This window comes from Desulfovibrio simplex, assembly GCF_055387835.1.
On the sequence record NZ_AP042377.1, the window covers coordinates 2,536,794 to 2,577,500 of the forward strand.

25 protein-coding genes, 2 rRNA genes and 1 pseudogene (1 of these 28 cut by a window edge) are annotated in these 40,707 nt (G+C 57.7%); 12 read left to right on the forward strand and 16 right to left on the reverse strand.

The annotated features are described in order from the left end of the window. Positions 1 to 858 precede the first annotated feature (858 nt). Entirely contained in the window at positions 859 to 2,340 is a 1,482-nt protein-coding gene (locus ACZ5DH_RS10580; RefSeq protein ID WP_464254249.1) for an aldehyde dehydrogenase family protein, read from the forward strand. 1,032 nt (positions 2,341 to 3,372) lie between these two features. Here the strand turns inward: ACZ5DH_RS10580 and ACZ5DH_RS10585 are convergent. After that, positions 3,373 to 3,657, reverse strand: a complete 285-nt coding sequence (locus ACZ5DH_RS10585) for a hypothetical protein (protein ID WP_464254250.1) — start codon at positions 3,655 to 3,657, stop codon at positions 3,373 to 3,375. 278 nt (positions 3,658 to 3,935) lie between these two features. On the opposite strand from ACZ5DH_RS10585, the gene ACZ5DH_RS10590 reads away from it, so the two are divergent. The 5 genes from ACZ5DH_RS10590 to ACZ5DH_RS10610 all read left to right on the forward strand — a co-directional run bounded on the left by ACZ5DH_RS10590 (position 3,936) and on the right by ACZ5DH_RS10610 (position 9,763). Beyond that, the gene (locus ACZ5DH_RS10590) at positions 3,936 to 4,778 is read left to right on the forward strand and encodes a sulfide/dihydroorotate dehydrogenase-like FAD/NAD-binding protein (RefSeq protein ID WP_464254251.1); all 843 of its coding nucleotides are present in this window, start codon (positions 3,936 to 3,938) and stop codon (positions 4,776 to 4,778) included. Further along, a complete protein-coding gene (gene gltA, locus ACZ5DH_RS10595) occupies positions 4,768 to 6,186 on the forward strand; it encodes an NADPH-dependent glutamate synthase (RefSeq protein ID WP_464254252.1) in 1,419 nt (472 codons plus the stop codon). The genes ACZ5DH_RS10590 and gltA overlap by 11 nt, the downstream gene beginning before the upstream one ends. 271 nt (positions 6,187 to 6,457) lie before the next feature. Next, on the forward strand, positions 6,458 to 7,285 hold the full coding sequence (locus ACZ5DH_RS10600; RefSeq protein ID WP_464254253.1) for a histidinol-phosphatase: 828 nt from the start codon (positions 6,458 to 6,460) through the stop codon (positions 7,283 to 7,285). A gap of 458 nt (positions 7,286 to 7,743) precedes the next feature. Next, positions 7,744 to 9,243: an ATP-binding cassette domain-containing protein gene (locus ACZ5DH_RS10605; RefSeq protein WP_464254254.1), complete on the forward strand. Its 1,500-nt coding sequence runs from the start codon at positions 7,744 to 7,746 to the stop codon at positions 9,241 to 9,243. A gap of 1 nt (position 9,244) precedes the next feature. Beyond that, a complete protein-coding gene (locus ACZ5DH_RS10610) occupies positions 9,245 to 9,763 on the forward strand; it encodes a P-loop nucleotide/nucleoside kinase family protein (RefSeq protein ID WP_464254255.1) in 519 nt (172 codons plus the stop codon). Between the two features lie 108 nt (positions 9,764 to 9,871). Here ACZ5DH_RS10610 and ACZ5DH_RS10615 read toward each other — a convergent pair whose 3' ends face one another. Then, positions 9,872 to 10,540 (reverse strand): DedA family protein, encoded by a 669-nt coding sequence (locus tag ACZ5DH_RS10615; protein WP_464254256.1) that lies wholly within the window; start codon positions 10,538 to 10,540, stop codon positions 9,872 to 9,874. 89 nt (positions 10,541 to 10,629) lie between these two features. On the opposite strand from ACZ5DH_RS10615, the gene ACZ5DH_RS10620 reads away from it, so the two are divergent. The 4 genes and pseudogenes from ACZ5DH_RS10620 to ACZ5DH_RS10635 all read left to right on the forward strand — a co-directional run bounded on the left by ACZ5DH_RS10620 (position 10,630) and on the right by ACZ5DH_RS10635 (position 14,192). Then, a complete protein-coding gene (locus ACZ5DH_RS10620) occupies positions 10,630 to 11,760 on the forward strand; it encodes an alpha/beta hydrolase family protein (RefSeq protein WP_464254257.1) in 1,131 nt (376 codons plus the stop codon). 302 nt (positions 11,761 to 12,062) lie between these two features. Then, a complete protein-coding gene (locus ACZ5DH_RS10625; RefSeq protein WP_464254258.1) occupies positions 12,063 to 12,638 on the forward strand; it encodes a hypothetical protein in 576 nt (191 codons plus the stop codon). A 537-nt stretch (positions 12,639 to 13,175) separates the two neighbouring features. Continuing rightward, positions 13,176 to 13,763: pseudogene (locus ACZ5DH_RS10630) on the forward strand (IS630 family transposase); the annotation flags it as partial. Positions 13,764 to 13,787: 24 nt separating this feature from the next. Next, positions 13,788 to 14,192 (forward strand): hypothetical protein, encoded by a 405-nt coding sequence (locus tag ACZ5DH_RS10635; RefSeq protein WP_464254259.1) that lies wholly within the window; start codon positions 13,788 to 13,790, stop codon positions 14,190 to 14,192. A gap of 703 nt (positions 14,193 to 14,895) precedes the next feature. Here the strand turns inward: ACZ5DH_RS10635 and ldhH are convergent. From ldhH to ACZ5DH_RS10660, 5 genes are all read right to left on the reverse strand, one after another. Next, complete coding sequence (ldhH, locus tag ACZ5DH_RS10640) at positions 14,896 to 17,046, reverse strand: L-lactate dehydrogenase (quinone) large subunit LdhH (protein WP_464254260.1); 2,151 nt, start codon at positions 17,044 to 17,046, stop codon at positions 14,896 to 14,898. Positions 17,047 to 17,049: 3 nt separating this feature from the next. Further along, positions 17,050 to 17,682, reverse strand: coding sequence for an LUD domain-containing protein (locus ACZ5DH_RS10645; protein WP_464254261.1), 633 nt, complete (start codon positions 17,680 to 17,682; stop codon positions 17,050 to 17,052). An 88-nt stretch (positions 17,683 to 17,770) separates the two neighbouring features. Continuing rightward, a complete protein-coding gene (locus ACZ5DH_RS10650) occupies positions 17,771 to 19,066 on the reverse strand; it encodes a (Fe-S)-binding protein (RefSeq protein WP_464254262.1) in 1,296 nt (431 codons plus the stop codon). Between the two features lie 9 nt (positions 19,067 to 19,075). Beyond that, positions 19,076 to 20,461, reverse strand: a complete 1,386-nt coding sequence (locus ACZ5DH_RS10655; protein WP_464254263.1) for an FAD-binding oxidoreductase — start codon at positions 20,459 to 20,461, stop codon at positions 19,076 to 19,078. A 1,237-nt stretch (positions 20,462 to 21,698) separates the two neighbouring features. Further along, positions 21,699 to 22,148, reverse strand: coding sequence for a helix-turn-helix domain-containing protein (locus ACZ5DH_RS10660; RefSeq protein ID WP_464254264.1), 450 nt, complete (start codon positions 22,146 to 22,148; stop codon positions 21,699 to 21,701). 343 nt (positions 22,149 to 22,491) lie between these two features. Here ACZ5DH_RS10660 and ACZ5DH_RS10665 point away from each other — a divergent pair, with 343 nt between their 5' ends. After that, positions 22,492 to 27,330 (forward strand): autotransporter domain-containing protein, encoded by a 4,839-nt coding sequence (locus ACZ5DH_RS10665; RefSeq protein WP_464254265.1) that lies wholly within the window; start codon positions 22,492 to 22,494, stop codon positions 27,328 to 27,330. Positions 27,331 to 27,625: 295 nt separating this feature from the next. After that, positions 27,626 to 28,210 carry an OmpH/Skp family outer membrane protein gene (locus tag ACZ5DH_RS10670; RefSeq protein ID WP_464254266.1) on the forward strand — a complete coding sequence of 195 codons (585 nt, stop codon included), beginning with the start codon at positions 27,626 to 27,628 and terminating at the stop codon, positions 28,208 to 28,210. Between the two features lie 357 nt (positions 28,211 to 28,567). Here ACZ5DH_RS10670 and fliW read toward each other — a convergent pair whose 3' ends face one another. The 9 genes from fliW to ACZ5DH_RS10715 form a co-directional block, all read right to left on the reverse strand. Next, positions 28,568 to 29,068 (reverse strand): flagellar assembly protein FliW, encoded by a 501-nt coding sequence (gene fliW, locus ACZ5DH_RS10675; RefSeq protein ID WP_464254267.1) that lies wholly within the window; start codon positions 29,066 to 29,068, stop codon positions 28,568 to 28,570. Further along, a complete protein-coding gene (gene csrA / locus ACZ5DH_RS10680) occupies positions 29,047 to 29,283 on the reverse strand; it encodes a carbon storage regulator CsrA (RefSeq protein WP_012625619.1) in 237 nt (78 codons plus the stop codon). The genes fliW and csrA overlap by 22 nt, the downstream gene beginning before the upstream one ends. A 12-nt stretch (positions 29,284 to 29,295) precedes the next feature. Further along, positions 29,296 to 30,843 (reverse strand): flagellin N-terminal helical domain-containing protein, encoded by a 1,548-nt coding sequence (locus ACZ5DH_RS10685; RefSeq protein WP_464254268.1) that lies wholly within the window; start codon positions 30,841 to 30,843, stop codon positions 29,296 to 29,298. 8 nt (positions 30,844 to 30,851) lie between these two features. Next, on the reverse strand, positions 30,852 to 32,999 hold the full coding sequence (flgK, locus tag ACZ5DH_RS10690) for a flagellar hook-associated protein FlgK (protein ID WP_464254269.1): 2,148 nt from the start codon (positions 32,997 to 32,999) through the stop codon (positions 30,852 to 30,854). A 3-nt stretch (positions 33,000 to 33,002) separates the two neighbouring features. Then, positions 33,003 to 33,470, reverse strand: a complete 468-nt coding sequence (gene flgN / locus ACZ5DH_RS10695) for a flagellar export chaperone FlgN (RefSeq protein WP_464254270.1) — start codon at positions 33,468 to 33,470, stop codon at positions 33,003 to 33,005. Between the two features lie 108 nt (positions 33,471 to 33,578). Further along, on the reverse strand, positions 33,579 to 35,372 hold the full coding sequence (locus ACZ5DH_RS10700) for a rod-binding protein (RefSeq protein WP_464254271.1): 1,794 nt from the start codon (positions 35,370 to 35,372) through the stop codon (positions 33,579 to 33,581). Next, complete coding sequence (locus ACZ5DH_RS10705; protein ID WP_291301725.1) at positions 35,373 to 36,485, reverse strand: flagellar basal body P-ring protein FlgI; 1,113 nt, start codon at positions 36,483 to 36,485, stop codon at positions 35,373 to 35,375. It lies immediately after the preceding gene. Between the two features lie 2,014 nt (positions 36,486 to 38,499). Beyond that, positions 38,500 to 38,614 (reverse strand): 5S ribosomal RNA (gene rrf, locus ACZ5DH_RS10710). Positions 38,615 to 38,660: 46 nt separating this feature from the next. Continuing rightward, positions 38,661 to 40,707: ribosomal RNA gene (locus ACZ5DH_RS10715) — 23S ribosomal RNA — on the reverse strand; it runs 886 nt beyond the window's last position.

Genomic DNA, 40,707 nt, shown 5'->3' on the forward strand with positions numbered 1-40,707 from the left:
ACGTCACGAAGTTTTTTATGATTTGAAGCGGGAGGCAGAGACAGCGTCTTCCCGACAGCACGCCGCCGCAAAAATCTGGCGGCTCCAGAGTCGGTTCGCGCACTGTGAAGCATCCCAAAAGTGCCCGCCCCAAGATGTGCCGCCGCGTCTCCCCCAGATATATCTAGACCAGATTAACTTTGAGAATGGACATTCTCAAAGTTTAAGACACGCATACTTCGGCGCTTAACAGCGCAAATAAATAGCGGTGCTGTCTTCATCCGTAAGCCCTGCGGGCAACGGCTGAAGCTGCGCTTACGCCTTCGCTGCGGGCGCCTGCTCACGCAGTCGCCAGAGCAATTTCAAAGTGAAAATGCTCTAAAGCGAGGCCCTGTTCACACAGCCGTCCATACAGTTGCAGAGTGAACCCGCCCGTAACATCGCCGCCTCACAGCACCCCGGCATATCGCTCCCCAACGCTCCCCGACGCCCCGCGCGCCTCGCGCCATACGCTGCGCTTTTTGAAAAAGTCCGCCTGGATAGGACAAATTACAGAGCAGATGGCTCCGATGCCATAATCATACATCCATCTGACCTGAATCTCAGGCAAATCATTCGGAAATTATCCTGATAATCATGCAGAGCGTGACACTGTTGCCGATTTTTCTCTTTTGGCGTTTTCTTTCGCTACACATGGTGACGTGTTCGGACTGTATCATTTCCGAACACTGCATTGCTTGTTTGATCTTTTTTTCACAATTATATTGTGTTTTTTTATTTTTCTGCTCCACAACCCTATAACAGACGAGAGACTGAATTCTGATACTAGAATAAAAGAGCAATGATCATGCAGAGTAACCCTCAACCAAAGGATGCGTCATGAAAAAACCACACTTGCAGGACAAATATTCCCTCTTCATTGACGGCCAATGGAAAGACGCCTCGGACGGCGCGACCTACGACACCTTCTGCCCGGCCAATGGCGAGCGCCTTGCAACCTGCGCCGAAGCCACCAAGGAAGATGTGGACGCCGCCGTCAAAGCCGCGACCCGCGCATGGCAAAGCTGGAAAAAAACCGATCCCATCGTGCGCGCCAACCTGCTTTTGAAAATTGCTGATATTATTGACGCCAACAAAGAACATCTCGCCATGGTGGAAACGCTGGACAACGGCAAGCCCATACGCGAGACGATGAATGTCGACATCCCCTTCGCCGCTGACCACTTCCGCTACTTTGCGAGCGTGGTGCGTACTGACGAAGGTTCTGCCACCATGCTTGACGGAAACACGCTCTCCCTGGTTCTGCGTGAGCCCATCGGCGTTGTGGGGCAGATCGTGCCCTGGAACTTCCCCTTCCTCATGGCAGCCTGGAAACTGGCTCCGGTGCTGGCAGCCGGCTGCTGCACCGTGTTCAAGCCCTCGAACCACACCTCCCTTTCCGTGCTGGAACTGGCGCGTCTTATAGCCGATGTGCTGCCCAAGGGCGTCTTCAATGTTGTGACCGGGCGCGGTTCACGATCCGGCCAATACATTCTGGAGCACCCCGGCTTCAGCAAACTGGCCTTCACCGGCTCCACGGACGTAGGCCGCAGTGTGGGCCTGGCCGCCGCCAAGCGTCTTATCCCCTCCACCCTTGAACTGGGCGGCAAGTCGGCCAATATCTTCTTTCCTGACTGCCAGTGGGATCTGGCCATGGACGGCCTGCAACTGGGCATCCTGTTCAATCAGGGGCAGGTATGCTGCGCCGGATCGCGCGTTTTTGTGCATGAAGACATTTATGACAAGTTCGTGGCCGAAGCCGTTGAACGCTTCAACCGCATAGAGGTTGGCCTGCCCTGGGAAGCAAAAACCCAGATGGGGTCGCAGATATATGAGGCCCACCTCAAGGCCATACTGCTCTGCATCGAGCAGGCCAAAGGCGCGGGGGCCACAGTGCTCTGCGGCGGTGAACGCATTACCGAGGGCGAACTGGCCAAGGGCTGCTTTATGCGGCCTACCCTGCTCGGCAATGTCACCAATAACATGCGCGTGGCCCAGGATGAAATTTTCGGCCCCGTGGCCGTCATCATCAAATTCAAGACTGAAGAAGAAGTGGTCAGCATGGCCAATGACAGCGTCTTTGGCCTTGGCGGCGCAGTGTGGACGCGCGACATAAACCGTGCCATCCGCGTAAGCCGCGCCATTGAAACTGGCCGCATGTGGGTAAACTGCTACAACAGCATCCCGGCGGGCGCTCCCTTTGGCGGATACAAGGAATCGGGCATCGGGCGTGAAACCCACAAGATCATGCTTGAGCACTATACACAGCAAAAGAACATCATGATCAACCTGGGGGAAAATCCCACCGGCTTCTATCCCTAGATCAGGGTAACTTTGAAATGCCTTACAGTTGAAAGTCGTGATTCTGCCGAAAATCGTATTTTCGGCAGAATCCACGCCCCGCTGCGGCGCGCTGCATTCTCGTACAGCGCTGGTGCATGTACCCTTTTTCAAAGGATACATGCACCAGCACGGGCGGTAAAAAATTCATGCTGTGGAGTGTCGCGTGATGCTGATCCGGGCGGCCTGCCATGTCTCGGCAGGAGACGGAGTAAAAAAAGAGGGCCGTCACAGCCCTCTTTCGTGGTGGCAAGTATGGCCACCGTATGAGCAAACCAGAACAGGTTACCCTGACATGCCGCATGGCTCCTGGTGTTGATTACCCTTGCGAGTATATATTCCCAAAGTTTATGACACGCCCGCTTTGATGCGCAACTGCGTTCATAACCAGTGCTTGCGCCTTCACAATGGCGTCCGCGCATACAGCCGCCAAGGCTATTTCAAGGTGAGGTTCGCTAAACCGGGCTCTTGGCCTGGTACGCTTTACCCCAGCTCCCGGGGCGACGGCTTGTCTTATGTGCTGCGGGGGCTGTAGCCTCGAGCCACACCCGCATTTCATCAACAACCGTTCTTAATTTTTTGTTAAAATCATCTTTTCGCACTATGGAACTATTGGATCCAAAACATCTGTGCACCCGAACCGCATCGGAAGTCGGCGGAACACTTTCAAGATAATTTGTCCAGTTGGTTACGATGCGTTCGATCTCATTCCTTTGCTTCTTTGTAATGTCAATATTCAAATTCATCATAACGATAGTTTGACACAAATAAAAAATCAGCACAAGTTGATTAAAAAATTTTTCAAGCGATAAAAAAAGGGGAGGGCCCCCACGGCCCTCCCCTTCACATGAGTGGAGAATTATACATGAACTGCGAACCGGCCACGCACCCATTCATGTCACGGAAAAGTGATGCTTTTCGTTTAACAGGGGCATCGCGGCATGAGGCCGCCTGCCCAGGTTGCGTTTTTTCTGGTTCCACGACGGCCCGCCCACAAGGACAGGCAACGCCGGTTTACTGTTGGGGTCCTTCAGGCGTCCGCTGCACCAGGGCCAAAGCCAGCAGTGCGGGTGACGCCAGGGGCCTCTGCGCGGAATTTTGCAGCTTGCGCCGCACAAATCCCGCCATGTCCATTGCCAGATCCGCATCGGTGATATCCGAACGGCAGGCCTTTTTGTTTTCTTCCAGTACGGCAAGGTACCGTTGTATCAGGGCAAGATCATGCTCCTCATAATAAGTCGCGGATCTGTCCTGCGGTCCGTTTTCCGACAGGAATGCGTCATTGATGCGTTGCGACATGACCATTCCTCCCTGAATGGATCACTGCTTCCCTGCGTCTGGGGGGCTGGTTCGCCATGTTGTGTGAACATGCGGTCTCCCCTTCCCCACTCATCACTAGCCTTATCGGAGTACCGATTAAAAACCTTTAGCGATAAGACCATATTTCTGGAAAATTTCGCCGCTCTGCATAAAGGCGTGCATACTTAAAGAGTTATGTACTCCCCTTGCGCGGGTTGCCCTTGCAAGGGGTAGTGATCACAGATACCATACCACATCAAGCCAGAAGAGGAGAGCCTATGCCAACGCGTATACTGCAGAAGGAAAGCCTGATCCCGGGCAAAACCAGCAAGCTGGTGCTTGATGCGCCGGAAATCGCCCGCAAGGGCAAACCCGGCCATTTTGTCATGCTGCGCATGACCCCCACCGGGGAGCGCATCCCCCTTACCATTGCTGATACTGACGCCGAAAACGGCACCATCACCATTGTGTATCTGGTCATGGGCAAAAGTACGGCCCTGCTTGAAGCTCTCAATGTAGGCGACGACATCCTTGATGTCTGCGGCCCTCTGGGCCACCCCACCCATATTGAAAAGAAAGGCACCGTCATCTGCGTGGGCGGCGGTACGGGCATTGCCGCCATGCACCACATCGCCAAGGGCCATGCCCGCATGGGCAACAAGGTCGTGGGCGTCATCGGCGCGCGCAGCAAGGATCTGCTGCTTTTTGAAAACGAGCTGAAATCCTTTGTCAACGAGCTGCTCATCTCCACCGATGACGGCAGTTACGGGCACAAGGGGCTTGTGACGGACCTTCTGCGCGACAGGCTCGAAAAAGACAAGAGCGTCTTTGAAGTCGTGGCCGTGGGCCCTGTACCCATGATGGCGGCCGTGGCCGAAACCACGCGCCCCTTTGGCGTCAAGACCACGGTCAGCCTCAACCCCATCATGGTTGACGGCATCGGCATGTGCGGCGCGTGCCGCGTCAGCGTGGGCGGCAAAACCAAGTTCGCCTGTGTGGATGGCCCCGAATTTGACGGGCACGAAGTGGACTTCCCCGAACTGCGCCGCCGCCTGGCCGCCTATCGCGAACAGGAAAAGGTCTCCATCGACGACTATCAGAGGACTGCTCATGGAAACTAAGACCCCCAAAAAGCCCGTAGCCCCCAGGGTGGATATGCCCTGCCAGCCCGCCGAGGTGCGGCGCACGAATTTTGACGAAGTGGCCCTGGGGTACACCAGGGAAATGGCCATCGAAGAGGCCCAGCGCTGCCTCCAGTGTAAAAAGCCCCTCTGCGTCAGCGGCTGCCCGGTTGAAGTGCCCATCCGCGACTTTATCCGCGAAACGGCGGTTGGCAACATGGACGCCGCCTACCGCATCATCAAAAGCACCAACAGCCTGCCGGCGGTATGCGGCCGCGTCTGCCCGCAGGAACACCAGTGCGAGGGCAAGTGCGTTCTGAGGGCCAAGGGCCAGCCAGTGGCCATCGGCCGCCTTGAGCGCTTTGTGGCCGACACCTATATCGCCACCTCGGCCTGCGAGCAGGTCACTGGCACCAATTCCTGCGCCCTGCCGCGTGGCGACCTCAAGGTTGCCTGCATCGGCTCCGGCCCGTCTTCCCTCACCTGTGCGGGCGTCTGCGCCGCGGCGGGCATCAAGGTCGACGTGTATGAAGCCCTGCACGAGCCCGGCGGCGTGCTCATTTACGGCATCCCCGCCTTCCGTCTGCCCAAGAACGTGGTCGCCACCGAAATTGACGGCCTGCGTCTGGCTGGCGTGGATTTTCACCTCAACTCCGTTGGCGGCCGCACCGTCGAGGTGGACGAACTGCTTGAAACCCACCATGCCGTCTTTATCGGCGTGGGCGCGGGTCTGCCAATGTTTTTGGGCGTTCCCGGCGAAAACCTGGTGGGCGTGTTTTCGGCCAACGAGTACCTTACCCGCGTGAACCTTGGCCGGGCCTACGACTTTCCGCAGCAGGACACCCCGGCTTTTCCCGGCAGGAACGTCACTGTCTTCGGCGCCGGCAACGTGGCCATGGACGCGGCCCGCACCGCCCTGCGCATGGGGGCTGAAAGCGTACACATCGTCTACCGCCGCACCAGGGCTGAAATGCCCGCCCGTCTTGAAGAACTGGAACACGCCGAGGAAGAGGGCGTGCAGTTCGCCATGCTTTCGGCCCCGGTACGCTTCAACGGCAACGATGAAATGCGCCTTACCTCCGTCACCCTGCAAAAAATGGAGCTTGGCGAGCCCGACGCCTCGGGCCGCCGCCGCCCCGTGGCCATTGAGGGCGAAGTGTTCGACCTGCCCACGGACCTTGCCATCGTGGCGCTGGGCACACGCTCCAACCCCATTCTTCTGGACGCCACCCCCAAGCTCAAGCAGAACAAGTGGGGCTACATCGAGGTCAATGAAGAAACGGGCGAAACGTCCATTCCCAACGTCTTTGCCGGGGGCGACATCGTCACCGGAGCGGCCACCGTCATCCTCGCCATGGGCGCAGGCCGCAAGGCCGGGCAGGAGATTGTACGGCGTTTGCTGAAATAAGGCGCAGTCGTATCTGAGTGTTGCTCTACGGGTGCGGAAGTTTGCCAGGTAAACTTCCGCACCCGTTTTTTTCGGGCCGCACCCGACATGCGCCTGCGGCCGCAAGGCCCGCCTCAGTCGTGGCCCTCAGGTTGCGGGACAGGCCTGCCGGGCTGCCCGTGCCTGCCGCATCTTGCCAGCCGGGCTTTTCAAGTTCATACTGAACGCACACAGCAACCTTCCTCCCGCCACGGGAGGCCGGGACGCCCCGGACACTCAGGAAAACCAACGCATGATTCTCGCAGACCTGCACACCCACACCAAGTATTCTCACGGCGGCAACAGCCCGGCTGAAATGTACGCAGCCGCTCAGGCCAGAGGCCTTGAAATCATCGGCTTTACCGAGCATTCGCCACGCCCCCTGGGTTTCGACTACACAAACGAATACAGGGACAAACTGACGCGCCACCTGCCGGACTACGCCCGCGAAGTTCAGGAAATCAAGGCCGCCAATGCGCACGGCCCCTGCCGGGTGCTTTTCGGTATGGAAATGGACTGGCTTGAAGGCCAGCAGGACTTTACCCGCGCGTCCAGTACGGCCTATGATTTTGACTACCTGCTGGGCAGCGTGCACTTCATCGGGCAATGGGGCTTTGATGATGGCGCGCAACCGTGGAAGGGCATGTCGCAGGAAGAATGCGAAACCCAGTACACCCGCTATTTTGAAGCCTGGGAACGCATGCTGGCCTCCGGCCTTTTCAACATTGCCGCACACCCGGACCTCATCAAGATTTTCTCCGTTGAGCAGTTTCACGTCTGGCTGGCCAAACCGGAAAGTCTGGCTCTTGTGCGCAGGGGGCTTGCGGCCTTGCGGCAATCCGGCATGAGCATGGAAGTTTCCTCGGCGGGTCTGCGCAAGGCCTGCCGCGAAATCTATCCCGCGCCGCCCATTATGGTCATGGCCGCGGAAATGGGCCTGCCCGTAAGCTTCGCTTCGGACGCGCACGTGACGGACGACGTGGGCTACGGCTTTGCCCGGCTGGCTTCCTATGCCCGCGCCTTCGGTTTCAGGGAATACACCGTGTTTGACCGTGGCCAGCGCAGCGTCTACCCCATTTAAGGCATGGCGCTTTGCAGGCGCTCTGGCAGGCGCACGAGCATGCCGCCAGCCCCCTGCAGCGATACGACGTTTGCCAACAGGGTCTTGAAAACCGGCACGGGAAGTTTTTACCAGAGCATTGTAACTTTGAAAAAGTGTAAATGCTCTAACGCCGCGCGAAAGGGCAGCGCGCCACAACGTGGCGTGGATGCAGCCGGGCTTCAGCCGTTGCGACGAAGGCTTAAAGCGTTGCGGCGCAGGAAACTACGGATAAAGCAACGGCTGCCGCGAATCGCATTTTCCGGCTGAATGAAAACTTTGAAATGTGAAACATTTCAAAGGTAATCTGCTCTAAAAGGACGCGGCGTCCTGACCGAGCGCCCCGCTGGCAGCCCGGCCCAAGGGCCACGCTTCTGCCTGCGGCGACACTTTCTGGAACCTTTCCGCATCACGTTGAAGATCTGCAGCAGGGATGATATATGTTTGAACCAATTGTAACCATCAGGGATCTAAGTCTTTTTCTGCCCGGCGACGCCAGCCAGCGGCTCGTTTTGCACCACATTGACTGGCAGGTTGCACGTGGCCGCCACTGCGCCCTGCTTGGCCCCAACGGGTCCGGCAAATCCACCCTGCTGCGGCTGCTGCGAGGCGAGCTCTGGCCTGCCAGAGGCCATATCTGGTGGCACACGGCAGAGGGACGCGAACAGTCTCCCCTGGCCGGACGCGCCATGACGGCCCTTGTGTCCCCCGGCCAGCAGGAAAACTACCAGCGTCAGGCCTGGGATCTGACAGGTCTGGACCTGCTGCTCACAGGATTTGACGATACGCCCCTGGTCTATTCCGACGGCGGCGCTCAGGCTCTCGCCCGCCGCGAAGCAGCCGTGCGCATGGCTGGGCGCCTTGAGGCGGAGGGCCTCCTGGACCGCGCCATGCACACGCTTTCGCAAGGCCAGCTGCGCCTGCTGCTTCTGGGCAGAGCCCTGTTGCGGGCCCCGGCCCTGCTTTTGCTCGACGAATGCACCGACGGGCTGGACGCCCGCTACCGTGAAATTTTCTTTGACGTGCTGGAAGAACACGCCTCGCGCTGCACCGTCATCATGACCGCGCACCGTCCCGGCCAGATACCCCCCTGGTGCGAGGAGCGCCACTATGTCAGCGAAGGCAGGCTGTACTCCGTCCCGCCGAAACAGGCAGGCCAGGAAGCCTCGGACGAAGAGACCGACACGGAACAGGGCCTTACCATCACCGCTGAGGAAGCCGGGCAGGTTGAGGCGGTGCGTCCCCTGCTGAACCTTGAAAACGTTACTGTTTTCATCGACAGGCAGGAAGTGCTGCATAACGTCACCTGGAGCATGCATCAAGGGGAGCATTGGCGCATCAGCGGAGCCAACGGCTCGGGCAAATCCACCCTGTTGCGGCTGCTGGCCGGGGACGAGTTCGCGGCCGCCGGGGGCACGCTGGAGCGCTGGCTGCCGCGTCAGGGCGGCGCTGTGGACACTCTGGCCGAAGTGCGCAAGGGCATACGCCTTGTATCCGACCTGTCGCAGGCGCTGTACGGCTATTCGCTGACGGCGCATGATATGGTCTGCACCGGGTTTGACAACAGCATCGGCGTCTACCGCAAGTTCAGCACGGCGGAAAAGGCCGAGGCCCTTCGCCGTATGCGCGAGATGTTTCCTGAAGAAAGCGAGGCGGGCATAGAAGTCCTTGGGCGACAGTCCATCCGTCGCCTGTCCACCGGGCAGTTGCGCCGCCTCTTCCTGGCGCGGGCGCTGGTGGGCGAGCCGGACATACTGCTGCTGGACGAACCCTGCTCCGGCCTGGACGCCCAAAGCCGCGCGCGCTACCTCAACCTTCTTGACCTTCTGGCCGCCAGGGGGCTGCCAATGGTCTTCGTGTCCCACCATGGCGAAGACGCGCCCCTGTGCATCAACCGCGAGGCGCATATGGAAGACGGACGACTGCGTGTGATGGTTTAGCGTGGCGCATTTCCGGCAACCCGCCCTGGTTGTTTTTTCCGGCTTGCCCGGCGTGGGCAAGACGACCATCGCCAAAATTCTTTGCCGCAAAATCCGGGCCTGCTACCTGCGCGCAGACACCATTGAACAGACATTGCGCTGTCAGATGCCCGACCGCCCTGTCACCTGTGAAGGCTATGAGGTGGCTTACAGCATCGCGCAAGAAAATCTGGCTTTGGGCTGTGACGTCATTGCCGATTCGGTCAACCCCATTGCCCTTACCCGCGACGCATGGCGGCAAGTGGCCGTGCGCAGCGAGGCATTCTGCCTTGAGGTGGAAATCATTTGCAGCCATATGCCGACGCACCGCCAAAGGGTGGAGGGCAGAAAGGCCGACAGTACCGGCATGACGCTTCCCACATGGCAAAAAGTCCTGGAAAGAAACTACGCCCCCTGGCACGGAACACGCCTCATTATCGACACGGCCAGTCTTACGGCGGAACAGGCCGCAGCGCAGATACGCCAAAGCATTTCAAGGTAAAAATGTCCCTGAAGGCCGGTTTTTTTCGCCCCCAACCCTTCGGAAATCGCAAAAAATCCCGCCAATGGCGGGATTTCCAGTTATCTGAGGCAACATATCAGATAAAGGCTATTCTTTTTCGCTTGCGTCCACGGCGCTCTTTTTACCGCCAAAACGGGAACGCAGCACTTCAATGGCCACCGGCAGCACCGAGACCACCACAATGGCATAGACGATGATACTGAAATTCTGGCGCACCCAATCCAGGTTTCCCAGAAAAAATCCGGCTGAAACCAGGCAGCCCACCCACAGGATGCAGCCCGTCACATTGAAGAAAAAAAACGTACGCGGGCACATGAGGGCAATGCCCGCCACAAAGGGCGCAAACGTGCGGACAATGGGCACAAAGCGGGCCAGCACAATGGCCTTGCCGCCGTGGCGTTCATAAAAAAGATGGGCCTTGAGCAGGTGTTCCTTCTTGATGAAGCGGCTGTCACGGGAAAAAATCGCCGGGCCCACATGGCGGCCGATGCAATAATTGACGGCATCGCCAAGAACGCCCGCCGCCAGCAGCACAAGCATCACTTCCACATAGCCCATAAGTCCGGCCCCGGCCACCACACCCGCCGCGAACAGCAGGGAGTCGCCAGGCAGAAACGGCGTTACCACAAGACCGGTCTCACAAAAAACTATGATAAAGAGTATAGCATAAATCCAAAGGCCATACTGTGCAACCAGTTCGAAAAGATGCACATCAATGTGCAAAATAAAGTCAATGAAATAGCGTAGGATATCCATATATTCCAGCTCCGGGCCCTGATTTCGGGGGCAAAGCGCCTCTCCCGAACGCCCTTGTACCTCAAGGCGGCTTATGGCACAACACGGGCATGCGACAGAATTTTTCTGCAACCCTGATTTTGTTTTTCTGCTTTACGCTGCTGCCGGCCCTGGACGTGAGGGCCGATTTTTACCATGTGGGTTTTCGCACCCTTGGGCACTGGGACCCGGAAAGCGGCCTGAGGCTTGACGTAAACCTGTGGTATCCATCGGTGCGGCCTCCGCGCGACATCCAGTACGGCCCCTGGGAAATTTCCGCTGCCCGTGGGGGCAAGCCTGTGGACGGACGTTTCCCGCTTATTCTGCTTTCGCACGATACCGCGGGATCGCGCTTTTCGTATCATGACACAGCCGCGTGGCTGGCCGCCAGCGGTTTTGTGGTGGCCGCGCCCACCCACCCCGGCGATAATACCGACAATATGGATCTTCTGCTGACCTGGCAGCAACTGTCAAACAGGGTGCGCGAAATTTCCAGCCTTATCCCCCTTCTGCTCAATGATCCGGAGTCCGAGCCCTCCATTGATCCCGAGCGCATCGGCGTGCTGGGGTTCGGCGCCGGCGGCACGGCCGCCCTGCTGCTGGGCGGCGCACTGCCCGACTGTGAAGGCTGGCGCACCTACTGCGCCCAGGCTGGCAAGCAGGACATGTATTGCAATGCCTGGGCGCGCAACCGCATGGACGGCCTCTGCCGGAGCCTGCCCCTGACCAGAAGCCTCGCCGACACGCGCATCAAGGCCGTGGCCGCTGTGGCTCCGGCTTTCGGCATGCTCTTCAACCGCGACTCTTTCCGGTGGTTTTACCCGCCCCTGCTGCTTATGGCAGCCTCCAACGACCGGCTGAACAATACCGCCCTGCACGCCCGCCGCATTTATGACATGGCGGGCAAAAAATCCCGCTGGCTGGTACTGGACAAGGCTGACGCAGGGGCGCTCATGGCCCCCTGCCCGTCCGCGCTGGAGGCGGAACTGCCCGAGCTCTGCCGTTCTGTCAGTGATGAGGACAGAAAAAGTATCCACAAAAACATGTTTGTAGCTTTAACCGAGTTTTTTCTGCACTATCTGGGAAGCACTGTTAACCTTCCGCGCATTCCGGAGCCTCCGGACCTTAGCCCGCCCTTGCCGCCCAAGCCCGAACCCGCGCCTGCTCCGGCACAGCCTGCAAAGCGCAACCGTGCAAAATAAGAGATTTTTTTGTTGATTTTCAACAAGCTAGCAGCGCGGCTTCTTGACAATTACGCCGCCCCTTACTAAAGGTCTTATAGTGCTGCACACTGCTGATACGTACAGGCAATGCATGCAAAACGCCGGGTCTGGCGCTGGTCGCAACAAGATGCTAGCATTACATATTTGCGTGGCCCCCCCATTCGGCGCCCACCGGAACGGCCAGCCAGGCTTGCGGCAGGCCCCCGCGAAAATATTCGCCAAGGTATCTGCTACCCGTGCGTAACAATGCATCCTTGCTGAGAAATGGAAGTACAGATGCCATGAAGATACGGCTTTTTTGCATTCTGTGCCTTATATTTGCCGTAAGCGTCGGGTTCGACGCTCTGGCCGCGCAATCTTCGGGCACACAAAAAAACATTCAACCAGAGGAGCCCTGGGTTATCATGCCCGCCGGAGGAAGACCGGCCTTTATGGGTATTCATGGCGGCACAATGCCTGTCAGTCTGCTGGTTTACGGCGATGGGACCTCACTGGTGACCTTTGTGGGGCGGACTGGCAACGATTTTCTTGATGTGCTTCGGCGCACGGATCTGCCCGTGCCGAGCCTGCTCAACGCCACCGCACATAATGGAACCAGTGAAATCATACTGCCTGCGGGCAAATCTGGCATACTGACGGCGGGAAACACCAACAGCACCATGCCCGTCTTTAATGTCACCGGAGAAAGACTCTCTCATATGGACATGGCGCCAGGGCAATTGCAGCCCTTTGGCCTGTCCGATAAGCCTCTATCCATTGAAGGCGAGGTCAGCAGACCGGCCCATCTTTCTCCCGCCAAACAGTACAGGCTGTTTTTTCAGCCTCAGTATTTGCAACCCCGCCGCCCCATACGCTGACGGCCAGTTTCGCATTTTATACTGGCCCCTGCTGTACCCTATGTTGTTTCCATTTTTATGTCCGCGTCTTGAGTCTGATTCCTGAACTATAGAATAATTTGTAATTTTATGCGAATTTTGATATATTGATACTCTCAGAATCACTAGCTAGAGCATTTTGTTATTGAAATTATCTATAATATTTTTATACTCCGTGCATGCCAATATCAAATAACGACATAAGACAACGAGCTGTTGAGGCATACAAAACAGGTCTATTTACCCAGCAAGAGTTGGCCAATGCCTATTGTGTGCATTATAAGACCATTCAAAACTGGTTGAAACGGGACGCTCATGGGGAACCCCAAGACCCGAAACCGCGAGGTTGCCGTCCCCGTGTCTTCAGCACGGACGAAGAACTGGAACTCGTCAACCTGATTCGTGAAGAACCATCGATTACACTGGAAAAGATAAGAATCAGGTTCAATAAAACGTGCAATGTTTCTGTCATTCACAGAACACTGCTCAAGCTTGGGATAACTTACAAAAAAAACTCTCCGGGCCTCGGAGCAAGACCGGGAAGATATCAAAGCTGCGCGTGAAGAATGGCAACAGTGGAGTAAGTTTTGCGAAAAAGAGTCTCTTGTGTTTCTTGATGAATCTGCTGCAAAGACCAACATGTGCCCGCTACGTGGACGCTCTTTGCGAGGTGATCGGTGTCATGGCAGCGCATCAGGCTCATGGCAAACGGTAACAATGCTTTCGTCAGTCAGGCTTTCAGGGAATACAGAATGTCTTGTTTTTGATGGTGCGGTGGATAAAAAAATATTTGCATCCTATATGGAGGAAGTATTACTTCCAGAGTTAAATGCCAACGATATTGTAATAATGGATAATCTTTCTGCTCATAAGAACAGCTTTGATATGAGCAAGTTTTCTTCTCGCAATATTACAATAAAATATTTACCCGCATATAGCCCGGATTTGAACCCCATTGAAAAGATGTGGAGCAAAATAAAGACAAAATTACGAGAACGTCAGGCAACAGATAGTGATACCCTTTTTTTCGCAATCAAAGATGCTTTTACCACAATCACCCCCTCAGATGCGAAGGGATGGTTTGAAAGTTGTGGATATTCTCATTAGCAAAATGCTCTAGAGGAGCTGATTATGTCCCTTTCCAATTACCACGAGGCAATGGAAAGACTATATAGAGTCTGCACAGAGCAGGCATCGCACCGCCCGACCGACAGGCTTTTTTCACAAGGGCTGAAATATCTGCAGGAAAACTGCCCGTCATTTGATGCCTGTGTTGGTGAAGACAACCCGTTTTACAAGGAGTTTGTCCTCCATCTCCAGGCAGGCGTCAGCATGGATGAAGATCACCTCAGTCTCTTTGAATGCCTGGCCATTTTTTTCCGTATCCGTCAGATGATCCAGAAGGAACGCGAGCTCAGCGATACGGAAAGCAAGGTCCTGCACTACTTTGAGACTTGTGGAGAATGGCAGCCTCAGGATTCCACCATTGTCAGCCACTGGTACTGGTGGCGCATTCCCTCACTGGCAATGCACTAACAAATCCCTGCGCTGAAATGCATGCTCTTTGCGGCGGTCTGCCAAGCGACCAGCCGTCTGCAACACGCTATCCGACATCCTGAACGATTGGCGCCGCGGAAAGGCACGCCCGCCTGTCAGCGCGGATTATTATCTGCATTCATGCATTGCCTCTCGTTCCACACGCCACCCGGCCTGTGTGGCATACTTTCGCGCGCTTTTTCGTAACACCCGCACAGCTCTCTCTCCCCTACCCTCCCACACCAACCCCGCGCAGAACAATTTCGTCTTGAAATTGCCCTGACACCCTGATTGCCCTGGCGCCCTGTATCCCTGCGCTCGCCTTAGAGCCGCGAGCGGATAGGGCCGTGCGGCCGCGCCACGGAGCAACGTCGTCAACTTCGGAGAGTATATGTCGGCAAAGGCACGCGGCTCTGGCTGAGGCAGCGGAGGGCAGGGCCTTTTTTTGCTCCCGCCTTCGTGTCCCGGCAGATCAGAACACACTCTATAATACACTATACTACAATGAAAATTTTAGGGGGTGGGGGCGTGGGGGAGGAGACCCTTTTTTAAAAGGGTCCCTCCCCCACAAGGCATTGCCAAATTTAACTGTTCTAGAGCAGATTAACTTTGAAATGCTACACATTTCAAAGTTAATCTGCTCTAGAACAAGAAGCGCCGCTTTTTCAAGCGGCGCTTCTTTACTATTTTTTACAGATATGGGCTATTTTTTCAGGTTGTCGGCCAGCAGTTCAGAGATGTGATCGACCTTGATCTTCAGTCCCTGCTTTTCAGCGCCGCCGCGCAGCTGCATGACGCAGCCGGGGCAGTCCACCACCAGGCGATCCGCCCCGGTGGCCTTCATGTTGGTGACTTTCTTTTCCAGAAGCTGTGCCGAGATTTCGGGGAACTTCACAGAATAGCTGCCGCCAAACCCGCAGCAGACCTCTTCTTCTTCGCAGGGCACATATTCAGCCGCATCGGCAATAAGCGCACGCGGGGCTTCCTTCACGTTCAGGCCACGGCAAAGGTGGCAGGAAGCGTGATAGGTGACCTTCTGCCCGGACTTGTGGAAATCTTCGGGCTTGAGCTTCAGCACGTCATGCACGAAGGAGCTGAAGTCAATGACCTTGGCCGCGAAGGCCTGGCCTTCCACCAGCGCGTAGTCCTTGTCGAGAATCTGCGGATAGTGGTGCTTCAGATGCCCGGCGCAGCTCGCGCACAGCGTGATGATGTAGTCGTAGTTGCCGCCACGGAACGCGGCAAGGTTCTGCTTGGCCACGTCAATGGATGTTTTGCGCTGCCCCATCATTTCCAGGGGCAGACCGCAGCAGGACTGCTCCATGGGAAAGTCCACGGCCACATTCTTGGCGGCCAGGACCTTCACGCAGGCTTCGAGCTGCTCGGGATAGATGAAGTCCTGGGCGCAGCCGCTGAAGATGGCCACGCGCATGACGGGGTTCTGCACCTTGGGCGCGATTTCGGGCCAGCGGTCGCGGAAGGACTTGTTGGCAATGGCGGGCAGGGCCTTGAAGTTGTGTTTGCCCATAAACACGGCGGGCAGATGCCGCTGGAACTGCGCGCCGCGCGTGAAGGGCTTCTGGGCGAAGCTGGCGAACTTGAGCAGCTTGTGGAAGAGCTTGCGGTTCTTCATGACGGCCGACAGCAGATTGGCCTCAATGGGAGCGCCCTGCTCCTCGTTGAGACGGGCGCGGATTTCGCGGATGAGGCGGGGCAGCTCGATGCCGCCGGCGCACACGTTGGCGCAGGATTCGCAGCCCATGCAGTTCTGGCTCAGGATGCGGGCACGCTCCTTGCCGTGGAAGAAGTAGGTGAGGATAAGGCCGATGGCGCCAATGTAGATGTACCCCATCTTGTGGCCGCCCACGAGGCGGTACACGGGGCAGACGTTGGCGCAGGCGCCGCAGCGCACACAGCGGAAGATCTGCTTGAACAGCGGATCCTTGGCGATCTCTGTGCGGCCGTTGTCCAGAAAGACCACATGCATGATCTTTTTGTTGTCGGCATTGGCGGCACAGGGGCCCGCGCCGCACATCCAGGTGACGTACGAGGTGAGGCGCTGGGCAGTGGCGTTGCGGGGCAGCACCAGCAGGGCCGTAAGGGCGTCGTCCAGCTTGGCGACGAGCTTGTCGAGACCGGCTATGGCCACATGCACGCGCGGCAGGGTGGTGACCATGCGGGCGTTGCCTTCGTTGGTCACGGTGGAAATGGCGCCGTTTTCAGCCACGGCGAAGTTGCACCCGCTGATGCCCATATCGGCGGCAACAAACTTGCGGCGCAACTGCACGCGGGCCACCTTGACCAGGTGCTGCACGTCCGAATCCTGTTTCGTGCCAGTGGCCTTGGTGAAGTCGTCGGCCACCTGATAGCGCGAAAGGTGGATGGCCGGCATGACCATGTGCGAAGGGCCTTCGTGCCGCAGCTGGATGATCCATTCGCCAAGGTCGGTTTCGTCCACGATGAGGCCCTGGGCCTCAAGCGCGGGGTTCAGCTCGATTTCTTCAGCCGTCATGGACTTGGACTTCACCACGCGCTTGACGCTGTTTTCTCTGGCGATGCGCGAGATGATCTCGTTGGCTTCGGCGGCGTTGGCGGCACGGTGCACGTGCACGCCGCGCTTTTCGGCTTCGGCCTTGAACTGGCTGTACAGTTCTTCCATATGCTGACAGGCGTAATCCTTGGCGTCAGCCACCTTGGCTATGAGGCCGCGCTCGTCCACTTCCTTGAACACGGCTTCGCGGTTGGCGCGGTAGGCCACGGCGAAGGTGTCCAGGGTGCGGCGCAGAAATTCGTCGTTAAGGGCTTCATCCAGCTCCTTGTGGTAGCCGGAACTGCTTTTAAGGGCGTCATGCATGGGTTAGTCCTCCAGAAGAATGATGTGGAGTTCCAGCGGGCCATGTACGCCCACGGCTGCCACACGTTCGATGTCAGCCGTACGGCTGGGCCCCGTCACCAGGGTGGTGTAGGTAGCAGGCGCTGCACTCATGCGCTCGCGCAGAATCTGCGCAATGGACGGCAGATCGGGATATATGTCGGACTTGTGCAGAAGTATCATGGATACTTCGGAAATCATGCCCGTCAGGCGCACGTCTTCGTTGTCGGTGTTCAGCAGGCAGGTGGCGCTGGCGGCCACGCCCACGATGCCCGTGGACAGGCCCACATCGATGCCCGCAAGATAGTTGCGCAATCCTTCGCGGATGCAGAGAAAGCCTTTTTCCTCACAGGCGGCAGCCAGGACGGCGAAGTCCGCTTCATTGAGTTCAGGAGCGGCGACCACACGCTGCAGGCGGGTGGGAACATTGTTGGGGCTCAGAGGGCCCTGGGCTGTGCCGGGCTCGTCAGCCAGGATTTCAGCGGGAGCCTTGCTGGCGCAAACGTCCACAACATATTGCAGGGCTGCGGCCATGGTGGGCACTTCCTGCACCACCGCGCTGACCGCCGCGGCCTTGGCGGCGAAAGCTTCGACCAGTTCCTGGTTTACAGGGGGCATATGATACTCCTTATTGGTCATCTTCGGTTACGCGGGCTTACCGCGTCACCCCGGCGGGGAAGAAACCTCCCCCGCCGGAGCGGCCGTTTTATTTCAGGCTTTCAGCGTATATTTCCACAGTGTGCATGACGCGCACGCGGTCCTTGTTATGCGAAAGCACGTCCTCAAGCTGCATCATGCAGGCAGGACAGCCGGCGGCCACCACTTCAGCCCTGGAAGCCACCACATTATCACGCTTGCGCTGTCCGATCTTGCGTGAATAGTCATAGTGGAAAAGGTTGAACGAGCCGCCGCAGCCGCAGCAACGGTCCGGCTCCGCCATTTCCACAACCTTGTACGCGGGGTTGGCGGCCATGACGGCACGCGGCTGGCTGACCACGCCCAAAGATTTTTTGAGATGGCAGGAATCGTGGTAGGTCACCGGGGTCGCGTTGCCGGCCGGGGCTTCGGCGGGCTGCACCTTGAGCACTTCCACGAGAAAGGCGTTGATGTCCATAGCCTTGGCGGCCAACTGGTCAACCTTGCGCTTTTCCGCCGCGCCGATGCGGTCCGCGTAACGGGGCCAGAGCTCCTTGACGGTGGAGGTGCAGGAACCGCAGGGGCTCAGTATGTAGTCAAAGTCCGCGCCGTCAAGGGCCTTGAGGTTGACCTTCATCTGCTTGACCATGCCGTCGGCATCGCCCGAAGACAGGGCGGGAATGCCACAGCAGGTCAGCCCCTTGGGCATGAAGACAGCGACATTGTGATGGCGAAGCACCTTGAGGCAGGCTTCGGCCATGTCCACATACATCTTGTCGCCCATGCAGCCGGGGTAAAAGGCCACCTTGATGCCGCCGGGCCGGCGGCGCTCGTCAAGCGCGCCATGGCGGACGTGCAGGGGCGTTTTGGCCAGGGGACGCATATGGCGGTCGCCCAGCATGAAGTTGAGCATGGGAGCGCATACCGTGCCCTGGGGAGCGCCCGTGCTGCGGAACATGAGGCCCTGCATGGGAGCGCCCATGCGCATGGCCAGGTTGAACAGTCCGGGCTGCGGCAGCAGCGCGCGGAAGATCATTTTTTTGACCGGATGCAGGCCAATATAGGCGTTGACAAGTTCCCGCGCTTCCATAAAGACGTCCATAATCTGGACGCCGGGAGGACAGGAGGCCTGGCAGGAACCGCACAAAAGGCAGCGGCCCAGCTTGTCGGCAACAGCTTCCGGATCCTGGATCATTTCGTGGGCAAGATTGTCGATAAGGGCCAGCTTGCCGCGGGCCACGTCGGCCTCCATGCCGGACGCGCCGTACATGGGACACACGGCCTGGCACATGCCGCACTTCATACAGGCTGTAATCCTGTCATCCAGCGCCATGAGGCGCTGGGACAGTTCGTGCAGATTGCTCATGTAAGGCTCCTAGATTCCCACCAGCTTGGTGGCGTTGAACAGGCCCTTGGGGTCAAGGGCACGACGCAGCCGCTGCGAGAACAAAATGGTGCCGCGCGAGGTTTCTTTTTCCATCCATTTGGACTTGGCCGTGCCGATGCCGTGCTCGCCGGAAAGGGTGCCGTGCAGCTTGAGGGCCACGTCGAACATCTCGTCAATGGCTTCTTCCACGCGGTGGAATTCTTCCTTGTCGCGCTTGTCGCACAGGAAGGTGGGGTGCAGGTTGCCGTCACCGGCGTGACCGAAGGTTCCCACCTCAAGCTTGTACTTGGCGGCAATTTCGTTAACGGCCTTCATCATGGCGGGGATCTGCGAACGCGGCACGGTGGCGTCTTCAAGCACGGTGGTGGGACGGCAGCGGGCCAGCACGGGCAAAGCCATGCGGCGGGCTTCCCACAGTTTGAACTTTTCTTCGGCGTCCTTGGGCACATGCACGGCGCGGGCGCGATTGGCCTTGAGCACGCGCTCCACGGCTTCGGCGTCGTCCGCCACCTGGGCGGGGTGACCGTCCACTTCAATCAGCAGAATGGCGCCGGCCTCACGCGGCAGACCGGCCTTGGTGAAGTCGTCCACGCGCACGATGGTGTTGTTGTCCAGAAGTTCGAGCGTACAGGGAACCACATGGGCGGCAATGATGCCCGCCACGGCTTCGGCGGCGTCCTGCACTTCGTCGAACACGGCCATGAGGGCCTTGGAGGCCTTGGGCGGGGGCACAAGCTTGAGGATGGCCTGGGAAATGATGCCCAGCGTGCCTTCCGACTGCACCATCATACCGCCGAGATTGTAGCCGGTGACGCACTTGACCGTGCGGGAGCCGGATTTGACGATCTCGCCGGTGGCATCAAAAAACTCGACGCCCATGAGGTAGTCCTTGGTCACGCCGTACTTGAGACCGCGCAGGCCGCCAGCGTTTTCAGCGATATTGCCGCCAATGGTGGACACGGCCTGGGAACCCGGATCCGGGGGGTAAAAAAGATTTTTCCTGGCCACTTCGGCGGCGAACTGGGCGGTGATGACGCCCGGCTCAACCACCGCGTAAAGGTCGTCGGAGTTGATTTCAATGATGCGGTTGAGACCATTGGTCAGGATGACAACCGAGTCGGTACTGTCAGGGATGGTGCCGCCTGACAGATTGGTGCCCGCGCCGCGAACGGTCATGGGTATGCCATTATCGTACAGCTTCTTCACACAGACGCCCAACTGTTCAGTGGAGGTCGGGCGCAGCACCAGTGAAGGCACAACCGGAGCGAGCACCGCCGAATCATACGAATAGCTCTGCCGGTCAGCTTCGGAGCTGAACACGTTTTCTTTGCCAATGAGGTCTTCAAAATCCCTGATCAACGCCTGACTTGCCATGAGGCCTCCTTGAACGTCTGTATGGCGGAGGTGCGACCCGCACGCCCCACTAGCCAGTCCGGGACACACCGGACACTGTGCGATTGGTTGCCCAATCGGTTAGCTTTTCTACGAGAATAAAACCGTATATCTGTGATTGCCAGCCTTGCATAGGGGATGCGCCAAAAAACTTTGGTATCACTAGCAGAACTGTGCGCAAAAATGCCGTTGGAAAAGCCGCGTTGACGAAGGAAATGTCGGACAATTGACTGTAATCAGGAAGTTTTTCAAAATTACAAAAATGTAGTTCAGCCGGCACAAAAACGTATTTTTTTCTGCTGTCCTGCCGCTATTTTTGGTTGAAGTTTTCTCTTACCAAATAAGATCGGGAACGGCCCCGTCAATATTGTCGGGCAATGGCACATTGCACATCCGTCCGACAGAGTTCATGATGCTTTTTGGGCAGTTAGCTTTGAAAAAGGGAACATGCTCTAAAGCCGCACAAGAGTGCAGAGCGCCGCAACATGGCGTGTATTCAGCCGAAAATACGATTTTCGGCTGAATGGCAAATTGAAACGTAAAGCATTTCAAAGTTACTCTGCTCCAGAGCTCTTTCACGGTAAAAAGCTCTGACTGGCGGCGAGCAAGAGCCCGCCACAAAGGCGATGGGGCTCCGCGTTGTTACCCGCCATAACGGGCGAAGCATACTTGTTGAGGATATACATTTTCCGCGTTAATCCGCGCGAGTCGCTCACAGTAGAATGGGTGATTCAATCTACCTTTGCGGGTTTATTTTTGCAAAGTTTTTACAGCACCCATTCCGGCACTTGCGCATGGCTGTCGAAGGCCGCCCGGGCAGCAGCCAAGGCATTTGCACAATGAAGCCCGCCGCACCCCAGAGCAGAAAGACCGCCCACGGGCGGCCTCAAAGTATACACTATGCCAGTTCAAAGGCATACGACAATCCAACTGCATCGAAAGCCGCTCCGCCGGGGCGGTTCCGCTCTCTTCCCAGGGTCACTCGTTGCCCACGGGTTCAAACCTGCGCATGCAGCTCGCATGGCGGCGCAAAAAGCAAAAAATTACACCCTCACGGCAGCGGGCCTTCCGCAGAGCAAACGCCGCTCGTGCATGATCAAGAATATGACCGACAGCAGGATGCCTCAATGCCAGGCACGCTTTTTCCAAAAAACTGAAAAATCATCCCATCAAACTGACCATACAACCCAAACACAGGCAAACCCAAACCGTGCACTGGTTAACCCCTGGTTTTCAGACGGGCCAACTTGGCGTTGAGAATGCTGTTTTCTTTCCAGAGATGCCTGTTTTCCTCACTCAACTCCCTGCGTTCATCTTCGAGGCGTTCAAGCCGCTCCTCAAGCCGACGACAGCGCGCGCATTCGTGCTGGGTTGTTTTTCCGTCCGCAACGAGCGCAATTCCACCCTGCACGGCTGAAGCACGTGCGCCAACCCCAAGCATGCGTGGTAAGCCCAACATGCCATCAGCCAGTGAATTTTCCAGTGATGCAGACTCGTCGACAGACATTCTGGGCAGCCCCTCGCCCTGAAGAAGCCATTCGGCAGACACGCCAGTCTCCTGACAGATCTTCAACACAATATCGCTGTTAGGTAGGTTTTCGTCACGTTCATACCCCCCAAGCGATCCTTTGCTGACTCCAAGTTTTGCTGCAAAAACTTCCTGCGACAATGCCCCTCGCACAAACCGTATGCGAGATCCAAGCGTTTTCATAGGTGATTCTTTCCCAATGCCCAATAAACACCGCACCCTCCAATAAGATCAAAATATCATTCACAATCTGGAAAAAACAGATTGATTTTATTTTTCAGTCGATATTATGGTTGAAATGACTGAAATTTTGATCTAATAATGCAGTTGGGCGGTTAAGGTTCACGTTTTAGCAAACCAACCATACCCGCCTAACACGGGGAAAGCAATATTTCAGCTACACCCTTTCCGATTGCTTTCCCCATCCACGCAGAGGACAGGCCATTATAACGGCCTTACTGGTTACCTTTTAAGGAGGAAGCTCATGATTTTGTCCAAGAATGCGGTTGGGAACCTGATCAACAGGTATAAGGCGGTATTGGGGAAATGCCGGCTGATCAACACCTTCGGCTCGCTGGCCCTGGCGGCGGCCCTTGCTCTGGGCAGCGCCGGGCTGGCTGTGGCGGCGACGGAGTGGGGTCCGGATAAAGATGTAGTTATCACGTCTGAAGAGTCCGTCAGCGGTCTCCAGCAGGCAAGCAGCCTGACAGTTGACAATCTGGGCATTCTGAAAAACGGCGATGCGAGCACGGGGCATATATATGTCAACGGCGCTACAACACTGAAGAACGGCGGCAATATCACCCTGAATGGCCCCTACGGCATTATGGGGGCAGAAGATGCCACTGCCGAGGCGAGCGACACGTTCACCGGCTCACTCGAAATGACAGGTGGGGCGCTTAATATCAATGGCAGCCAGCTTCAGGTTCAAACCGCCGTCATAAGTGGCGGCACTGTCAACATTGCTGGCAAGATCAATGAGACGACCGACTGGAAAGACGGCGCCATGTTGAATGCCGGCGAAAGCAATGGCTCCTTCACCATCAGCGGCGGAACCGTCAATGTAGGCGATTATGGCCAGTTGTTGGGCAGCAAGATGACAATCAGCGGTGGGACCGTGAACCTGAACGGCAGTGGAGATGACACTGCTCCCGCAAATGCCATTTTGCGCGCTTATGGCACTGATCCGCTCACCCTTCAGGGTGGCAGCATCAATGTGGCTGAAGGCAAGAGGGGCGTGCTGGCTGCCAATACGACAAACATTGAGAGTGGCAGCCTGGATATCAACGGCCACCTCGTAGTCAGCGGCAACCTTGATAGAAGTAAAGCAAACATCAATGACGCATGGACAGCAGGCACCATTAACCTCACTGGCGGCAGCATCAACATCGGCGAGAACGGCCACATGATACTGTCCAACACTGCTAGTGATGGTATGAAAATTAATGTCACAACAGGCCAGTTGGACAGTAAAGGCAAAATAAGCATTTCTGAAAGATCATCGCTGAATTATAAGGAAGGCACACATTCCTTGGGCGGCAATGTGCGGATCGGCGGCAATCTTAATGTGACCGACGCCCATCTGAATTTGACCGAAGCCACGCTTGAAGAATTCAGCGGCACTGCCGGAACTATTGCCGTCCTGCGCGATGCGAATACTACGGACAACGACATGGCCCGCGTGGACATGACCGACGCCAAGCTTGCTGACTGGCTTGAACTTGGCGGCGCTGTAACTGTCGAGGGCAACTCGACACTGAAAGCCCGCCTGCACCTTGGTACAGAAGCGGAGATTGCTGCCGATAGTATCACAGGCGGCACCTCATCAGTGCCCGGTAAGGTCGCCCTTCTTGGCAATGGCAGCATTCAGGCGCAAAACATGACGCTGACCGGCAATGCGCTCGACATTGGCGACGCCGAAACCACGCACAACCGCATCAAGGTCAACAGCCTCACCCTTGATCCGGGGACTGCTGATACGGACTTTACGCTTACTTCCGGCAAGCTGTACCTCAAGGGCGAGGCAGGTTCCACGCTTAACCTCGGGGGAACCGGTGCGCTGGTAATTACGGACAACCAAGGCAAATTGGAACTTGGCGAAGATGCAAACCCCGGCGGCAACATCAATGCCAACGTCACCAGCGAGGGAACCGTTAAGGTTACTCAGGGCAAGTGGACGCTGGCCGCAGGCAAGACGCTGGATATCGCTGGCGGCAATCTTACTGTTAATGGCACATTGGACGTGACCCCTGGCACGTTGAAAACCGCCACTGGTGCAACTGCTGAGATCAATGGCGGCGGCAAGGTGCTGGCCAACGACACCGCGCTGGATATCGACAGAAGCGCTTGGACGTCAAATAATATTAAAGAGGCGATCACAGTCGAGGGCGGCGGCATACTCAAGGTCGATGGCCTTGGTGCATTGTCCCTTGCCCAGATTAAAGACCTTAAGACCAACTTGATGACAGGCGCGGGTCTGTTTGACGCGGGTGATGCCACTATTACGGATATTGCCACGGGCGACACTGTTGCCTATGACGATGTACATGCCCTTGGCAATACCACCATTAATGCCCTGCGCAATGCCACGGTCACTGATGTTACTGGCGATCTCTCCGGAGCCTATGCCAAGGTCCTGCTTAAGGATACTTTTAGTGGCGATCTTGTTGCTGACAACACCACCCTGCAGTTGACCGGATCCAAGGGCGGCGCTCTTGTGAGTAATGGCAGCGGCGCGGCTGACGTCAGCGTTGATGGAACTGGAACTCTTATGCTTGGCGATGCCGGCAGCAACAACAGCGGCAGCCTGGGCAACGTGAATTTTGGTGCTGACGGCAGCCTTCTGGCCGTGGGCAATGGCAATGGCGACTTTAGCGTGGGTGACATCACTGCTGGCAGTTCCAACAGTGGCAAAGTTAACGTCAGCGGGGCCACTCTCACCGCCGGAGACATCGGTTCCACCAGCGCAGCGATCAACAGTGTTAGCGCTAACAACGGCACTCTTAAAGCAACGGGCGGCATCTATGCTGGCACCGTTACCGCCACCAACGGCAGCATTAGCGCCAAGGGTAATATTGCCCTCACCGGCGCAGCCTCTGTAACCGGCGGCAGCCTTAGCGCCGACAACATCACTGCTACCAGCGTTAGCGCCATTGATGCCGCTGTCACTGCCAAAAAGCTTACGGCTCCCACAGCCGTGACCGTTGCCAACGGCACGCTGACAACTACCGGCACAGGTACTGACGCCAGCAGCGTGGGTGCTCTTACCCTGACCGACAGCAAGGCCAACCTTGGCGACATGACTGTGGCAAGCGCGACCACCGTTACTGGCGGCAACCTTGCAGCCAACAGCCTTACCTTGAGTGCTGACTCCACCTTCTCCAACGGTGCGCAGGTTAATGTGAGCAGCCTGGTTGCTCACGGCAATACCATTGCGGTTGGCTCCGACACTGACACGAAGGGCGGCACAACCCTCACGGTAGGCAGCCTGAACCTTGATGGCGGCAGCCTCTTTATTGACCCGAACTGGGGCCAGGCTTCCAGCAACGTGGCCGTGGGCAGTTTTGCTGACAGCGCAACGGGGACGGATTATTCCATCAACGGCAACGTGGGCGTGGGCATGAACTCTATGGCCGCCATCGGCACCACCGACACGGGCTGGCTGTCCGGGCAGGTAGCCGATGTGACCAACGGCACCGGTCTGACTCTGAACGGCGTGGATTCTGCTCTGGGCATCTACAGCGCTCAGGTGCTGGGTGACGGATTTGGCATTACAGTGGACGGTACACAAACAACCACCAGCGGCTTTACCACCAATCCCAACCAGCTTGATTTCTCCGGCCAATCCCTGCTGGTGGTCAATGCCGCCGCAGCCTCCGACCCTGCCGGAGCCATCAGCAGCGCGAATACTACCACCAGTGCTACTGCTACCATTGCTGATGGCGCAAAGCTGCGCATCACTGACGCCAAGGTGGGCCAGAAGTACACCGTGCTTGGCGACAATATCGCCGCCAACAAGGGCGGAGGCGGCATCACGGTTGCTAACGGCTGGACAGGTTCCAACTTCAGCACCGACTCCCGCATGATCAAGGGTTCGTTTGATGCGGCCAGCGGCGTGCTGACAGCGAGCCTCAACTCCTCAGCCAATATCTACCCCAAGCTTGACGGCGAGCTTGTGACGGTGCTGGACAATGCCTACACCGCCGACGAGGTGGGCCCGGCCCATGTGAATTCCGACGTGAAGGGCGTGCGCTTCCTGTCCCGCGCCACCAACGACAACTTCATCGGCGCCAATTCCGACCTGGCCGCCAAGACCATTGAAAGCGCCGCGCGCATAGCCGTGGCTGGCGCGGTGCCGCAGATGGCCATGGCCGCCAATAACGCTGCGGGCGCCGCCATTACCCAGCGCACCAGCATCGCCCAGCCCGACGGCAACGGCATGCAGTCCGTTTCGCTCAACAAGGCCGATGGCGTGAACAAAAAGGGCGCGGCCCTGTGGATCATGCCCCTGTACCAGGGCCAGAACGCCTGGGGCATGGAAGCCGGAAACTTTGACCTCAAGTGGCACGGCGGCCTGGGCGGCGTGGCCCTTGGCGGCGACTATACCTTTGATAACGCCCTGCGCGCGGGCATAGCCTTCAATATCGGCGGCGGTTACGCCGAGGGTGAGGGCGATCTGGCCAAAACAACCAACAGCTTCAACTTCTGGGGCCTTGGCGCATACGCCGGCTGGGCCGTGGAAAACTTCGGCGTAACCGCCGACGTCAACTACACCAGCACCTACAACAAGGTGAAGCAGGAACTGCCCGGAGCCATGCAGATGCGCGACCTCAAGAGCGACATCACGGCATACGCCCTCAGCTCGGGCCTGCGCGCCGAATACAAGTTCAACACGCAGTATGTGGACATCATCCCCCACCTTGGCGTGCGCTACATGTATGTGAACACCGACTCCTATGATGTGAAGAGCAAAGGCACCGTCATGCACGGGGATGAAACAAGCCAGAACATCTGGACCTTCCCCATCGGCGTGACCTTCAGCAAGCAGGTTGAAACCGGCAACGGCTGGTATGTGAAGCCCAGCCTTGACCTTGGCGTGCTCCCCGCCACCGGCGACATCGACGCCAAGAGCAAGATCCGCTTTACCGGTACAGGAACCAAGGCCGAGCTGGATACCCGCACCATGGACTATATGAGCTACACGGGTGGCCTTGGTCTTGATTTTGGCAACAACAACCTTTCGTTCGGCCTCAACTACAACATTCAGGCATCTGAACACACCACCTCGCATGGCGTGTTCGGCACGGCCCGTTACGAATTCTAGGGAAACGCTGATTTATTCCGTTTGGCGTCGTTGCTTCACTTTTTTTGAAACAGTCGAGGACGGAAGAGTCCACTCCTGCTTCAAAAAAAGATCGCGCCTTGCCAAACGAAACAACTGCGCGTTTCCACGAGGCTCTTTAACCAGTAACGCAAAACAGACCAGAACCATCCGGCGCGGGGCGGCTTACGCCGCCCCGCCTGCATTTGCAAACAGCACAAGCGCCACACAGCTTGCGCGGCCGTTCACGCCCTGCCCTTCCTGGGGTGTGGACGGCTTTTTTCGTCAAGGTAACGGTATGAAAAAACAAATTCGTTTTACAGCCCTGGGGCTGCTCTGCATTTTTTTGACAGGATGCCTTAATTTCGATGATCCGCCCAAGGTCGGAGTGGTGGATGTAGATCGTATTTTGCGCGAATCCCGTGCGGCCCAGGCCGCAGTCAGGCACCTTGATGCCGCCCGCCAGCGTCTGGACGCAGGGTGGAACGAACTGCAAAAAATGCACGCCGCCACGCCGCCAGCAGAGCGGGAACAGACGCTGGCGCAGGGCCTGAACACCCTGCGCCGCCAGATGGCGTTGGAAGAAGCGGCGGCCAGGCAGGTAGTTGTAAACCATATGCTGACAGAAGTGGCCCGCTGGCGTGAAAGCACCAAGGCGCAAATGGTGCTGCCTCGCAACGGAATGCTGGACGCCGCCCCCGGCACGGATATTACCGTAACCATCATGAATGCCATGAACCAGCATGACCCCGCATTCGCAAGTCTGCCCACAGTGCATGTGGAAGGCAGCAACAACGGCGCGGACAAAACTTCGGACGACGCCGCTCCTTCCGGCAAACAGCCCCGGTCTGCGGTAACAGGGCCAGTGCCCGCCAAACGATAATTTCCTTTCGGAGCAATAGCGCATTTTAACTTTGAAAAAGTGTAAATACTCTAACGCTGCACGAAAGCGCGACGCGCCACAACGTGGCGTGGATTCAGCCGCAAATCGCATTTTTCGGCTGGATGAAAACTTTGAAATGCTTCACATTTCAAAGTTAATCTGCTCTAGTCGGAGCAACGGTCGGAGCAACGTATAGAGGTGTCCCCTTTTGCAAAAGGGTCCCTCCCCCACAAGGTATTTCAACGTGGCAACGCCCTGAAGCCGCCCTTTCCAACAAATCAAGGCCCCTTTTTCAGTCATTGAAAAAGGGGCCTTGCAAAGCCGGAACAATTCTTGCCGACCAGGGCAAAAGCACAGCTACTCCGCCGGGGCGGCCCCGCTCTCTTCCGCGGGCGATTCGTCATCCACGGGTTTAAGGCTGTGCATGTATATCTGTTGCGGGCCATCGCCGCACTGCGGCACCTGAAGTCCCAGGCGGGCCTGGGAATTGATGACAATGGGCCCGGCCATGTTGAGCACGGCCGCCTCTGGCTGCCCGGCAGGAATGGAAACCGTCACCAGCACGGCTGTTTCTTCCAGATCCGCAATTTGCAGAAGCTGCTTTTCGGCCTCGCCTATGGCTGGGGCATACGCTGTCTTGTCCATAAAGCTGTAAGGATCAGCCACCAGCAAGCCAACCACGGGGTTGCTTGTACTCTGCAAAATAAGCAGAGGAGCCTCGGGGCGGATTTGCAGCAAAATGAAATCTCTTTCATTTTCAAATCCGGCCAGACCGCGTGGAAAATGCACAACCTTTTCAGCATCGACACTACGCCGGCCAAGGCGGGTTTCGATCTCTATTTCTTTGTTTCGTGCCATAATTCAGCAGCCACCATAAGGTCGTTGTTACTGGTTTCAAGAGCGCGGCGGTTTTCTTCCACAACCCGCTTGTACACTTCTTCGCGGTAAACGGTGGTGTCGCCCGGCACTTCCAGGCCAAGTTTGACCTGTTTGCCCTGCATACCCAGAACGGTTATGCGTATGTTTTCGCCGAGATAAAGGCTTTCACCTGGGCGACGCGTCAGTATCAGCATAAGTGCTACCTATTATAAGTACTTGGCAAGGCTCATTTGCATAATCATCGATGAAGACTGAAGCACCGTCTGGTACGTCAACTGCTGCCGCGTGAGCTTGGCCAACAGATCGGTAAGATCGATGTCCTCGGTATAGCTTAATCGTTCTTCCTGGTCTACCTTTTGAAAGCTCAGCACGTCCTGCGCCATACTGACGCGGTTTTCAAGGCCGCCGATGCGGGCCACCTGACTGAGAATATTCTGCTGCGCCGATTCAATGGCGGCCAGACTTTTCTGGCAGCCTTCCTGGTTGTTGTTCTCACAGTAGGAAATGAAGTCGCCTACCACCTCAAACAGGTTGGCATCACCCTGGATGGCCGGCTGGCCCTGGTAGTAGCCGCCGAAAATATCCTTGCCCACATTATTGACGGCAATATACGTGCCCTTCATGATTTCCAGGTTCAGGTTGGCGCGCGAGGGATGGATAAGCACCTGCGTGCCCTTGTCTATGACGGTGGACGCGGCCGGAGGAGGCCCTACGGTGTCCAGGTCCATATAGCCGCCGGGCACGGGCAGGCGCACTTTGCCGCCGCCCGCAGTCTGCGCCGTGGCCGTTACCCAGGTGCTGCCGCTGTCCAGACTGTATGAGTAGGTAAAGGGCGTGCCCGTGGTGGACAAATCCACACTCGGATCCGCATCCATACGTACGAGAACATTGTTGCCAAAAGCGCCGCTGGCCGATGTTATCAATCCTGCGGGGCCGCCCATGACGGTCATCTCCGGCGGAGGATCGTTGTCGTCGCCCTGATACACGGCCGTGGGGCGAATGTACACGAGCGTGCCGTTATTGGCCCCGGCCCCCAGACTTGTGTCCGCAGCGCTGACGGCCATGTTCTGCTTCATGGTGATGGTCACGCCGTCGGCCACCACGGTACTGCTGCCGGCGGTCACGGTTGCGTTTGTCCAGGTTGTGCCGCCGTCCTTGGACCAGCGGTAGTCCAGCGCGTCAACGCCAAGCGTGCCGCTGCTGGTAAACTGCACCATCATGGAGGTATTGCTTGCGCCCTCAATGGTGTAGTTTCCCTTGCTGATCTCGCTGTTCCAGTTGGTGTCCCAACTGGTCAGGCCAAGGCTCTGCTCGTAGGCGTTCCGGTCATAGCGCTGCCCCGCAAAAATACTCTTGTCGTTGAACTGGGTATTGGACAGGTTGAGAATCTGGCCAAAAATCTCCTTGGCTTCCGCGGCGATGAGCGTGCGCTGGTTGGCCGTGGTTCCTGTGGCTGCCTGTTCCATCAGGCTTTTGAGCTTGGTCAGGGTTGTGCTCAACTGTGTGCCCAGAACATCGTCAGCCAGATTGAGCCACCCTTCGGCCGTATCGCAATTGGACTGGTACTGCTTGGTGTCGCTGATGTCATCCCTGGTCATGAGCACACGATAGGTTCCCGCGGGATCGTCAGAGGGGCGGTTGATCTTTTTTTGCGTGGAGCCCTGCTCGTTGCTTTCCATATAGGCAGAAAGGTTCTTCTGCATCTGGCTCACCATGGTATTGTACATGGAGCTTTGAGTAACTCGAATGGCCATGACAGCTCCTATTGCTTGAGGCCCAGCAGGGTTTGCAGCATCTGGTCGGCGGTTGTGATAAGCTTGGCCGCCGCCGTATAGGAATGCTGATACTTGATGAGGTTGGACATTTCTTCGTCCAGGTTCACCCCTGTTACGGAAGTTACGCGGTCTTGGAGATCCGTGGTCAGGGAGGTGTGATACTCCGAATTGGTTTTGGAGAGCCGCCTGTCCGCGCCCACTGTGGTTACCAGCGTGGCGTAGTATTCGCCGAGGCTCTGGTTGGACACGGTTTTCCAGGTGGTCGAAATGGTCACGTCCTTGGTGGCGAGCGCCCCAATGGCCGTTGCCGTTGATCCGTCGCCCTTGTTGGCCTGGTTCTGCCCGTTGACGGCCCCGGCGGCGATGAGGTTGACGTTGGTGTGCAGCTGGCTGTTGACGGCCATGTTGGACGCGCTGTCGCCCGTAAAAAAGGAATTGATGCCCAGAGCGGCCAGAAGCCCCGTGCTGTCCACGCCCATGGCGAACTTGACATTGCTGGCCGGATTGGACTCGATGAGCAGCTTGCCGTCCTGAATGCTGGCCTTGAGCATGTTGACGCCCGGCGCGCTGCTGTCGGGGAAGCTGCTGTTAATGACGTCGCACACGTCCTGAAGCGTATGCACGGTCGGGTCAAAATTCACCGTGCCGGGAGGCGTGATGGAGCTGAAATCCAGCGAATTTGTGCCGGAAGCCGTCGGCCGGAAGTCGCCAGTGGTCTGGTCGTAAAAATAGATATTGAGATTGCCGCTCTGGAGCTTGTCGGCATACGGCAGGATGCTCTGGGCCGAACCAAGGGGCTGCTGGGCGCTCTGCACCTGCTGTGTGCCCTGGGCATAGGTCAGCAGTTCCGTGCCGGTTCCCTGGCTGTGCAGGCGGTTGACTTCCCAGATAAGAGAAGAGGCTACGGCGTCCAGCTCATCAAGATAGCGGCCGCAGTTGTCATCGCGCACGGTATAGTAGGCGGTCAGCTTGCCGCCGGTGACGCGGTTCTTGTTTTCCGAACCGTCAAAATACGTCTGCGGCGTGACGTTCTGGGGGCCGCGTGTGGGCTCTATCCAGTACAGGCCGCTCTTGGGCATGATGTTGAACTTGTCGCCAGCGGTAAAATTGTTCTCTTCGGTAAAGGATATCTTGAGATTCTTGACCTGTACGGGGTCTACCTTGCCATCGCCGTCAACGTCGGTGATATCATAGTGCAGCTCTTTGCCGCTCTCGTCACGCAGCCACGTTTTGCCGCCGTCCAGCGACACGCGAAAGCTCGGCGGCGGCGTGTCGCCGACGTTGCCGCCATTGAGAATCTCAACGGTGTACTCGTGGCTGTCAGACCCCTGAAATTCCACGTTGCCCGTGTACGCCGAGCCGACCGTAAGATTGCTTTCGGCGCGCGGCCCCATGACCTTGAGTTCGTTGACGTTCTGCCCCTGCACCAGCGGCTGCCCGGTGGTGAGCTGCACGGTGAAGTTGCCCTTGCCGTTGTCGACGGTTTCCACATCCACAAGCGTGGCCAGCTCGCGCACCATCTGGTCGCGCTGGTCAAGCAGGGCGTTGGGATTGCTCACTCCATCAACGGTGTTGCTCGTGATCTGCCTGTTAAGGTCGGCAATGCCCTTGGCCAGGGTGTTGATACGGTCCACCGACTGGTTGATGGACACGTCCATTTCGCTCTGAACGGCCTTGAGGCTTGCCGTTGTGCTGCTGAACATGTCGCTCAGGTTGTCGGCATAGGAAAGCAGGCTCTGACGATAGGCATTATTGTCCGGAAGCTTGGTAAGATCTTGCCATCCCTTGAAAAAAGCATTCATGGATGAGCTTATGCCCGACCGGTTGGACTCGTTGAACAGGTTTTCAACAGAGCTGAGCACGGTATCCTGCTCTGTCCAGCGGGAAGAATTGGTGGACTGCCTCACATAGGAACGTTCAAGAAACGCGTCGAAAAAGCGTAGTATCTGCTGGGCATTGACGCCCATGCTCTCGCCGCCGGGCTTGGCGGTAATGGTGCCCGCGTCGCGCTGATCCACATAGCGACGGGCATAGCCCGGAGTGTCGGCATTGGCGATGTTGCTGCCAGTGACGGATATCCATGCCTGGGACGCATTGAGCGCCGTTTGACCCATGTTAAGCAGACCGCTAAGCATGACTTAGAGCCTCCCTGAGATAAGCGCGGCTTCGGGGTGGCCGTGAGAGCGCATACCGCCCCGGCGGCCGTAGGTTTCTGCCTTGGGCGGCATGACCTGGCTTGTCAGCGCCACAAGAGTGCGGCTGCTCTGGTCCAGCAGGGCCAGAGAAAGCTGGCTGTTGCGCGTGGCCTGACGGGCGGCTTCCTGCTCGGCCCTGTCTATGACGGTCAGCATATCCAGCAGCGCACCGCCTTGGGACTGGGGAAGCGTCGCGACGTATTCCTTGACGCGCACGCCCGCCAGGGCCTTCATGACCGTGGCCTTTTCCGCCGCCAACTGGCGGATAAGCTCCTGAATGGAAAACTCCAGCGCCACTACGGCGTCCGTATTATGGCCAAGAAGCGTTTGATACTCTTCTTCCATAAGTTCACACAGCAGGGTGAGGGCCTTGCTTTGCCGGATCAGGGATGTATGGACTGTCGTGTACATGATAAACCTCGCTGGGCGGCCTGTGGCTTATGGCCCGCAGGCAGAATCTGCCGCCCCGTCCCGAATAAAGCAATTTCCGTGCCCGGACGGAAAGGGAAAGGCCTGCCGTCAACGCCGCAGATCCATGGCCGTCAGGGGCGGAATGCCATAGCCCCCTGCGGGCTGGGCCAACTGCGGAGCCTGCACGCCTTGCAGCGTCGCCGGCGTTACGGATTCGGCAGGCGTTGCGGGCTGCCCTGCCCGGGTCTGCGTCGGGGCCTGCAGCGGCTGTATGGTAGCTGGCGCCTGCGGCTGCCCCGGTGCGGCCTGAAGCGACTGCCCGGCCTGCTGCGCATGATAGGCAGCCAGGCCCGCTCCCGCGCGGCTGTTGGGGCCAACGGCGTCCACACTGCGGTTGCGCAGCATATCGCTTGCTGAAGTCATGCGCTGACCGGGCGGCACATTGGTGGTGTACCGCACCTTCTGGATATGCGGCTGTTGCGCGGCCTCATGGCCGGCGGCAGCGGGCTGCCCCGGCAATGGCGCGCCCATGCCGGACTGCACCGCCTGTTGCGGCGCCTGCTGTGATGCCTGGTGCGGCCCCAGTTGCGGCCCCTGCTGCGGCCCTGACGCGTTTTCAACCGCGAGGTTGTGCAGAATGTCGTTGGCTGAAGTCTTGCGCTGGCCGGGCGGCACATTGGTGGTGTACCGCACCTTCTGGATATGCGGCTCCTGCGCGGCTTCCTGCCCGGCGGGCGTGGCCGGTCCGGGCGTTATGACGCCGCCTGTGGGCTGGGAGGCCTGCTGCGGGCGCGGCACAGGAATGCCCGCCTGCATGGCCCCCTGCATACCGGCCTGCGCGCCGGGGACGCCAGAAGCCTGCCCGGAGGTTTGCGCGAAAGTCTGCCCATGCTCCTGGCCGGGCTGCATGGCTGCCTGTATGGCGGCGGGCGTGCCCATGCTCTGCGCCATGCGCATCTGCGTATCCAGCGCCTGAGTGGCCTGCTGCGCCTGCGCCGCCTGCCGGGATTGCGCCGTTTGGGCCGACTGCCCGTTTCCGGCGGCGTTGTAGGCAGGCCCGTTAAGGTGCGTACGCGGCAGCACCGCGCGCGCGCCCAGCTTGCTGCCCGCCTCAAACTGTGCGGCGCGGGCCATGTTCAGACCCGTATTCATATTGGGAACGCGCTGTTCCTCCTGCTTCGCGGCGGCTTCCTTACGCGCCCGCAGGGCGGCCAGGGCCTGCTCCACTTCGGGCGGAGCAACCACAAGAGGCGGCTGGGACGCGGGCTGCCCCGCTGCGGCGAGCGCGGCCTGGGCAGAGCCCGTGCCGGCGGGCAGCACCTGAATCTGCATGGATTCGCCCATATCCTGCACCGGAGCGATGCCGTCATACACGGAAGGGATGGGCACTCTGCCGCGCATGGCGGTGTGTCCAGCTCCGCTCTGGGCGCTGTTCTGCCCGTCGGCCAGGCTGGTCGCCTCTCCATCCTGCGGCATTACCGAGGCAACCTGCGGCACAAAACCCGACGCAGCACCTGCTCTGGCCGAGGCCGTACCGCGACTGGCCGAAACGAGATTGCGCGAAAGCTGGGCATACATCATGTCCGCCAGACCAATACCCCCGGCCGCCGTCATGGACTTGGCCAGTTCCTGATCATACATGCTTTGCCAGTACTGTTCTTCACGGCCCTGAAGCATGTTGGTCTTGGGCAGGGTATTGCGCATTTCCTGCCACATTTTCTGGATAAATATGGATTCAAAGCCTTCGCAGGCTTCGCGCAGCTTTTTTTCCTTGTCCGCTTCCGTCATTTTTTTGCCGTTGAGGTTACCCACGCCAGCCAGACGGGACTGGAACTCGCGGCGGGACACTTCAGCCCCGCCGGCTTCATGCGGCACAAGCCCTGTGGTAAGAGGCGAGGTCATTTATATTACCTCCAGCTCCGCCAGCAGCGCACCGGAAACCTGCATGGTGCGCAGGATGGAAATAAGGTCGCGCGGGGTGGCCCCGATGGAGTTCAGGCCGTCCACCAGTTCCTGAAGGGTCGCTCCCTCGACAATAACCAGATGGCGGTTTTCTTCGCGCACATTGGTTTCCGTCGTGGGGGTCACCACAGTCTGCCCCTGCGAGAAGGGGCCGGGCTGCGACACCTGCTGCCCTTCCTGCACGGTTATCTGCAAGTTGCCGTGAGCAACGGCGGCGCGCATGATGCGCACGTCGCGTCCGAGCACGACGGTGCCCGTCTTTTCGTCCACCACCACCTTGGCGGAGGTGTCCGGGCTGACGTCAAGATTTTCGATGGAAGCCATGAGGGGAACCATGTTGTTCCGGTACTGGGCGGGGATATCCATAGTGATGGACATGTCATCGACAGCACGGGCAAAGGGACCGCCCATGGCGCCGTTGACGCGCTCGGCCACCTGCTGCGCGGTGCTGAAGTCAGCGGTGCGCAGGTGCAGGGTGAGCTTGTCCTGCTGATTGAACTCAAAGGGGATGCCGCGTTCGACAATGCCGCCGCCGGGAATGATGCCCACGGTGCTGATGTTTTTACTGACGCTGGCCGCCTTGCCCTGGCTGGAAAAACCGCCCACGGTCAGTGAACCCTGAGCCAGGGTATATATCTTGCCGTCCACGCCCTTGAGGGCCGTTTGCAGCAGCACGCCGCCAAGAAGGGATGTGGCATCGCCCACGGAAGACACGGTAACGTCAAGGCGCGTGCCCGGCTTGGCCGACACCGGCATACGGGCCGTCACCATGACCGAGGCCACGTTCTTGGTTTTGAGCGCCGAAGAATCCACGCCAATGCCCATGCGGTCCATCATGTTTTTCATGGAACTCATGGTGAAGACCGAGTCTTTCTTGTCGCCCGTGCCCGCCAGACCCACCACCAGGCCATAGCCTATGAGCTGGTTGTCACGAACCCCGGAAAAGTTGGCAATATCCTTGATGCGCACGGCCTGCGCCGGAAGAACCATGCTGATCAGCAGGGCCGCTGTGAATATCCACAGGACGGGATTGCGCAAGATTGTCAATTTCATGGCACTGACTCCTTGCCGGAATACCGGCACAGCTTGCTTTGCAGAATCCGTGCCGGACATGATGTTTATGATGGGGAGCGCCTCACGTGGGGGTTGGGAGGCTGTGCCGAGGTTGGGGGCTGTGGTAAGCGTCGAGTCCTGTTTACTCTTGCGGTTTGGGCTGTCGCCTGATTGAACAGCATGCGCCCTGCGGGCACGGGAGCTTTTTTTTGTGTGTTGTTTGGGCCGCCTGCGCGGCGGGCGGCAAGGGGGGCCGGTTATGGGGCTGCGCCCCCTTCTCGGCCCCCCTTGCATCCCCCCCGAAGCCCCCCCGTCCTACCCTGATCAACGAATACCTTTTTCGGAGGCGGCTATGCACGAACCTCGCCGACGTGTCGGCTTCGGTTCTTTATGACGCCGCCCCCGGCGACAGGCCCTCCCTGCCTGAAAAACTGCACTGGCTTGAGTGCGTTGTTGCGTGACAGCACTTTTGGGTTCAGTACGCCGGGCTTATTAGCACCTTGGGGACAACGTACGCGGAAAACATCTTGAGAATAGAAAGTATTTATTATGAGGCGCGAAAAACAACAGAAACCGTGCTGTTCTCCGCCACAAAGTGCTGCATACTGATCCCAAAGACTAGACCAAAAGCCAGCCTCACCGCTATCGAGTGCCTGCCCCAAACAATCGACCGCCATTCTTGAGACTTCCTGCAATCAACCAGACGCCTCCCCGGCCTCCCATTCAACACGAACGCGGACGCTGGCATTGCGCGGCGCGGAGGGAGATCGCCGAGCGCAGCGAGGAAGCTCCCGCAGCAAGTGCCGCGCAGCCCTCGCCGGGTGACGGAATATGGAAAGCTCCAGGGGGTTGTCCGGGGGGAGTGCAGAGGGGGCCTCGGAGGGGCGCAGCCCCTAACAGGCCCCCTCTGCCGCCCGCCGCGCAGGCGGCCCAAATGAGGGACATTGGAAATAGCATGGAATAAGGCTGCCTTGAGCGAAAATAGCTGAAAATCGAGTGAGGCAGACAGCCGAAACAATGTGCAATGAAGCGAAACAGCGGCAGGAGCAGAGCCTCGGGAGTAAAGCAGGGCAGCAGCGCCAACAGCAGCAGAAGAAGAAGAAGTAACTCCGGCGCTGTCACGCCTCTTGCAGCGCGACATGTTTGTGGTGTGTCGCTCGCAAGGCCCGCGCCAGCGCCTTATTCAATTTAGGTTCAAGAAAAACAGAAAGATGGCTGCGGGCAATCCAGCCTCAGGGGGCAACCTGCAGCCAACAGCCAAGGCATCAGTCCGGAGAGAGAAGGAAAACTTTGCTACAGAACGACAAAAAGCCCTTCGCTGCTAAAGCGCGAAGGGCTTTTTAAAAGATGTTGTCATAGATACGGCTGCACGCCGTTTAAACGTGAGCCCGTCAACCAATCGGTTGCTGGCATTGCGCGGCGCGGAGGGAGATCGCCGAGCGCAGCGAGGAAGCTCCCGCAGCAGGTGCCGCGCAGCCCTCGCCGGGTGACGGGATATGGAAAGCTCCAGGGGGTTGTCCGGGGGGAGTGCAGAGGGGGCCTCGGAGGGGCGCAGCCCCTAACAGGCCCCCTCTGCCGCCCGCCGCGCAGGCGGCCCAAATGAGGGGCATTGGAAATAGCATGGAATAAGGCTGCCTTGAGCGAAAATAGCTGAAAATCGAGTGAGTCAGACAGCCGAAACAATGTGCAATGAGGCGAAACAGCAGCAGGAGCAGAGCCTCGGGAGTAAAGCAGGGCAGCAGCGCCAACAGCAGCAGAAGAAGAAGAAGTAACTCCGGCGCTGTCACGCCTCTTGCAGCGCGACATGTTTGTGGTGTGTCGCTCGCAAGGCCCGCGCCAGCGCCTTATTCAATTTAGGTTCAAGAAAAACAGAAAGATGGCTGCGGGCAATCCAGCCTCAGGGGGCAAACTGCAACCAACACAGCCAAGGACATCAGTCCGGAGAGAAGGAACACTTTGCCACAGAACGACAAAAAGCCCTTCGCGCTTTAGCAGCGAAGGGCTTTTTAAAAGATGTTGGCAGCGGTCTACTTTCCCACATGACGTTATGCAGTATCATCGACGATGGAGAGCTTAACTTCCAAGTTCGGAATGGGATTGGGTGTACCCTCTCCTCCATGGCTACCAACAAAGTTGTCAAATATTTAATTGACAGGGAAGGAAGGAGTTTTTTTCATAAACAAGCCGCACGGGCTATTAGTACTGGTCAGCTCCGCATCTCGCGACGCTTCCACCTCCAGCCTATCAACGAGGTAGTCTACCTCGGCCCTTCAGGGATTGCTCCAGGGAGAACTTATCTTAAGGCAGGCTTCCCGCTTAGATGCTTTCAGCGGTTATCCCTTCCGCACATAGCTACCCTGCTGTGCCGTTGGCACGACAACAGGTCCACCAGGGGTGCGTCCATCCCGGTCCTCTCGTACTAGGGACAGGCCCTTTCAATTCTCCAGCGCCCACAGAAGATAGGGACCAAACTGTCTCACGACGTTTTAAACCCAGCTCGCGTACCACTTTAAACGGCGAACAGCCGTACCCTTGGGACCTGCTTCAGCCCCAGGATGTGATGAGCCGACATCGAGGTGCCAAACCGCATCGTCGATGTGAACTCTTGGATGCGATCAGCCTGTTATCCCCGGCGTACCTTTTATCCAATGAGCGATGGCCCTTCCATTCGGGACCACCGGATCACTAACACCTACTTTCGTACCTGCTCGAGATGTCTCTCTTGCAGTCAAGCTCCCTTATGCGTTTGCACTCGACGGCTGGTTTCCAATCAGCCTGAGGGAACCTTTGCATGCCTCCGTTACACTTTAGGAGGCGACCGCCCCAGTCAAACTACCCACCAGACACTGTTCCCTCACCGGATAACGGTAGAGGGTTAGGGACCTGAAAAAACAAGGGTGGTATTTCAACAATGACTCCCTCCATACTAGCGTACAGAGTTCACAGTCTCCCACCTATCCTACACATGCAGTTCCAAATCCCAATGTCAAGCTATAGTAAAGGTGCACAGGGTCTTTCCGTCTTTCTGCGGGTACACGGCATTTTCACCGCGACTTCAATTTCACCGAGTCTCTGGCCGAGACAGTGTGGAGATCGTTACGCCATTCGTGCAGGTCGGAACTTACCCGACAAGGAATTTCGCTACCTTAGGACCGTTATAGTTACGGCCGCCGTTTACCGGGGCTTCAATTCAAAGCTTCGCTTGCGCTGACCTCTCCTTTTAACCTTCCGGCACCGGGCAGGCGTCAGTCCGTATACGTCGTCTTTAGGACTTCGCACAGACCTATGTTTTTAGTAAACAGTCGCCACCACCATTTCACTGCGGCTCCCTCAGGCTCATTAAGTGAATCAATTTCACCCGAAGGAGCACCCCTTCTTCCGAAGGTACGGGGTTATTTTGCCGAGTTCCTTGGCCAGAGTTCTCTCGAGCGCCTTGGATTATTCATCCCACCCACCTGAGTTGGTTTTCGGTACGGTTTGCATGTTCTATACTTAGAAGCTTTTCTAGGCAGTAGAGGCTCAACGGCTTCAGACCTTACGGTCACGGACTCGCGTCTCGGCGTAAAGAAGTGCGGATTTGCCTGCACCTCACGCCTACCTGCTTGCACCGGGTAATCCAACACCCGGACCGTCTACCTTCCTGCGTCCCTCCATCGCGCGAACATACAAGTACGTGAATATTAACACGTTTCCCATCAACTACGCCTTTCAGCCTCGCCTTAGGGACCGACTAACCCTGGGAAGATTACCTTTACCCAGGAAACCTTGGGTTTACGGCGAACGGGTTTTTCACCCGTTTTATCGTTACTCATGTCAGCATAATCACTTCTCCACAGTCCAGCATGCTTTACAACACACCTTCTGCCCGTGAAGAACGCTCCCCTACCAGACCGCATACGCGGAATTCAAAGCTTCGGTACTATGCTTAGCCCCGTTACATTTTCGGCGCAACGTCATTAGACCAGTGAGCTATTACGCTTTCTTTAAACGATGGCTGCTTCTAAGCCAACGTCCTGGGTGTCTCTACAACGTCACCACCTTAACCACTGAGCATAGATTTGGAGACCTTAGCTGTTGATCTGGGCTCTTACCCTCTCGACAATGGACCTTAGCACCCACTGTCTGACTCCCATGGTACATCTGACCGGCATTCTGAGTTTGAAAGAGTTTGGTAATCTGGTAGGACCCCTAGCTCTGTCAGTGCTTTACCTCCGGTAGACAA

Bases quoted from the DNA above. Each gene is read 5' to 3' on its own strand.
- ACZ5DH_RS10580 (WP_464254249.1), top strand. From the start codon at position 859: ATGAAAAAACCACACTTGCAGGACAAATATTCCCTCTTCATTGACGGC.
- ACZ5DH_RS10585 (WP_464254250.1), bottom strand. From the start codon at position 3,657: ATGTCGCAACGCATCAATGACGCATTCCTGTCGGAAAACGGACCGCAG.
- ACZ5DH_RS10590 (WP_464254251.1), top strand. From the start codon at position 3,936: ATGCCAACGCGTATACTGCAGAAGGAAAGCCTGATCCCGGGCAAAACC.
- gltA (WP_464254252.1), top strand. From the start codon at position 4,768: ATGGAAACTAAGACCCCCAAAAAGCCCGTAGCCCCCAGGGTGGATATG.
- ACZ5DH_RS10600 (WP_464254253.1), top strand. From the start codon at position 6,458: ATGATTCTCGCAGACCTGCACACCCACACCAAGTATTCTCACGGCGGC.
- ACZ5DH_RS10605 (WP_464254254.1), top strand. From the start codon at position 7,744: ATGTTTGAACCAATTGTAACCATCAGGGATCTAAGTCTTTTTCTGCCC.
- ACZ5DH_RS10615 (WP_464254256.1), bottom strand. From the start codon at position 10,540: ATGGATATCCTACGCTATTTCATTGACTTTATTTTGCACATTGATGTG.
- ACZ5DH_RS10620 (WP_464254257.1), top strand. From the start codon at position 10,630: ATGCGACAGAATTTTTCTGCAACCCTGATTTTGTTTTTCTGCTTTACG.
- ACZ5DH_RS10625 (WP_464254258.1), top strand. From the start codon at position 12,063: ATGAAGATACGGCTTTTTTGCATTCTGTGCCTTATATTTGCCGTAAGC.
- ACZ5DH_RS10635 (WP_464254259.1), top strand. From the start codon at position 13,788: ATGTCCCTTTCCAATTACCACGAGGCAATGGAAAGACTATATAGAGTC.
- ldhH (WP_464254260.1), bottom strand. From the start codon at position 17,046: ATGCATGACGCCCTTAAAAGCAGTTCCGGCTACCACAAGGAGCTGGAT.
- ACZ5DH_RS10645 (WP_464254261.1), bottom strand. From the start codon at position 17,682: ATGCCCCCTGTAAACCAGGAACTGGTCGAAGCTTTCGCCGCCAAGGCC.
- ACZ5DH_RS10650 (WP_464254262.1), bottom strand. From the start codon at position 19,066: ATGAGCAATCTGCACGAACTGTCCCAGCGCCTCATGGCGCTGGATGAC.
- ACZ5DH_RS10655 (WP_464254263.1), bottom strand. From the start codon at position 20,461: ATGGCAAGTCAGGCGTTGATCAGGGATTTTGAAGACCTCATTGGCAAA.
- ACZ5DH_RS10665 (WP_464254265.1), top strand. From the start codon at position 22,492: ATGATTTTGTCCAAGAATGCGGTTGGGAACCTGATCAACAGGTATAAG.
- ACZ5DH_RS10670 (WP_464254266.1), top strand. From the start codon at position 27,626: ATGAAAAAACAAATTCGTTTTACAGCCCTGGGGCTGCTCTGCATTTTT.
- fliW (WP_464254267.1), bottom strand. From the start codon at position 29,068: ATGGCACGAAACAAAGAAATAGAGATCGAAACCCGCCTTGGCCGGCGT.
- csrA (WP_012625619.1), bottom strand. From the start codon at position 29,283: ATGCTGATACTGACGCGTCGCCCAGGTGAAAGCCTTTATCTCGGCGAA.
- ACZ5DH_RS10685 (WP_464254268.1), bottom strand. From the start codon at position 30,843: ATGGCCATTCGAGTTACTCAAAGCTCCATGTACAATACCATGGTGAGC.
- flgK (WP_464254269.1), bottom strand. From the start codon at position 32,999: ATGCTTAGCGGTCTGCTTAACATGGGTCAAACGGCGCTCAATGCGTCC.
- flgN (WP_464254270.1), bottom strand. From the start codon at position 33,470: ATGTACACGACAGTCCATACATCCCTGATCCGGCAAAGCAAGGCCCTC.
- ACZ5DH_RS10700 (WP_464254271.1), bottom strand. From the start codon at position 35,372: ATGACCTCGCCTCTTACCACAGGGCTTGTGCCGCATGAAGCCGGCGGG.
- ACZ5DH_RS10705 (WP_291301725.1), bottom strand. From the start codon at position 36,485: ATGAAATTGACAATCTTGCGCAATCCCGTCCTGTGGATATTCACAGCG.